The organism is Polaribacter litorisediminis (assembly GCF_019968605.1).
Taxonomy (GTDB): domain Bacteria; phylum Bacteroidota; class Bacteroidia; order Flavobacteriales; family Flavobacteriaceae; genus Polaribacter; species Polaribacter litorisediminis.
Map to the genome: position 1 here is coordinate 288,357 of NZ_CP082966.1, position 57,671 is coordinate 346,027.

64 protein-coding genes and 1 tRNA gene (1 of these 65 only partly in view) are annotated in these 57,671 nt (G+C 32.4%); 51 read left to right on the forward strand and 14 right to left on the reverse strand.

Annotation, left to right across the window (positions count from 1 at the left end):
• Positions 1–19: 19 nt before the first annotated feature.
• The 3 genes from radC (at position 20) to K8354_RS01160 (ending at position 3,002) form a co-directional block, all read left to right on the forward strand.
• Positions 20–706 (forward strand): RadC family protein, encoded by a 687-nt coding sequence (gene radC, locus K8354_RS01150; RefSeq protein WP_223444768.1) that lies wholly within the window; start codon positions 20–22, stop codon positions 704–706.
• Between the two features lie 81 nt (positions 707–787).
• Positions 788–2,092, forward strand: coding sequence for a polysaccharide deacetylase family protein (locus tag K8354_RS01155; protein ID WP_223444769.1), 1,305 nt, complete (start codon positions 788–790; stop codon positions 2,090–2,092).
• A gap of 1 nt (position 2,093) precedes the next feature.
• A complete protein-coding gene (locus tag K8354_RS01160; protein ID WP_223444770.1) occupies positions 2,094–3,002 on the forward strand; it encodes a hypothetical protein in 909 nt (302 codons plus the stop codon).
• Here K8354_RS01160 and K8354_RS01165 read toward each other — a convergent pair.
• Both K8354_RS01165 and K8354_RS01170 read right to left on the reverse strand, forming a co-directional pair.
• On the reverse strand, positions 2,999–4,588 hold the full coding sequence (locus K8354_RS01165) for an asparagine synthase C-terminal domain-containing protein (protein WP_223444771.1): 1,590 nt from the start codon (positions 4,586–4,588) through the stop codon (positions 2,999–3,001). The two genes, K8354_RS01160 and K8354_RS01165, sit on opposite strands and share 4 nt — an antisense overlap.
• Before the next feature lies 1 nt (position 4,589).
• A complete protein-coding gene (locus K8354_RS01170; RefSeq protein ID WP_223444772.1) occupies positions 4,590–5,867 on the reverse strand; it encodes a lipopolysaccharide biosynthesis protein in 1,278 nt (425 codons plus the stop codon).
• A 37-nt stretch (positions 5,868–5,904) separates the two neighbouring features.
• On the opposite strand from K8354_RS01170, the gene K8354_RS01175 reads away from it, so the two are divergent.
• The 4 genes from K8354_RS01175 to K8354_RS01190 are packed head-to-tail and all read left to right on the forward strand — an operon-like array spanning position 5,905 to position 9,350.
• The gene (locus tag K8354_RS01175) at positions 5,905–6,591 is read left to right on the forward strand and encodes a YjjG family noncanonical pyrimidine nucleotidase (RefSeq protein ID WP_223444773.1); all 687 of its coding nucleotides are present in this window, start codon (positions 5,905–5,907) and stop codon (positions 6,589–6,591) included.
• 36 nt (positions 6,592–6,627) lie between these two features.
• The gene (locus tag K8354_RS01180; RefSeq protein WP_223444774.1) at positions 6,628–7,176 is read left to right on the forward strand and encodes a hypothetical protein; all 549 of its coding nucleotides are present in this window, start codon (positions 6,628–6,630) and stop codon (positions 7,174–7,176) included.
• Between the two features lies 1 nt (position 7,177).
• The gene (locus K8354_RS01185) at positions 7,178–8,548 is read left to right on the forward strand and encodes a DUF5723 family protein (RefSeq protein WP_223444775.1); all 1,371 of its coding nucleotides are present in this window, start codon (positions 7,178–7,180) and stop codon (positions 8,546–8,548) included.
• Position 8,549: 1 nt separating this feature from the next.
• Positions 8,550–9,350 (forward strand): hypothetical protein, encoded by an 801-nt coding sequence (locus K8354_RS01190; RefSeq protein WP_223444776.1) that lies wholly within the window; start codon positions 8,550–8,552, stop codon positions 9,348–9,350.
• Here the strand turns inward: K8354_RS01190 and K8354_RS01195 are convergent.
• Positions 9,347–10,618: a replication-associated recombination protein A gene (locus K8354_RS01195; RefSeq protein WP_223444778.1), complete on the reverse strand. Its 1,272-nt coding sequence runs from the start codon at positions 10,616–10,618 to the stop codon at positions 9,347–9,349. The genes K8354_RS01190 and K8354_RS01195 overlap by 4 nt on opposite strands.
• 76 nt (positions 10,619–10,694) lie before the next feature.
• Between K8354_RS01195 and K8354_RS01200 the strand changes: the two genes are divergently transcribed.
• On the forward strand, positions 10,695–11,381 hold the full coding sequence (locus K8354_RS01200; RefSeq protein ID WP_223444779.1) for a rhomboid family intramembrane serine protease: 687 nt from the start codon (positions 10,695–10,697) through the stop codon (positions 11,379–11,381).
• 29 nt (positions 11,382–11,410) lie between these two features.
• Here the strand turns inward: K8354_RS01200 and rlmB are convergent, their stop codons facing one another.
• The 8 genes from rlmB to K8354_RS01240 form a co-directional block, all read right to left on the reverse strand.
• Positions 11,411–12,160 (reverse strand): 23S rRNA (guanosine(2251)-2'-O)-methyltransferase RlmB, encoded by a 750-nt coding sequence (gene rlmB, locus K8354_RS01205; RefSeq protein ID WP_223444780.1) that lies wholly within the window; start codon positions 12,158–12,160, stop codon positions 11,411–11,413.
• Between the two features lie 75 nt (positions 12,161–12,235).
• The gene (locus K8354_RS01210) at positions 12,236–12,967 is read right to left on the reverse strand and encodes a hypothetical protein (RefSeq protein WP_223444781.1); all 732 of its coding nucleotides are present in this window, start codon (positions 12,965–12,967) and stop codon (positions 12,236–12,238) included.
• Positions 12,968–13,026: 59 nt separating this feature from the next.
• Positions 13,027–14,523, reverse strand: a complete 1,497-nt coding sequence (locus K8354_RS01215) for a RagB/SusD family nutrient uptake outer membrane protein (protein WP_223444782.1) — start codon at positions 14,521–14,523, stop codon at positions 13,027–13,029.
• Positions 14,524–14,548: 25 nt separating this feature from the next.
• Positions 14,549–17,818: a SusC/RagA family TonB-linked outer membrane protein gene (locus tag K8354_RS01220; RefSeq protein WP_223444783.1), complete on the reverse strand. Its 3,270-nt coding sequence runs from the start codon at positions 17,816–17,818 to the stop codon at positions 14,549–14,551.
• A 234-nt stretch (positions 17,819–18,052) separates the two neighbouring features.
• A complete protein-coding gene (locus tag K8354_RS01225; RefSeq protein ID WP_223447751.1) occupies positions 18,053–18,919 on the reverse strand; it encodes a SusD/RagB family nutrient-binding outer membrane lipoprotein in 867 nt (288 codons plus the stop codon).
• Between the two features lie 294 nt (positions 18,920–19,213).
• Positions 19,214–20,644: a SusD/RagB family nutrient-binding outer membrane lipoprotein gene (locus K8354_RS01230; protein ID WP_223444784.1), complete on the reverse strand. Its 1,431-nt coding sequence runs from the start codon at positions 20,642–20,644 to the stop codon at positions 19,214–19,216.
• Positions 20,645–20,655: 11 nt separating this feature from the next.
• Positions 20,656–23,886: a SusC/RagA family TonB-linked outer membrane protein gene (locus tag K8354_RS01235; RefSeq protein WP_223444786.1), complete on the reverse strand. Its 3,231-nt coding sequence runs from the start codon at positions 23,884–23,886 to the stop codon at positions 20,656–20,658.
• Positions 23,887–24,259: 373 nt separating this feature from the next.
• A complete protein-coding gene (locus K8354_RS01240) occupies positions 24,260–25,924 on the reverse strand; it encodes a ShlB/FhaC/HecB family hemolysin secretion/activation protein (RefSeq protein ID WP_223444788.1) in 1,665 nt (554 codons plus the stop codon).
• A 175-nt stretch (positions 25,925–26,099) separates the two neighbouring features.
• On the opposite strand from K8354_RS01240, the gene rpsL reads away from it, so the two are divergent.
• From rpsL to K8354_RS01420, 36 genes are all read left to right on the forward strand, one after another.
• Positions 26,100–26,474, forward strand: coding sequence for a 30S ribosomal protein S12 (gene rpsL, locus K8354_RS01245; RefSeq protein WP_018943587.1), 375 nt, complete (start codon positions 26,100–26,102; stop codon positions 26,472–26,474).
• A gap of 96 nt (positions 26,475–26,570) precedes the next feature.
• Positions 26,571–27,050 (forward strand): 30S ribosomal protein S7, encoded by a 480-nt coding sequence (gene rpsG, locus K8354_RS01250; protein ID WP_223444790.1) that lies wholly within the window; start codon positions 26,571–26,573, stop codon positions 27,048–27,050.
• A gap of 5 nt (positions 27,051–27,055) precedes the next feature.
• Complete coding sequence (gene fusA, locus K8354_RS01255) at positions 27,056–29,173, forward strand: elongation factor G (protein ID WP_223444792.1); 2,118 nt, start codon at positions 27,056–27,058, stop codon at positions 29,171–29,173.
• Positions 29,174–29,191: 18 nt separating this feature from the next.
• Positions 29,192–29,497: a 30S ribosomal protein S10 gene (gene rpsJ, locus K8354_RS01260; protein ID WP_004568745.1), complete on the forward strand. Its 306-nt coding sequence runs from the start codon at positions 29,192–29,194 to the stop codon at positions 29,495–29,497.
• Positions 29,498–29,844: 347 nt separating this feature from the next.
• Positions 29,845–30,462 (forward strand): 50S ribosomal protein L3, encoded by a 618-nt coding sequence (rplC, locus tag K8354_RS01265; RefSeq protein ID WP_223444794.1) that lies wholly within the window; start codon positions 29,845–29,847, stop codon positions 30,460–30,462.
• Positions 30,462–31,091 carry a 50S ribosomal protein L4 gene (gene rplD / locus K8354_RS01270; RefSeq protein ID WP_223444795.1) on the forward strand — a complete coding sequence of 210 codons (630 nt, stop codon included), beginning with the start codon at positions 30,462–30,464 and terminating at the stop codon, positions 31,089–31,091. The genes rplC and rplD overlap by 1 nt, the downstream gene beginning before the upstream one ends.
• A 9-nt stretch (positions 31,092–31,100) precedes the next feature.
• On the forward strand, positions 31,101–31,391 hold the full coding sequence (rplW, locus tag K8354_RS01275) for a 50S ribosomal protein L23 (RefSeq protein WP_223444796.1): 291 nt from the start codon (positions 31,101–31,103) through the stop codon (positions 31,389–31,391).
• 11 nt (positions 31,392–31,402) lie between these two features.
• Positions 31,403–32,227, forward strand: a complete 825-nt coding sequence (gene rplB, locus K8354_RS01280) for a 50S ribosomal protein L2 (protein WP_223444797.1) — start codon at positions 31,403–31,405, stop codon at positions 32,225–32,227.
• A 6-nt stretch (positions 32,228–32,233) separates the two neighbouring features.
• A complete protein-coding gene (gene rpsS, locus K8354_RS01285) occupies positions 32,234–32,512 on the forward strand; it encodes a 30S ribosomal protein S19 (RefSeq protein WP_036783597.1) in 279 nt (92 codons plus the stop codon).
• A 6-nt stretch (positions 32,513–32,518) separates the two neighbouring features.
• Positions 32,519–32,923 (forward strand): 50S ribosomal protein L22, encoded by a 405-nt coding sequence (rplV, locus tag K8354_RS01290; protein ID WP_223444798.1) that lies wholly within the window; start codon positions 32,519–32,521, stop codon positions 32,921–32,923.
• A gap of 11 nt (positions 32,924–32,934) precedes the next feature.
• Positions 32,935–33,660: a 30S ribosomal protein S3 gene (rpsC, locus tag K8354_RS01295; protein WP_223444799.1), complete on the forward strand. Its 726-nt coding sequence runs from the start codon at positions 32,935–32,937 to the stop codon at positions 33,658–33,660.
• A gap of 22 nt (positions 33,661–33,682) precedes the next feature.
• A complete protein-coding gene (gene rplP, locus K8354_RS01300) occupies positions 33,683–34,114 on the forward strand; it encodes a 50S ribosomal protein L16 (RefSeq protein WP_223444800.1) in 432 nt (143 codons plus the stop codon).
• A gap of 11 nt (positions 34,115–34,125) precedes the next feature.
• Positions 34,126–34,317: a 50S ribosomal protein L29 gene (rpmC, locus tag K8354_RS01305; RefSeq protein ID WP_223444802.1), complete on the forward strand. Its 192-nt coding sequence runs from the start codon at positions 34,126–34,128 to the stop codon at positions 34,315–34,317.
• A 20-nt stretch (positions 34,318–34,337) separates the two neighbouring features.
• Positions 34,338–34,595: a 30S ribosomal protein S17 gene (gene rpsQ / locus K8354_RS01310; protein ID WP_018943599.1), complete on the forward strand. Its 258-nt coding sequence runs from the start codon at positions 34,338–34,340 to the stop codon at positions 34,593–34,595.
• A gap of 1 nt (position 34,596) precedes the next feature.
• On the forward strand, positions 34,597–34,965 hold the full coding sequence (gene rplN, locus K8354_RS01315) for a 50S ribosomal protein L14 (RefSeq protein WP_015482230.1): 369 nt from the start codon (positions 34,597–34,599) through the stop codon (positions 34,963–34,965).
• Between the two features lie 14 nt (positions 34,966–34,979).
• Positions 34,980–35,282 carry a 50S ribosomal protein L24 gene (gene rplX / locus K8354_RS01320; RefSeq protein ID WP_223444804.1) on the forward strand — a complete coding sequence of 101 codons (303 nt, stop codon included), beginning with the start codon at positions 34,980–34,982 and terminating at the stop codon, positions 35,280–35,282.
• A gap of 8 nt (positions 35,283–35,290) precedes the next feature.
• Positions 35,291–35,842 carry a 50S ribosomal protein L5 gene (gene rplE / locus K8354_RS01325; protein ID WP_223444807.1) on the forward strand — a complete coding sequence of 184 codons (552 nt, stop codon included), beginning with the start codon at positions 35,291–35,293 and terminating at the stop codon, positions 35,840–35,842.
• Between the two features lie 3 nt (positions 35,843–35,845).
• Positions 35,846–36,115, forward strand: coding sequence for a 30S ribosomal protein S14 (rpsN, locus tag K8354_RS01330; RefSeq protein WP_223444809.1), 270 nt, complete (start codon positions 35,846–35,848; stop codon positions 36,113–36,115).
• A gap of 161 nt (positions 36,116–36,276) precedes the next feature.
• Positions 36,277–36,675, forward strand: a complete 399-nt coding sequence (gene rpsH, locus K8354_RS01335; protein ID WP_223444810.1) for a 30S ribosomal protein S8 — start codon at positions 36,277–36,279, stop codon at positions 36,673–36,675.
• 10 nt (positions 36,676–36,685) lie between these two features.
• Entirely contained in the window at positions 36,686–37,231 is a 546-nt protein-coding gene (gene rplF / locus K8354_RS01340) for a 50S ribosomal protein L6 (protein ID WP_223444811.1), read from the forward strand.
• An 11-nt stretch (positions 37,232–37,242) separates the two neighbouring features.
• Positions 37,243–37,593 (forward strand): 50S ribosomal protein L18, encoded by a 351-nt coding sequence (gene rplR / locus K8354_RS01345; protein WP_223444812.1) that lies wholly within the window; start codon positions 37,243–37,245, stop codon positions 37,591–37,593.
• A gap of 3 nt (positions 37,594–37,596) precedes the next feature.
• Complete coding sequence (gene rpsE / locus K8354_RS01350) at positions 37,597–38,121, forward strand: 30S ribosomal protein S5 (RefSeq protein WP_223447753.1); 525 nt, start codon at positions 37,597–37,599, stop codon at positions 38,119–38,121.
• 11 nt (positions 38,122–38,132) lie between these two features.
• Complete coding sequence (rpmD, locus tag K8354_RS01355; RefSeq protein WP_223444813.1) at positions 38,133–38,315, forward strand: 50S ribosomal protein L30; 183 nt, start codon at positions 38,133–38,135, stop codon at positions 38,313–38,315.
• A gap of 13 nt (positions 38,316–38,328) precedes the next feature.
• Positions 38,329–38,778 (forward strand): 50S ribosomal protein L15, encoded by a 450-nt coding sequence (gene rplO / locus K8354_RS01360; protein ID WP_223444814.1) that lies wholly within the window; start codon positions 38,329–38,331, stop codon positions 38,776–38,778.
• Positions 38,779–38,789: 11 nt separating this feature from the next.
• Entirely contained in the window at positions 38,790–40,112 is a 1,323-nt protein-coding gene (gene secY / locus K8354_RS01365) for a preprotein translocase subunit SecY (protein ID WP_223447755.1), read from the forward strand.
• A gap of 1 nt (position 40,113) precedes the next feature.
• Positions 40,114–40,329: a translation initiation factor IF-1 gene (gene infA / locus K8354_RS01370; RefSeq protein ID WP_004568721.1), complete on the forward strand. Its 216-nt coding sequence runs from the start codon at positions 40,114–40,116 to the stop codon at positions 40,327–40,329.
• 12 nt (positions 40,330–40,341) lie between these two features.
• Positions 40,342–40,458, forward strand: coding sequence for a type B 50S ribosomal protein L36 (ykgO, locus tag K8354_RS01375; RefSeq protein ID WP_072554239.1), 117 nt, complete (start codon positions 40,342–40,344; stop codon positions 40,456–40,458).
• The gene (rpsM, locus tag K8354_RS01380; RefSeq protein WP_223444816.1) at positions 40,458–40,823 is read left to right on the forward strand and encodes a 30S ribosomal protein S13; all 366 of its coding nucleotides are present in this window, start codon (positions 40,458–40,460) and stop codon (positions 40,821–40,823) included. Before ykgO ends, rpsM begins: the two co-directional genes overlap by 1 nt.
• 76 nt (positions 40,824–40,899) lie before the next feature.
• On the forward strand, positions 40,900–41,283 hold the full coding sequence (gene rpsK, locus K8354_RS01385) for a 30S ribosomal protein S11 (protein ID WP_223444817.1): 384 nt from the start codon (positions 40,900–40,902) through the stop codon (positions 41,281–41,283).
• Positions 41,284–41,388: 105 nt separating this feature from the next.
• On the forward strand, positions 41,389–41,994 hold the full coding sequence (rpsD, locus tag K8354_RS01390; protein WP_223444818.1) for a 30S ribosomal protein S4: 606 nt from the start codon (positions 41,389–41,391) through the stop codon (positions 41,992–41,994).
• Between the two features lie 16 nt (positions 41,995–42,010).
• Positions 42,011–43,003, forward strand: a complete 993-nt coding sequence (locus K8354_RS01395; RefSeq protein WP_223444819.1) for a DNA-directed RNA polymerase subunit alpha — start codon at positions 42,011–42,013, stop codon at positions 43,001–43,003.
• Between the two features lie 60 nt (positions 43,004–43,063).
• On the forward strand, positions 43,064–43,537 hold the full coding sequence (rplQ, locus tag K8354_RS01400; RefSeq protein ID WP_223444820.1) for a 50S ribosomal protein L17: 474 nt from the start codon (positions 43,064–43,066) through the stop codon (positions 43,535–43,537).
• Positions 43,538–43,634: 97 nt separating this feature from the next.
• Positions 43,635–44,753 carry a glutamine-hydrolyzing carbamoyl-phosphate synthase small subunit gene (carA, locus tag K8354_RS01405; protein ID WP_223444821.1) on the forward strand — a complete coding sequence of 373 codons (1,119 nt, stop codon included), beginning with the start codon at positions 43,635–43,637 and terminating at the stop codon, positions 44,751–44,753.
• Positions 44,754–45,022: 269 nt separating this feature from the next.
• Positions 45,023–46,309, forward strand: coding sequence for a phosphopyruvate hydratase (gene eno, locus K8354_RS01410; protein ID WP_223444824.1), 1,287 nt, complete (start codon positions 45,023–45,025; stop codon positions 46,307–46,309).
• 230 nt (positions 46,310–46,539) lie between these two features.
• Positions 46,540–47,826, forward strand: a complete 1,287-nt coding sequence (locus tag K8354_RS01415) for a citrate synthase (protein WP_223444826.1) — start codon at positions 46,540–46,542, stop codon at positions 47,824–47,826.
• 73 nt (positions 47,827–47,899) lie between these two features.
• Entirely contained in the window at positions 47,900–48,817 is a 918-nt protein-coding gene (locus tag K8354_RS01420; protein WP_223444828.1) for a dimethylarginine dimethylaminohydrolase family protein, read from the forward strand.
• Positions 48,818–48,869: 52 nt separating this feature from the next.
• On the opposite strand, the gene K8354_RS01425 is transcribed toward K8354_RS01420, so the two are convergent.
• Entirely contained in the window at positions 48,870–49,823 is a 954-nt protein-coding gene (locus tag K8354_RS01425) for a fasciclin domain-containing protein (RefSeq protein WP_223444830.1), read from the reverse strand.
• A 304-nt stretch (positions 49,824–50,127) separates the two neighbouring features.
• Between K8354_RS01425 and ctlX the strand changes: the two genes are divergently transcribed.
• The 6 genes from ctlX to K8354_RS01455 all read left to right on the forward strand — a co-directional run bounded on the left by ctlX (position 50,128) and on the right by K8354_RS01455 (position 55,584).
• On the forward strand, positions 50,128–51,063 hold the full coding sequence (gene ctlX, locus K8354_RS01430) for a citrulline utilization hydrolase CtlX (protein WP_223444832.1): 936 nt from the start codon (positions 50,128–50,130) through the stop codon (positions 51,061–51,063).
• A 556-nt stretch (positions 51,064–51,619) separates the two neighbouring features.
• On the forward strand, positions 51,620–52,360 hold the full coding sequence (locus tag K8354_RS01435; protein WP_223444833.1) for an MlaE family ABC transporter permease: 741 nt from the start codon (positions 51,620–51,622) through the stop codon (positions 52,358–52,360).
• Positions 52,361–53,128, forward strand: coding sequence for an ABC transporter ATP-binding protein (locus K8354_RS01440; protein ID WP_223444834.1), 768 nt, complete (start codon positions 52,361–52,363; stop codon positions 53,126–53,128).
• A gap of 60 nt (positions 53,129–53,188) precedes the next feature.
• Positions 53,189–53,261: transfer RNA gene (locus tag K8354_RS01445), tRNA-Lys, on the forward strand.
• 300 nt (positions 53,262–53,561) lie between these two features.
• Positions 53,562–54,059 (forward strand): CIA30 family protein, encoded by a 498-nt coding sequence (locus tag K8354_RS01450; protein ID WP_223444835.1) that lies wholly within the window; start codon positions 53,562–53,564, stop codon positions 54,057–54,059.
• A gap of 58 nt (positions 54,060–54,117) precedes the next feature.
• The gene (locus K8354_RS01455; RefSeq protein WP_223447757.1) at positions 54,118–55,584 is read left to right on the forward strand and encodes a DUF389 domain-containing protein; all 1,467 of its coding nucleotides are present in this window, start codon (positions 54,118–54,120) and stop codon (positions 55,582–55,584) included.
• A gap of 66 nt (positions 55,585–55,650) precedes the next feature.
• On the opposite strand, the gene K8354_RS01460 is transcribed toward K8354_RS01455, so the two are convergent.
• Both K8354_RS01460 and K8354_RS01465 read right to left on the reverse strand, forming a co-directional pair.
• Complete coding sequence (locus K8354_RS01460; protein ID WP_223444836.1) at positions 55,651–56,271, reverse strand: SprT-like domain-containing protein; 621 nt, start codon at positions 56,269–56,271, stop codon at positions 55,651–55,653.
• A 79-nt stretch (positions 56,272–56,350) separates the two neighbouring features.
• Positions 56,351–57,031 (reverse strand): SDR family NAD(P)-dependent oxidoreductase, encoded by a 681-nt coding sequence (locus tag K8354_RS01465; RefSeq protein ID WP_223444837.1) that lies wholly within the window; start codon positions 57,029–57,031, stop codon positions 56,351–56,353.
• A gap of 68 nt (positions 57,032–57,099) precedes the next feature.
• On the opposite strand from K8354_RS01465, the gene K8354_RS01470 reads away from it, so the two are divergent.
• On the forward strand, positions 57,100–57,671 hold the start of the coding sequence (locus K8354_RS01470; RefSeq protein WP_223444839.1) for a metal-dependent hydrolase family protein. 703 nt of this gene lie beyond the right edge of the window; 572 of the gene's 1,275 nt are visible here — the first part of the coding sequence; the start codon lies at positions 57,100–57,102; the stop codon falls past the right edge of the window.

Consider the following 57,671-nt stretch of genomic DNA (forward strand, 5'->3'; position numbering starts at 1 on the left):
CTTTTATAAAAATTGATTTATGGAAAAATTGACTATTAAATCTTGGGCTTTAGATGATAGACCTAGAGAAAAACTCGTAGCAAAAGGAAAACAAGCATTATCTGATGCAGAATTGATAGCCATTCTTATTGGTTCTGGCAATAGAGAAGAAAGTGCCGTGGGTTTATCTAAAAGAATTTTAAAATCTGTAGAAGGCAATATTAATAGTCTGGCAAAATTATCAATAGAAAAATTAATTGAATTTAAAGGCATCGGAGAAGCAAAAGCGATTGGTATTATTACGGCATTAGAACTAGGCAAAAGAAGGCAATTAGAAATTGCGCTAGAAAAACCAAAGATAACCAGTAGTAAAAATGTGTTTCATTTGATGCAACCCATTATTGGCGATATTGAACATGAAGAATTTTGGGTGCTTTTTTTAAATAATTCTAACAAAGTCTTAGCCAAAACACAAATTAGTAAAGGAGGGTTAACAGCTACTATTGTTGATGTTAGGTTGTTGTTTAAGAGGGCTTTAGAGTTAACTTCTGTTGGGGTTATAGTTTGTCATAATCATCCTTCAGGAAAATTAGAACCAAGTAATGCGGATAAACAAATTACACAAAAAATAAAACAGGCAGGCGTAACTTTAGATATTAAATTGTTAGATCATTTAATAGTAACTCAAAAGTCTTACTTTAGCTTTGCGGATGAAGGTATCCTATAATTGTTGTTTTATAATTGTCAACATATAATGCACTTCATGCCGCTCTTTAAAATTAAATAGAAAAATTGCGATAACAGAAAAATGATCTTAGTTTATACGCCTAAAATTACACCAAGAGTTCGGTATATATTTAAACATATACTTACGAGAACTTTGTTAATTCCTGTAAGTTTTACATCGAAAATAGAGGAGTTTGTTGCGCATAATGGCCCTAAAGTGTCTTATACAAAAACAGCTTTAGGCGGTGAGTTTTTTATTAAAAGTCACGATTTATTATTTGAGCAAGGCCTAAATGATTTAGAAATTACATTAAATAAATGGGAAGAAGTTCCCTGCTTTTTTGCAACCAATCTAAAATCGGCAATTCCTTTTGATATTTTTGCAGCAAGTTTTTACTTAATTACACGGTATGAAGAATATTTACCGCATGTAAAAGATGCTCATGGTAGATATACAGCAGAACAAAGTTTGGCGTTTAGAAAAGGGTTTTTAGAAAAACCGGTTGTAGATATTTGGGCTTATAAATTTTTAAAACTAATAAAAGAGAAGTTTCCAGACTACGATTATAAAACAAGATCTTATAATTATATTTCTACCATAGATATAGATAATGCTTTTGCCTATAAATACAAAAGTTTAATTAGAACGCTTGGCGGATTTTTTAATGACCTAATTCGTTTTAAAATCATTGAAATTTGGAATCGTTTAGCAGTAACTTTAAATATTAAAAACGATCCTTTTGATACTTTTCAGAAAATTTTAAGACTTAAAAAAGAACATGATGTTAAAACGATTTTTTTCTTTTTAATAGGAGATTATACTAGTTTTGATACCAATGTTTCTGCTTCCAAAAGAAAATATCGATTGCTGATTAAAGAAATGGTAGATTATGCTCGAGTTGGGTTACACCCTTCTTATTTTTCAATGAAAAATGCACTACTTCTAAAGAAAGAAAAAGAACGTTTAGAAAGTATTACAAATATGCCTGTGCAACGATCTAGACAACATTACTTAAGGTTTAGTTTACCTGATACCTATCAAAATTTAATAGATTTAGAAATAGAGGAAGATTACTCTATGGGCTATGCAAGCAATGTTGGTTTTAGGGCAAGCACTTGTACGCCTTTTTATTTTTATGATTTAGATTTCGAAATTCAAACACCTTTAAAAATATTTCCTTTTGCCTTAATGGACACTACTTTAAATGATTATATGCAGTTAACTCCGAAACAATCTTTAGGTAGAATAAGAGATTTAAAAAATGAGGTAAAAGCTGTCAACGGAACTTTTATCACATTGTTTCATAACGAAAGTTTAAGCGATTATTTGCGCTGGAAAGGTTGGAAACGTTTGTATGAATCGATGTTAAAAATTGCGACTTCTTAAAATGATTCAATATATTAAACGGAACGATTTAGAGGAAAAAAAATATAATTCTTGTATCGATAAAGCCGTACAAAGCAGAATATTTGCTTTTTCTTGGTATTTAGATATCGTTGCAGATCATTGGGACGTTTTAGTTTTAGGGGATTATAAAGCCGTTATGCCAATTCCTTGGCGTAAAAAATTTGGAATAAAATACGTGTATCCTCCTTTTTGGTTGCTAGAATTAGGGGTTTTTTCTTCGGATGAAACTGTTGATATAAATGCTTTTTTCAACGTGCTTTTTGATAATTTTAAAGCTGTTGAAACAAGATTAAATACGGATTATAGTGCACAAGAGTCAATTCATTTTTTGGTCGCTAAACAAATGCAAAGTCTATCAATGAAAGAAGGCTACGAAACAGTTTTTAAAGGATTTAGAAAAGATAGAAGAAAAGACCTACGAAAAGCTGAAAATGCATTTTTAATTGAGAAATGGAATGATAATGCTGAAAAATTAATTTCATTATTTAAAGAGAATGTTGGTTTAAGAACTCCCAATATTGTGAATAAGGATTATGATATTTTAAGAAATTTGATGCAAATTTGTGTTGAAAAAGGAGTAGGAGAGGTGCTTTCAGTGTACAACAAAGAAAATAAATTGGTGGCTTCTGGTTTTTTTTTAAAACATAAAAGTGTAGTTACTATTTTAGTTTCATCTACCGATTTTAATCACAGAAAAAATGGTGAAAATACATTCTTAATTGATCGTGCTATTTTTAAGTTTCAGAAAAATTATCATGTATTTAATTTTGGTGGCTCCTCTATGAAATCTATCGCTAATTATTTTTTAAGTTTTGGCGCTCAAACTCAAAACTATCAACAGATTACATACAATAATTTACCTTTTTTAGTAAAATTGTTAAAGCGTTAAAGTTTGTTTTTAGAGAAATACACATACCATTGTGCAATAATTTCATTATAATCCTTAGATTTTCTTTGAAAGGGAAGCTTTTTTAAACGCAATTCATCAAGCATTTGCTGGGTAATTGCTTTGTAATTATTCCAATCACTTTTTTCTAAAATTCTTTGTTTTATAAAAGTTGGTAAAAAAGATTTTATAGAATCTTTTATTTTTTGTGATTGAATTCCTTTTTCAGTGGCTTGAATTTCTTTTCCAAAAGAAACTTGGTAAGGTTTAAAATATTCATCAATCAAAACTTCATCAAATAGTGTTTTCATGATTTTATATTTTACAGGAACTGCTTTAAAAAAGGTTAACAACGCTGTATCCCAAAAAGGAAATCGATGCTCATATCCAAAAAAAGTATAAAAATTAGCTGAATTAAAGATATATTTTGCAATTTTTTCAGTTAAATCGTAGTTTTCAAAAACAGAAGATGCTATTTTATTTGAGTAATTAGCATCAAGTTTTTTTAAGTTGATCAGCACTTCCTTAGCAATTCTTTTCTTTTGGACAGTCGATAACGTATGATGTGAAAATTTTGTGGCAACAATCAAATTTACAATTTCATCCGTCTTTAAGTTTTCTGGAATCACTTTTAAAAATTGACTACCTCCTAATAAATCGCCTGCGAAGCCCGGGATAAAAATGGCATCTTTAGAAATTAAGTTCGCTTCAGATAAATATTTAACGGCAAAATATTCTTGCAAATAGGGCATCGAAGATAATTTTCCGGCAAAATGCGCATACTTTTTAAATTCATCTGTTTTTAGATATCCCTCAATTAATAAAGGTGTATATTCAATAAAAAACCATTTAAAACCTAGTGCTTGGGCAGTTTTCTTTGAGTTTTCAATTTCAAAGCTGTTTTTATGACCATAGGTATAACAAACAACATTCTTATAGTTATGCTTTTTAAGCATAACAGCAATTAATCTTGAATCATAACCACCACTTAAAGGCACGACAGCAGTTCTATTCTCTAAGGAATTTATAAGTCGTTTAAATGAGTTTTCAAAAGCAATAACTACCTTATTTTTTAATAGGGAATAAGAGTCTGAACTTTCTTTTTGAATGGCATAAGAAAAGAAAAATTCATTTTCTATAACAGTGTTATTTTTTACAATTAAATAGCTCCCAGCTTGCACTTGAAACACATTTTTTAACAATGTTTTTTTACCATGTGTATGATGTGAAGATTTAAATTCAATTTCTGAAAGAGAATCAAAATCATTGATTTTGAATTTATTTTTTAAATCAATAATAGCATCACTTACATGTAATTTTTTATTTTGAAAAGTATAAAAAATAGGGAAAGATCTCGTAATATCTGATGCAATATAAAACTTATCTTCTAGAGAAATAATAATGGTAAAAACACCATTAATGCTACTTAAAAGCTTTTTAAAATCTTTACTTTTTTTGATGGTTGATAGGTGGTTTAAAGCATTTTCTTTTTCATAAAAATGATCATCAATATAAAAATATCCTTTAAAAAAAAGAGCATCACTTTTAAACCAATGAAAACCTTTGTTATGTTGTAAAGAAATATTCATTTTAGCGATATGCAATTTTATTTTCTTTAGATGTTTTAAAAAGATAGATAAAAATAAGGATATTAAATAACATGCCAACTCCAGAAAAAAGCAGTAATGAAATTACGATATTTTTATAAAAATAGTACCCAATAAATAGTGCAAGAAATCTAAAAATTAATAAAAACGCATCATAGACAACCATGGTTTTTTGTTTATTTAAAATCATAATTAAAGAGCTAATCGGGTTGCTTAAAAAAGCAAAAAACAACCAAGGAATTAAAATTCTTGCATAAAAACCAACATTTGTCCAATTTTCACCAAATAGCATGTCTAAATAAAAAGAAATTACAACTAATGGAATAAAAATAAGGATACCAATTCCTAGTAAATGTTTTGCAGTTTGTACCACTAAAGTATGTAAGTTGCCATCATCGTTATAAATTTTACTAGCCTTATTAAAAAATACTTGTCCTACAGAATTCTGAATAATGCCAACAGGAGCTCTTGTAAATTTTATAGCAAGACCGTAAATTCCGGAATTGGCCAAGCCAAAATATTTAGTAATTAAAAGGATGGGTAATTCATTAGAAAGGTTATTTGTTACATTAATAAGGGTATTAAAAACAGGAATATCTTTATATTTTTTGGCTAAAATGAGCATTTTTTTAAGAGAGATTTCTGATGCCAAAGCAGCTATAGATTGAAAAGAAGTTTTTATTAAAAAGATTACCTGCGCTAAGTTTCCTAAAAGCATACCAGGAATTAACCCTAAAGAATTGAAAGAACTAAAGCCAATGGCAATTTGAGACGAGCTCATGATAGACGATTTAACAAATAAGCCTTTGCTAATATTTTTAAACTTGTTTTTTCTATTATTCCAATACTCTAAAATTGAAACTCCTCCGAATAGAAAGACGCTTATAGGTAATAAATATATAAAATTAGAGAGCTCTTTGATATGAAAGAAATTATAGATAACTTCTTTAAAATAGAAGATAATTACCAACAACAGAAAACAATAAAAGCACAAAACGAAAACCGAAAAAATGAGTAAGTTAATGGCATCAGCATCTTTTTTTGGTAAAACAATTGCAAATTCATATTGCAAAGTTGCTATTGGTTTAAGTACTAAAGTAGCTGAAGAAAACAGCATATAAATGCCAAAAAATTCTGGAGAAAATAATCGTGTAAGTATTAAAATAGAAGCATAAATAACTACTTGGCTTAAAGCAGAACCTGTAATTAATGTGAATACATTTTTAACAAACTCTTTTTTTAAAAAAGAAAATAGTTGCATATTACTCGCTTAAAATAAACAATCAAATATACCTTAAATGACAGAGATAAAACATGTATTTTTTGACTTAGATCATACTTTGTGGGATTTTGAAAAAAATTCTGATTTAACCTTTAATAAAATATTTTTAAAACATGAAATTAAAACTGATTTAGGAGACTTTTTAAAAGTTTACAAACCTTTAAATATCCAGTTTTGGAAGTTATACCGGGAAGAAAAAATAACTAAAACCGAGTTGAGATATCAAAGGTTAAAAACTGCTTTTGATGCTGTAAATTATAGTATTGAAGATGATCTAATAGATGTTTTGGCGATTGATTATATTGAATGTTTACCAGATTATAATCATTTATTTGAAGGTGCTTTTGAAATATTAGAGTATTTAAAAGATAAATATGAGTTGCATATTATTACCAATGGTTTTGAAGAAATTCAAACAAAGAAGATGCAATCTTCAAAAATTTTAGACTATTTTTGCACCATTGTTACTTCTGAATCAGTAGGCGTTAAAAAGCCCAATCCAAAAGTTTTCAATTTTGCTCTTGAAAAAGCCAATGCAGAAAATACGAGCTCCATAATGATTGGAGATAGTATTGAAGCAGATATTGAAGGTGCTTTAAGCGTTGGAATGAAAGCACTTCATGCAAATTTTGAAAAAGAAAAAGTAAAAAATGTTAATTTTAATTCAATAACATCTCTTTCAGAAATAAAGCACTATCTATAAAAAGATAAAGCGTTATTTTGTAACTATTTAGTACTTATGAAACCCCTAAAAATTATAAGCTTTTTAATAGGCTTTTCTCTACTTGCCGCATGCTCAGATAATTTAAATTTTAATCAACTAGAAGATTACGTTTATACATCTAAATTTACTGTCTCCTTAATTCATTTTAAAGTCGCTCGCAGCGATTTTCCAAACAGTACAGGCACTACCTCAATCTCTAGCATTTCTGACCAAATAGAATTTAAAAATTATCAAACCGATGGATTAAAAGATATTTTAACTCAACTCGATTTGACAGCAGCTCTAAAAAATGACTCTAAGTATAGTTTAACATTAGAGATTACTTTTCTAAATATAGCGAATGAGGTAGTTTTAGAAACCGAAATTTTAAAAATTCAGGCCAACAAAACGTTTGATTATTTTTTAACTATTGATGTTGAACAAAATCCAGAAATTTTAGAAACAAGATACATTAATTATACGGTTGCACTCGAGGATGATGAAAATGAACTGAATTCAAATGATCTAGATGAAGCCATTGAATTAAAATCTTCGTTGGATATTTATTTAGAATCAAAATTATAGCATGAAACAAGTTTATTTCCTACTCGCTATATTTTGGTTTCTATCTTTTAACGCTCAAAATAAACAAGTGTTGTATAATTTTGCAGAGTTGCCGCAAACCCTACTACTCAATCCAGGCTCCGAAACAAATTATAACATTCATTTTGGGGTACCACTATTATCAGGGTTTTCTTTAGAAATTGGATCTTCAGGATTTGTGTTGTCAGATATTTTTGCTGATGATGGCATTGATATAAATGATAAAATAAGCAATGTTTTAAAGGAATTAACAACCCAAGATTTTGGAAAACTGAATCTGCAAATAGAGCTCTTAAGTGCAGGTTTTAGAGTAGATTATAGAACTTATTTAAGTTTTGGATTGTATACAGAATTAGATGCGTTTGGTTATTATCCTAAAGATGTTTTTACGTTATTAAATGAAGGTAATTCAGCGTATCTGAATAGGAATTTTAATTTTTCACAGATTTCATACAAAATGGATATTATGGAAGTGCTTCATTTTGGCGTTTCTCATAAATTTACGAATAAGTTAACACTCGGAGCTAGGTTCAAGCTTTATTCTTCTAACATGCATGCGAGTTCCAATAATAATACAGGAAGTTTCGTCACTGTAGCGGGTGTTCATAATAATTATAAACATATTTTTAGCGATGTTGATCTTAAATCTAATACTTCTGGAATTGATAGAGATTCTGATTCCGTAGAAAGTTTTGCAAATAATCTCCAAAGTAAGTTTTTTCAGGGTAATTTAGGGGTCGGTTTTGATGTCGGGCTCACATATCATATAAATGATAATCTGCAGTTTTCTGGCAGTATCTTAGACATTGGTTTTATCAATCATACTAAAAATATAATAAATGTTACCGCAAAAGGAAATTTTACGACTGAAGGTATCGATTTTCAGTTTAATGGAAATGGTGGTATCAATTATATTGATAATTTGGAAGCGCAATTTAAAAGAGAATTGGTAACTGCGGTAAACGATAACTCTTATCAATCTTATACACCTATAAAAATGAATGCTGCTTTAAAATACAGTTTTGGTGACAAAACGACGAGACGAATTAATACATTTTTTGACAAAGATTTTTATACCGAGGCAATGGGTATTCAATTATATACCGTATTTAGACCCTTAAGGCCGCAATTAGCGCTTACAGCGTTTTATGAAAAAGCATTTTCTAATAAAGTAAACGCAAAAATAACGTATACACTTGATAAGATAAATCAAGCTAATATGGGTGCAGGTATTTCCATAAGATATAGACGTATCAATTTCCATGGTATGATAGATAATCTTTTAGCATATAGAAATCTGTCTTCAGCAAATAACATATCTTTACAAGTAGGTATTAATGCAATTCTAAACTAAAATGATAAAAAAAATAGTCTTTTTTCTAGTTCTTTTAAGCTGTGTTTCTGCGTTTGGTCAAAAAATTAATGTAGAGAAATATCAATATATTATAGTGCCAAATCAGTTTGATTTTTTAAAGAGCACTGACGAATATCAAACAAGTTCGTTGATGAAATTTTTATTTGAGAAAAAAGGATTTAAAGTTTTTTTAAGTAACAATAAATTCCCCATTCCTCTAGAAGAAAATAAGTGTTTGGCTTTATTTGCGTCTGTAAAAGACAATTCTTCTATGTTTCGTATAAAAAGTTCAATTGAAATAAAAGATTGTTTCGGTAAAATATTGTATACCTCTGAGGCGGGTATAAGTAAATCCAAAGAGTATAAAAAAGGATATCAAGAGGCTATCAGAAATGCTTTTGATGCGATGACTGATTTTGAATTTAGTTATAATTCTTCTAAAGTCGTAAATAAAAATAACGATGGTGAGAGTACCTACGAAATTAAGACAGATACATTAGCAGTCCCTTTAAGTACGATTCCAAAAACTATCTCTATTCCTGTTATAAAAAAACAAGAAGTTAATAAAGAGAGTATAAAGTCTACTTTTGGTGCTATTTTGTATGCGCAATCTATCGAAAACGGATTTCAACTCATCAATAAAAAACCAGAAGTTGTTTTTGTTATTTTAAGGACCAGCAAAAAAGATTTTTTTATTATCAGAGATAAAAATGGAATTTTTTATAAAAACGAAGATCACTTCTTGGCAGAATATTACGAAGGTTCTACGTTGATTAAGAAAGAATTTCAAGTAAAATTCTAATAATCATATTTATTTTTCCATCTTTTTTTTAAAATTTCTTTAAATTGATTTTCTCTAGCATTATTTCCTGGGTCATATAGTTTTGTTCCAGCTATTTCATCTGGTAAAAATTCTTGAGTTGTAAAACTGTTTTGGTAATCATGAGAATATTTATAATTTTTACCGTAATCCAAATCTTTCATTAATTTAGTAGGCGCATTTCTTAAATGCAATGGAATGGATAAATCTCCTGTTTGGCGCACAAGATTTTGTGCATCTTTTATGGCGATATAAGAAGCATTACTTTTAGGAGAATTTGCTAAATAAACTGCACATTGACTTAAAATAATTCTAGATTCTGGATTTCCAATAACAGAAACAGCTTGAAACGTGTTGTTTGCCAATATTAAGGCAGTGGGATTTGCGTTTCCAATATCTTCAGAAGCAGCAATGAGCAACCTTCTAGCAATAAATTTAACATCTTCGCCACCTTCAATCATTCTCGCTAACCAATAAACTGCACCATTGGGATCACTACCTCTAATAGATTTTATAAAAGCAGAAATAATATCGTAATGTTGTTCACCTGTTTTATCATATCGAACCGTATTTTTTTGAATTTTTTCAAGAACTAATTCGTTTGTAATGGTAATTTCATCTTCAGAAGAAACTAATAATTCAAAAATATTTAAGAGTTTTCTAGCATCACCACTAGAAACTTGCAATAAAGCGTCTGTTTCTTTTAAGGTGATTTTTTTGGTGGATAAAAATGCATCTTTTTGCATTGCTCTGTGCAAAAGAGCAATCAAATCGTTTTTATCAAAAGAATTTAAAATATACACTTGACAACGAGAGAGTAGGGCGGGTATTACTTCAAAACTGGGGTTTTCTGTGGTGGCACCAATTAAAGTAACCCAACCTTTTTCTACAGCACCTAATAGAGAATCTTGTTGTGATTTGCTAAATCTGTGAATCTCATCAATAAATAAAATAGGATTTTTTGCAGTGAATAAACCACCACTTTTTTTGGCTTTCTCTATAACCTCTCTAACATCTTTTACCCCAGAACTTATGGCGCTTAATGTATAAAATGGTCTTTTAGATGCTGTGGCAATTATGTTAGCCAACGTGGTTTTGCCAATACCCGGAGGACCCCATAAAATGAGAGAAGGTATAATTCCTTGTTGTATTAGTTTTGTTAATACACCATTTTTACCCACCAAATGTTGTTGACTTATATAATCTTCAAGGGTTTTAGGTCTAATTCTTTCTGCCAAAGGTTCATTCATTCCGTAAAAATAGCAAAGATTTCTGACAGAATTTGTAAAATTTTATTTCGGTGTTATTTTTGTTAATTTTGGTTTTATGGATGAACATCAAACTCCAAAAATAAATACTTCTTTGTTTTTGGTTCCTATACTTTATGTTGTTGGTATTTGGTTGCTATATTGGATAGAAATTCAATTCAACTTTAATTTTAATAAATTTGGGGTTTTCCCTAGAAGTTTAGAAGGAATTAGGGGTGTATTTTTTATGCATTTTATTCATAGCAATGCAAGTCACCTTTTTAGCAATTCTATTCCGTTATTTGTCCTTTTAACAAGTCTTTTTTATTTTTATAAGGAGGTTGCCTACAAAGTATTGTTATTAGGTGGTTTTCTTGCAGGTTTATGTACTTGGACGATTGCCAGAGAATCGTATCATATTGGGGCAAGCGGAATTGTCTACTTACTTTTTAGTTTTGTTTTTTTTAGTGGTATTGTTAGAAAACATTTTAGATTAGTTGCTTTGTCTTTAATGGTAATTTTTTTATACGGAAGTATGATTTGGTATGTTTTACCAATCAAAGATGGCATGTCTTGGGAAGGACATTTATCTGGGTTTTTGGTAGGTCTATTCTTTGCAGTTATGTATAGAAATATAGGAATGGTAAAAGAAGAGCATCAGTTTACAGCGTCAGAATTTGATTTACTGTTTGATGAACATGGTAATTTTTCACCACCAAAATTAGATGAATTAGCAGAAGATAAACCAACTAATGAAGTAGAATAAATTTTTTACCAATCCCTAATTACTATTCGCTATCCACTAACCACGAATCGCTGTCTTACATTTTCATATAAAAACACACCACAGGCTACAGACACATTTAAAGAGGCTATTTCACCCAATAATGGTAATTTTGCCTTATAATCTACCATTTTTAAGATCGATGGATTTATACCTCGGTGTTCCGAACCCATAATAATGGCTATAGGTTGGTTAAAGTTGATGTCATAAATAGAGTTTTCTGTCTTTTCTGTAGCAGCAAGAATTTTTACATCAGATGCTTGTAATAAAAAAATAGCATCTTTTAAATGATCTACTTTGCAAATAGGTATCTTAAAGGCGGCACCCGCAGAAGTTTTAATGGTTTCTGCATTTACAGGAGCACTACCATTGTTTTGTACTATAATACCATGAACGCCTGTACATTCTGCAGTTCTTATAATGGCACCAAAGTTGCGAACATCAGAAAGTTGATCTAATAAGATAAAAAGTGGAACTTCACCGCTTTCTATGGTCCTGTTAATCAAGGTTTCTAAATCATGAAATTCTATAGGAGATATCTGAGCAACAGCACCTTGGTGATTATTGTTTTTAGATAATCTATCTAATTTTTCAACAGGAACGCCACTTGTTGCAATTTTTTTCTCCTTGATTAATTTGTCTAATTCATAAAAAAGAGTACCTCTTAAACCTTTTTGAAGGTAAATTTTATTGATCGTAGAGCCACTCTCTATCGCTTCAATAATAGCTCTGATACCGAAAATGTTTGTTGTTTCTGTCAATGTTTTTTCTTTTTGTAAAAAAAAAATCGCAATCAAATGATTACGATTTTTATCTAATTATTTTTAATGCTTTTGTTAAATACTAAATTCAAAGCTTGTTCCTGCACCGTAACTACCGTTATTGCTAAATACTTGAACCCCATCTAATGTAAAGCTTACAGCACCACCGCCATCTTGATAGCCATCAAAGATCTCAAATACATAGTTACCGGTTGGTAAACATGTAGCATCTCTTTGTGTTCCGCTTAACCCTGCATAACCACCAAAGCCAGCTACATCATTATTGGCGATAACAATTACTCCTGCATCGGTATCAACAACTCTCCAGTATACTTCTTCTGGCCATGAATCTAAGGATACAGCAATTTTGAACTTACTAGATCCTGCATTACAACCTTTAGCTACGTTAAACGTAATGTCTTCACCCACGGCTAATTCTGCTGAATCAGTCATCGTAATCGTTAACGTTTTGTCTGTAATAATGTCTAAATTTACATCTTTAAAAACAACGTTTAAAGTTCCTTCATTAGAATTAGCAGGAATGACTACAGAGGTTGGTGCTTCGTAAGACGAAGCATCTAAAGTTCCTGATAACGTTAAAGCTATTGTTCTATCTGAACCCGTAATATTCGCTGCATAAACTTTAACTGCTTGTGGAAAATCTGTATTTGGGGATACCGTAATATCTTGTCCTAAATATGCTTCAAAAGAAGCGTATGCTGTTCCAGGAGCTTCAACATCCTCTTCACAACTACTAAATGCAGCAATGGCTATAAAAAGTAATGAGTATAATTTTAAATTTTTCATTTTTATATTTTATTAAGTTTGCATAGGAGGTTTAAAATCTCCTATGCAAACAGTTTTTATTAGTTGTTTTGAGTAGAAATAAAAGGATTAAATTGAATTTCACCTTCTGGAATCTCAAAAGTCATACGCTCATCATTGTAAGGAATTGGCTCCCCAACAAAAGTTAAGTGATTAGAACCTCTAACTGTAGTTGCTTTATTACGCTTCATCGCTAAATAACTTTTACCTTCTCCCCATAATTCCATTCTAGTTTGTAGGTAAATTTCATTCTTTAACTGTTGTCCAGATAAACCATCAATATAAGATGCGTCTGGTACTCTTTGACTCACTAAAGCTTTTAATTCAGTTCTTGCCTGCGCATCATTATTACTAAATGCTGCATATTCAGCTGCTAAAAGGTGCATTTCTGCAACTCTCATGTATACATAATCTGCTTTTACAATTCTCGATGAACCGTATCTAGTTCTATCGCTATCGTAAAATTTATTTAAAGGCAATAAGTGTGTCGCTGATCCAGGATTCACATTAAACTGTTCTTTTCTAAAGTCATTCGCAGGTATTGCATCAAAAAGACCTTGATCAATAGATTTAGAATCACCAAATGCTGGATAAGAGTAACTAAAGTAATCCATTTGACCCCACCATGAAACCAAACCTAATCCAATTTCATCATTTAAATCAACACCCCACATCCATCCTGGTGTGCTTACCTCGTTAAAACCACCTGTAATTTCAGTACTACTCATTACTGTATAACCACCAGCAATAGCAGCTTTTGCCATGTCGTAAGCTTTAGCGTAATCTGTACCTCTAGCCCCTAAAACATAAGCATAGATTCCTTGAGCAACCGATTGATTAATCTCTGTTTTGTTAGCTCTAGAGAAACCTTCTAAAAGTGCAATAGCATCTGTTAAATCAGATTCCATTAAGTCATAGATTTCAGCGGCAGTAACCTTAGGACCATTAACCTCTAAAGAATTTCTGTACAATGGAAGAATTGGTTCTGAGGCGTCATACGATTTTTGATAAAATTGAGTTAAATAGAAGTATGAATGAGCACGTAAAGCTTTTGCTTGTCCCATTACGGCTTTATTAGCTGCAGATTCTGGTGTAAACTCATCACCTCCTAAACCGTCGATAACTTCATTACAACCCCTAACAATTCTGTAGTAATATCTCCATACTTGTCTGTTAGCACCATTTGTAAAATCTAGGGGTGCTTGGTATTCTGTAATGTCAGCTCTATACCAACCGTACACACTTTGGCTTAAGGCCATATCACTCGATAACATATCACTAAAAACGTCATATGATTTATGTCCAAAATCAGTATGGCTACCACCTGAGCCTCCACTATTGAAAGTAAAAGTAAGTGAATACACTCCGCCCATTAAGGCGCCCCCAACAGCAGGGTCCACTTCAGAAGCTTGAAGCAGTTGCGCAGATGTAAGTGTCTCCGAGCCTCTAAGAGCTGGTTTTTCTAGGAACTCATCTCCACAGCTTACCATTGTAATTGCCAACGCAGAGAATAATCCGAATTTAATTAAGTTTTTCATTTTTTTATGTTTTTAATTTATTTTATTAAAATTTCACTCGCACACCTAATGTCATTGTAGTCATTGGTGCGTATAATCTTCGACCTGAATTTCCAGCTTCATTAGTTCCTGGAAAAAATCCATTACGAGCAGTAGATTGAAACAAATTATCTGCTGCAAGCCATATGTTTAGAGTTTGCAAAGATATTTTATCTGTGTATTTTTTTGGTAGCGTATAACCAATATTGATGTTATTTAATGCTAAGAAATCTGTAGAGGTAATAAATCTTGTTGAACCATTAGTACCATTTACAATAGCATTATCTGATAATATAGGAACATCTGTAATGTCTCCAGGATTTTGCCATCTATTTGCGATATCTTTATGGAAGTTATTACCAGCGGCACCAAAACGATCTGACATTAATTCTCCATATTGGGCATCATAAGCATACCCCCCCAAACTATATGTGAATTGAGTGGCAAAATTAAAGTTACCTGCCTTTCCTGATAAACGGAATGCTCCTCTTACATCAGCAATTGCTGATTTCTCATTATAAACTTCTGAAGCATTAGCATACGTTTTGGTAACAGTTTTTTGAATATTTGCTCCTGGAACTTTTGTTTGGTATTCTACAATAGAACCCGTGTTATTTGCAATAGTGGCATCAGAAGGAACCCATGGTGTACTTCCAGATGTTGGTTCACCAGCATCTAATATACCGTTGTTGTTTTCATCATCAAAATATTGATACCACATTGGCGCTCCATCAGATGGATCTACACCGGCCCATTCACGCAAATAGAAGTCAAAGATAGATCTACCTGCAGACCATCCATATCTTCCATTAGGGGTTAACACCTGCGGTAATCCAGTTGCTGGATCTAATGGCATTGTCTTAATTTCATTATTGACAATTTCTCCGTTTACAGATAAGTCTAATGTAAATCCTGGTTTGTTAATGATATGCCCTGTAATATCAAATTCTAAACCAGCATTGATCAATTCTCCATCATTCACAGTAATAGAAGAGATACCTTGAGAAGGTCCTACAAAACGGTTAAAAATTAGGTTATCAGTAAGTTTACTGTAGTAGTCTAAATTTACGTCCAAATATTTTCCAAAACTCATTTCTGCACCAAACTGAAATTGTTTCGTAGTTTCCCAAGTAAGATCTGGGTTACCATTTAATCCTGGAGCTAAGGAAATACTACCTCCTAAATTACCACCATTATAAAGGTTAAAACCAGAGAATAATTCTACTCCTGCTTGATCTCCAGTAACACCATAAGAAGTTTTAAATTTTAAAAAACTTAAAATTTTGTTATCCTGTAAAAAATCTTCCTTTGAAGCTATCCAAGATGCACCCACTGAACCGAACGTTCCCCATTTCTCATTAACAAATCTAGAAGATCCATCTGTTCTAACAGAAGCAGATAAGTAATATTTTTGGTCATAGTTATAACTCAATTGACTAAAATAAGATTCAATAGTAAAACCCTCAGAATATCCTGAAGCCAACCCTAGAGCAGACTGAAAGTTATCTAGATCATATAAGAATGGACTTATTTGTAATCCTTTTGATACAGAAGATACTTGATCTACTTGTTCATTGCTCTCATGCGCAACTAAAGCATCAAAAGAGTGGTTACCCCAAGATTTATTATACTTTACAATTTGTAAAATGTTTTGCGTTAATCTAGAAAAATCATTAACCGTTAAATCACCACCGGTAGCTACACCACCTCCGTAAAATTTGTTGGTATAATCTCTATTTCTTTGCGTCCAATATTGCGCTCCATAACGGAATTCTGCAGTTAAATTATCCATAAGTTTAAAAGTAGCAGAAAAGTTACCATTTACTTCATGACGGTTTGTTCCGTTAAAATCGTAATTTGCAGAACCCATCGGGTTTAAGCCGTTTGCATTTGGTCTATCTCTAAATCCAGATAAAGAGCCGTAGTCATATTGGTTTCCACCATAATTAAGGTCGGGTACCAAATCACCATTATCATCTCTTAAAAATACAGGGAATATGGGAGCCATTTTATCAGCAAACTCAAAAACATTTTCAGAACCTGCTATTTGTCCGTTTTCAATTTGTTCAGAATACGCATATCCAATATTAGAATTTACGGTTAACCAGGGTTTAATGTTACTACTTAAATTTAGACGCGTAGTGTATCTTTTATATCCTGTATTGATAGAAACACCATTATCATCTAAATAACCAAAAGAGGCAAAGTACTTCGTGTCATCATTACCACCACCCATTCTGATACTGGTTTCAGTTCTTACTGCTGCATCTAGAGCAACATCTGCATATCTTAGCGGTGTATATTTTCTTCCAACACCTGCACGAACTAAGCCAGTTGCAGGGTCTATTAATTCTGCAGCAGTAGCTACATTCCACATATTATAGCCCGGCGCTATATAGTTTCCTGTAAATAATCTGTCGTTTGCAAAGCCGGCAGGATCAGGATTTCCTTCTATCATACCTCTATTTTTAATTCCTTCCCACACGTAACCAATATATTCTTCTGGAGAAGTGACAACATCATATCTATCCAAAACTTGGTCATTGATCCCTGTTTTAAAATCAATTTCTATATAAGAACTACCATTTTTACCCTGCTTGGTGTTAATTAAAACTACACCATTTGCCCCTCTAGAACCATAAATTGCGGTAGCGGTAGCATCTTTTAAAACTGTGGTACTAGCAATATCTGCTGGGTTAATAGAGTTTAGATTTCCATTAAAAGGAACACCATCTACTACATACAGTGGGTTTCTGTTTCCGTTTACAGAGCCATAACCTCTAATTCTAATAGTACCTACAGAACCTGGCTGACCAGAACCGTTAATTACAGTAACTCCAGCAACTTCCCCAGCTAATGCTTGAGAAACATTTGAAAAGTTCTTAACTTCTAGCTGTTCTTGTTTTACAACGGCTGCTGTACCAACAAAAGCTTCTTTTGTAGAAGTACCATAACCTACAACTACAATTTCATCTAAAACATTAGCATCTTCTTCTAACTTAACACTAATAATACTTGAAGAACCGACCTTTTTTTCAACAACTTTATAGCCTAAATATCTAAATACTAAAACATCGCCCGTTTTAGCCATAATAGAATATTTACCATCAAAATCTGTTTCAGTACCGGTTGTACCTCCTTTAATTATGATACTAACTCCTGGTAAACTACCTGAACTATCAGAAACAGTACCAGTAATAGTCTTCTCTTGCGCAAAGGATATTTGCACGACAAACGCCAGTAACAGCGTTAAAATTCCATTAAACTTTGTTTTCATTGTATAATTATTTGAATTAATTTCCTCCAAAAGTCTTAAATAAAACTTAATAAAACAATTTTTTAACACTAATTTGTTCAAAGAAAATAGAATTGAGAGCAGAATTGCATGGTTTAGGGCTTGTTTAAGCTTTAAACTTTTGCTTTAAACATTAAAAATATATCTGTTTTTTGATATATAAAAAAAAAACCAGTCATTTCTGACTGGTTTTTTTAGTTAATTGTAATTCTTATGTTATTTGAACAACCAAAGAACAGTATCTAATTCATCTATCCCTTGCGCAGAAACTGCTGCATTGTAATTTGCCTCATTTAAGGAACCTGCAGTTGCAGAGTATCCATGTCTTTGAGGAATGCCTGTTGCATTTGATAATAGATCAACTGCAATGATTAAAGGAATTCTAGAGTCGGTTCCTTCTGCTTTGAATCTTCTCCATTCAGCCCAGCTGTTATACCCCTGCAAGTAAAGAGAAACCCATTTTTCATAAGCAATATCAGCAACACCTGAATAAGGATTAGCAGCTAAATATGCAGTCGCAGCAGCGCTATCTACACCCCATTGAGCCATAGAAGCTAATACTCCTTGACCATAAAGCGTTGCAGCATCTTCAGTAGTCCATTCTTTTGAAGCAGCTTCAGCTCTTGCGAAAAGAATTTCTGCATACGTGTAGATCATTAAAGGTGCATCACCTGTATTAATGATATTATTCGTAATAAAGGAATAGTCATCGGTTGCAGAGTTAGACAATCCATAAGGAGCACCAACATAAGTTCCTGAGGTCGTTGCAGGTTCTGCGAATGCCATTAATCTTGGATCTTCTGGAGCAACATTGGTTCCTGACCCTATTAAAACATTTACAAAAACATCACTCATTAAATAATCTCTTCTAGATTCAAAACGATCTTGCCAAGGGTTATCATTCGTGTCTTCAGTTAAGTACGTATATTGGATGTTATTTGCATTTGATGAAATTGCACCAGACATTGCTGCATTAAATACAGTTCTACCTGTTGCAGGATCGGCATTAGACAAACGTAATCCCATTACTGTTTTAATAGTGTTTCCAAAGGTTCTCCATTGTGTCATATCTCCTCCAAAAATACAATCATTGACTTATGAACCAATGTGAATAAAACAGTGCTTTTTTACTAAACCTTAAGAATCTATTGAAAATCTAACTAAAATTGTTAATAACTAACAAACTTCCGCTGAATAGTTACAAATTGTTTAAAAAAAGGAGAAAGTAGCTTAGAATACAATGTTTTAGAGTTTGTTTAATCTTTATTATTTTGTTTTAAACATTAAAAACTTACGCATTTTTCAAAGATAAAGAAAGAGGCTGTCTTTTTAGACAGCCTCTTTCTATGAAATAAATATAGTCACTATATTTTTATATTAATTAACATCCCACCAAACTTTGGTAGTCATATTTGCAGGAGTTGAAGTAACAGCATTTAAACTTGCAGAATTAGTCTGAGTCTCTGCTAAGACATAAGGCATTTTAACGGGTATAGACTGGATTACCGCATCAGCAGGTACTGCTAAAACAGGATAATCTAATCTTCTCCATTCATTCCATGCTTCAAAACCATTCATATAAAAAGCAATCCATTTTTGTACACCTACAGACTCTTTCCAATTAGCGGCATTATAGGGGTTACTAGTAACGTAGGCCTCTATAGCTGTTGCATTATTAATTCCCCAATAGTTCATAGATGCAGAAACTCCATTTGAATATGCGTCTGCGGCATTTCCTGTTAAACTACCTCTTTGATAAGCTTCAGCTAATAAAAATTGAACTTCAGAATATGACATAATAACATGTGGAGCTGTAGCTGCTCTTACGTTATCATTTGGTCTTGAAGTGCTAGGTTTTAAAGCAGTTGCTGCGTTATCAACTAAGCCGTAAGGCATACCAACAAAATCGCCTGTCGCAGTTTCTTTAGCAAATTCTGCTAATCTTGGATCTCCTAAACCTTCTAATGTTTGTACTAAATATTCTGAAACAGCAAAATCATCTCTATTACTAACTAATGGACTTGCATTTCTAAACATAGGGTTAGCTCTTGCTGGATTAGAATCAAAAACAAATAAACCACTATCTGAATTATCATCCATAAGGTTAGCACTAGCAATATTAATGTATGTATTAGCAGTTGCAGGGTCTACATCAACAATTCTCATTGCATATCTAAGCATCAATGAATTAGTGAATTTAATCCAGCTTGCAACATTACCATTATATACTAACTCTCCTGAGTTAAATGATGGAGCAGAGGTGTTAAAGGATTTAGAAGCATTATCTAATGTTTCTAAAATTCCTTTATAAATAACTTCTTGAGAATCATAAGCTGGTGATGTATCTTCTCCTAGCGCTTCTGTATAAGGAACACTACCAAAACCATCTGTCATAAAAGCATAAACTTGTGCAGACATAACGTCTATAATTGCTTTTTGATTGTTTTTAATTGCATCAGAAACATTTTGAGCGTCTACTAATGTTTTTGCCGCGTCTAATTCTTTTAATACATTAGCGTACATAGCGCTCCAAGTTCCACCGAAAGAAGTAATATCTTGGTTGTATCTACTATCATCAGTATATTCATTTTCAGCCCAATATTGAACCATTAGTAATCCCCAACCGGAATTAATACCAGTGCCATGTAGGGCATTATAGAAAGTATATTGCGCTGTAGATAAAAGCGTTTCTGGTGCTACTTGTACAGCACTGTTTGGGTCTATGTTTAATTCTGATAAACCATCATCACACTTATAAAATAGAGCAATTGATAAGATTAAAAGAGTATATAATTTTATGTTTTTCATTGTGTTAAATTTTAAAATTTTGCAGATAAATTAAATCCGAATGAACTTGTTGGTGGTATTTGAGCATTCTCTAAACCTTGTTGATTGCCAGAGCTAGTTACAACTTGAGGATCAATAAAAGGAACTTCAGAATATAATATACCTAAGTTTCTCCCAAAAGCACTTAAACTTAAACTGTTGAAAGGTGTTTTAGCTAAAATCTTAGCTGGTATATTATAACTCAATCTAACATCTCTAAATTTAATGAAGCTAGCATCATAAACGTTAGGAGCAGCAACTCTAAAAGTATTTGAATAATAGGTTTGTACGTCTGCTATTCTTACGTCATTTGGTTGTCCGTTTTCTTTTACACCTGGTAATAATAATCCGTCAGCTCTAACATCAGCTACACCATTATAAGAAACTGTTTCAGGGTGCATTCCAGAATATTTAGACCATTGTAATGAAGTTGAATGAATAATTCCTCCTACCTGGAAATCAAATAAAGCAGATAAAGTAAAGTTTTTGTAGTTAAAAGCAGTACTAAAACCACCAGTCCAATCAGCGATAGCTGACCCTAAATAAACCCTATCACTAGTAAATTGATATGTACCATCACTGTTAACAAGTCTGTCACCATTTTCATTGTAGACAAAATCTTGACCAAATAAAGCCATGTATGGTAAACCTTCTTGAATTCTTAAATCAGCTGCCCATGTAGCACCTTGTCCTATACTTTCTACCAAAGTTTCTCCATTTTCATCTCTAAGTAATTCTACAACTTCGTTGTTTTGACTTGTTAAATTTAAACTTAAGTCCCAAGAGAAGTTTTCATTTTTTATTGGTGTACCACTTATTTGTAATTCTAAACCTGAGTTTTTCATTTCACCCGCGTTAAGCAATCTAGATGTATAACCAGAAGCTGCAGATACAGGTACATTAAATATTTGATCTTCTGTAGTTCTGCTATAATATGCAGCATCTACTGTTAATCTATTTCTTAACAATTTAACCAAGAAACCAAATTCAATTTCCGTTGTTAACTCATTCACCAAATCTGGATTTTGTTGCGAATTCGGAACATTGTATAGAGTATTACCAGCAAAGTTTGGGTTAATTGGATTGTAAACATCAGCAATTCTGTATGGCGCTGAATCATTACCAGCTTGTGCTATACTAGCTCTAACTTTAGCAAAATTAATAACTTCACTTTCTTTAATAGATTCTATTTCTGATAAAGCAAAACTTACAGAAGCAGATGGATAGAAGTAACTATTATTTTTTTCAGGTAATGTAGATGACCAGTCATTTCTTGCTGATAAATCTAAGAATAACATGTCTTTAAACCCAAAAGAAGCACTTCCAAAAATACTATTAATACCTCTCAAGCTTTCAAAAGTATTTGCTGTAGGATCTAATGCTGAATTGGCTATATTGAAAAAACGATCAACTACAATCCCTCCTGTAGTAGAAATAGTAGTTCTTTTTTGAAAATTTCTCATTCTGTTTACACCAACAAAACCATTAAAAGTTAGGTCATCGTTTATATCAGTATTGTAATTAAGACGTGCCTCAATGTTTGTTTCTTGAAATCTTCTTTCTGTTTCAGAATATGAAGGTGCACCTACGCCTCTTAAAGGAATTCCCTCTCTACTGCTAAATTGAAAAAAATCTGTACCAAATTGAGTTGTAAAAGATAATTTATCTGTAATAGCGTATGAAATATTAGCATTACCAAAAACTCTGTTTCTAACATCTTCTTGTAAATAGTTTTCTCTTACCCAAGAAGGGTTATCAAAGAAATTAGGTCTACTATCAAATGATAATAAATTATCATTGTTATCTTCTATAATTCCTCTAGGATTCCATGTATATTGATTTCCCTCTGTGGTGTTTTGTTGAGTTCTAAGTCTCTCAACATCTAAATTCGATTGCCACCATTGTGTAAAACCCTGCATTGGGTTTGCATTGTCGTAACCAGTGGCGTTTCTGTTTTCAGCCTCTGTTTTAACATAGGTAAATGCTACACTTGCCTTTAACTTATCAGTTAAATTATAATTAGAGTTTAAATTAATAGTATTTCTTTTAAGTGCACCTTCTGGGGTAACACCAGTTTGATCTAAATTTGTATAACCAGCTCTAAAGCTTCCTTTCTCATCTGCTCCTGAAAGAGCAACGGTGTTTATTAAAGTAACCCCTGTATTAAAAAAGCTCTCGTAAGAGTTTTCTGGAGCTACCCATGGTCTTGTTTCTTTATAGCTACTAGAACCTGGATCCCAAGAATCCCAATGTCTTACCAAAACATTTGGATCGAATCTAGGGCCCCATGAACCATCTTTCGCATAATTTGGAGCTAAATAGCTTACACCATCTTGGTTAAACTCATTAAATCCACTGGCAGTGTTGTAGGTAGATCCTCCACCATATGTTGTTTGTATAGGAATTAGGTTTCTTACTTGATCAAAAGTAACACTTGAGTCAAAAGACACTCCTAAACCTTTTTGATTTTTACCAGATTTAGTGGTAATTAAAATTACACCATTTGCACCCCTAGATCCATAGATAGAGGTAGCAGCAGCACCTTTTAAAACAGACATAGTTTGTATGTTAGATGGATCAATTTCTGCAGCAGCATTACCATAATCATAAGCTCCTCCACCAAAACCATTAGCTTGTCCTTGGGAAGTGTAACTAGCATTACTAATTGGAACCCCATCAACTATAAATAAAGGTTGATTGTTTCCTAAAAATGAATTAGAACCACGAATAGTTATTCTTGAAGAACCCCCTAATGAAGAAGGACTTCCTTGAATTTGAACACCCGCAATTCTACCTTGTAGAGAGTTTACAATGTTTGGTTCTTTTGCTTCATCAATACTTGCTCCAGAGACTTTCTGCACTGCATAACCAATAGCTTTCTCTTTTTTGGAAATACCTAATCCAGTTACAATAATTTCATCTAATACATTAGCTCCTTCTTTAATTGAAACATTAATTATATTAGATGTTCCTACAGTTTTTTCAACAGTTTCGTATCCTAAGTATCTAAAAATTAATATGTCTCCTACTTTGGCTTTAATAGAATATTTTCCATCAAAATCAGTTTCCGTACCTTGGGTTGTACCTTTTATCGATACGCTAACCCCTGGTAATACTCCAGACGATTCTGATACAGTACCAGAAACTGTCTTTTCCTGTGCAAAGGTAATTTGCACAACGAACGCTAGTAGTAGCGTTAGAATTCCTTTTAACTTTGTTTTCATTATTTGTTTTAGTTTTGAATTAATTGCCCCAAAGATTAAAAAATATTAGCTAACACACAATAAAAATTGTTAATTATTGTTAATTTTTTAGAATTAAACTGTTAATAAAGCCTAATTATTTGAAGATAGTTCATTTAATTTATATTCATAACTGAGAATAAATGTAAGTTGAAGAATTTGTTAAACTATTGTTACTAATGGTTTTGTAATAGGTATGGTTGAGGTTGTTTGTGCAAGATTTCATAAATGAATTGTGATTACCTTGCAAGAAGAATATACTGGTTTAATTGTAGTTTTTAATTTAAAATTAAATGTTAAAACAAAATACATATAGTATAGTTTTATGTGAAATAGTCTTATTCGTATCGAAATCCTAAAAAAAACTAACCCAACTTACAATTAATTTACTGTTGTTAAGGTTAAAACTTTGCGAGGCATTTTTACCAACAACGGTGCTTAATTTTATTAAAGAATTGTTCGTGGCAAAAAGATAGCCTAGCCCGATTCCTAAAATGTTTTCTATGTTTGTTTTGTTTTCGATTAAACCTATATCGGTTATAGAGTATAGATACGATTTTTGAGAAGTTAAAAACCGGTATTCAATATTAAAAAATGAGTAATGATTCGTAAAAATGCTTTGCTCGTCGAAACCTCTTATAGAATTTGCTCCTCCAATTCTGAAGAGTTCATTGTTTAAATAGGAATCTGAATTTAAATAACTTGTTTCGTTCTTAATAAATAAACTATTTCTAAAATTTAAATCATAGAGATAAGAAATTGTTGCTTCAATTTTAAATTGTTTAGAAGCGTTTTCATTAATTTTTCTTTCTCCAAAAGTCGGATTGACCTCCAAATTAAAAATGTTATTAAAAAAGAAATCATTTTTAGGGATGCTATATTTAAATTGAAAACCAAAAAAATAATTGCGAAACGTTTCTACGTTATTATTAATATGTCCTTCAAGTTTTTCTGATGATTCTGCATTGTAGGTGAAGGCAAGTTTAATTTTTGAATTGATGTTATAAAATAGTTTGGAATCAAATTTTGTATTTAAAAATGAAGAATCTTGCTTATATAAGGTAAATGAAAGTTCTGGACTAATTTCTGAATTAAATATAAACGGAATTTCAGTTCCTAGTTTAAACTCTTGTCTTTCGTCTCCGATACTGTTCCAAAATAATTCAAGGCGTTCTCCGGTATTTAAAATGTTATTCAGTTTTAAGTCGATAATTCCGTTAAATAAGACGTCTCCATTTTCTTTGGATGCAAAACTAACAAGACCGTCAATACTATTATTCTTTTTCTTTTTTAAATATAAATACAATGTAGTGGAATCTTTTGTAAACAAGATTTCAGGTGGTTTTATTTCTTGAACAAAAGATATGTTCTTAGATAGACTGGATATTTCTTTAATTTTCTGTTGATTAAAAATACTGTTCGATTTAATATGAAAGTATTTTTTTAAATAAGATTTCGGGAACTCTGGATACCCTTTTATAATTGTATTGTTGATGAACCTTTTTTTTGATGAATTGATTTCTAAATCGGCAAATAATGTATCGTTTATAATCTTTATATTTTTTAACTGAACTTTAGAAAAAGATTTACCCTGCGTATCTAGCTTTTTTGAGAGATTTGATAGTGTTGCTTGAAGCTGGTTTATCGAAATTGTAAAATGGTTATTTTCAATATGCATATCTTCAAATAAATAGCTTGCATCAATATCTATTTTTAGGACTGCTTTATTTGTTTTCGCATCCAAAGAAAAGTAAGCAACAAATCTATTTTGTACTTTTAGTAAGGTGTCAAAAGTGTTAGAAAAGTATCCTATGGTTTTTAAATGATTAGAAATTTTATCAATTTCATCCTGTATACTAATGGTATCTTGATGCTTCTTTTTGTATTTGATTTCATTCAAGATAAGGGCTTCAATTTTATCTTTAGAAGAAATCGTTAAAGATAAATCTTGTGCAAAAGATCCTTTTAAGGAAATTAAGATAAGGATAATGAATATATAGGTAGTTTTGTTTTGCTTCAAAATAGATAAAAGTAATAGGTTCAAAAGTAAATTAAAATGACAAAAAATGATGATTAATTTCTTGTTAAGAAAAAATAACTTACTGGTATTGGAATAATTAGAATTTAATTGTACATTTGCGCACTCTTAAAAAAGAGAAAAGTTTAATATAAACGAAAAACAGCAATTATTTAGTATGCCTACTATTCAACAATTAGTTCGTAAAGGAAGAACCAAAATAACTAAGAAGAGTAAATCGGCTGCTTTGTCGTCTTGTCCTCAAAGACGTGGAGTTTGTACACGTGTTTATACTACAACACCAAAGAAACCTAATTCAGCAATGCGTAAAGTTGCCAGAGTTAGATTGACAAATGGTAATGAGATAAATGCATACATTCCAGGAGAAGGACATAACTTACAAGAGCACTCGATAGTATTAGTTAGAGGTGGAAGAGTTAAAGACTTGCCAGGTGTAAAGTATCACGTAGTTCGTGGCGCTTTAGATACCGCGGGAGTTGAAGGAAGAACGCAACGTAGATCAAAATACGGAGCTAAACGTCCAAAGAAGTAAATCAAGTTTAAAGGTTGTGAAGTGTTGTATTAATTTTTAGAAAATAAATCTAAATATACACGTTGTAGCTAAAACTAAAAAAACTCAAAAGAAGACATGAGAAAAAGAGCAGCAAAAAAAAGAGTCTTATTACCAGATCCAAAGTTTAACGATCAGTTAGTAACACGTTTTGTTAATAACTTAATGTGGAGTGGTAAGAAGTCTGTAGCGTTCAAAGTGTTTTATGATGCGTTAGACATCATAGAAGAAAGAAAAGGAGAAGGCGAAGAGAAATCGGCTTTAGAAATTTGGAAAGACGGTTTGTCTAATGTGATGCCTCACGTAGAAGTAAGATCTCGTAGAGTAGGTGGTGCAACATTTCAAATTCCAATGCAAATTAGACCAGATCGTAAAGTATCTATGGCTATTAAGTGGTTAATTTTGTACACTCGTAAGAGAAACGAAAAAACAATGGCGCAGCGTTTAGCTGCCGAAATTTTAGCTGCTGCTAAGGAAGAGGGTGCTGCTGTTAAAAAACGTACAGATACTCACAAAATGGCAGAAGCGAACAAAGCGTTCTCACACTTTAGATTTTAATAGAAATGGCTAGAGATTTAAAATATACAAGAAATATTGGTATTGCAGCACATATTGATGCTGGTAAAACCACAACAACAGAACGTGTATTGTTCTATACAGGCGTTTCTCATAAAATTGGAGAGGTACATGATGGAGCAGCGACAATGGACTGGATGGAGCAAGAGCAGGAAAGAGGTATTACAATTACTTCTGCTGCAACCACTTGTTCTTGGCAGTTTCCTAAAGAAAATGCACAGATTCTTCCAGAAACAAAGGATTATCACTTTAATATAATTGATACTCCAGGACACGTAGACTTTACTGTTGAGGTAAATAGGTCTTTACGTGTGTTAGATGGATTAGTTTTCTTATTTTCTGCAGTTGATGGTGTTGAGCCACAATCAGAAACTAACTGGAGGCTTGCGGATAACTACAAAGTACCAAGAATTGGCTTTGTGAATAAAATGGATCGTCAAGGGTCAGATTTTATGATGGTTTGTCAGCAAGTAAAAGATATGTTGAAGTCAAACGCGGTGCCAATCGTTTTAAACATTGGTGACGAAGAAAACTTTAAAGGTATTGTTGATTTAGTAAAAAATCGTGCTATTATATGGCATGATGAAACGCAAGGTGCAACTTTTGATGTAATCGAAATTCCTGAAGAATTAAAGGCTGAGGCTCGAAAATATCGTGCGCTTCTAATTGAAGAAGTTGCAAGTTATGACGAGAATCTTTTAGAAAAATTCATGGAAGATGAAGATTCTATAACAGAAGACGAAGTGCATGCTGCATTGAGAGCTGCTGTTATGGATATGGCTATAATTCCTATGATTTGTGGTTCTGCGTTTAAAAACAAAGGAGTACAGTTTTTATTAGATGCTGTATGTCGTTATTTACCTTCGCCAATGGATAAAGAAGGTATTATAGGGGTTAATCCAGATACGGAAAAAGAAGAATTACGTAAGCCAAATGTAAATGAACCATTTGCAGCGTTAGCATTTAAAATTGCTACAGATCCTTTTGTGGGGCGTTTAGCATTTTTTAGAGCATATTCTGGTCGTTTAGATGCAGGTTCTTATGTGCTAAATAATCGTTCTGGTAAGAAAGAACGTATTTCTAGAATCTACCAAATGCATGCCAACAAACAAAATGCTATCGATTATATCGAGGCTGGAGATATTGGTGCAGCAGTAGGTTTTAAATCTATTAAGACAGGAGATACTTTAACAGCTGAGAAATTTCCGTTAGTTTTAGAGTCTATGGATTTTCCAGACCCAGTTATTGGTATTGCTGTTGAACCTAAAACAAAAGCAGATGTTGATAAATTAGGAATCGGACTTGGTAAATTAGCTGAAGAAGACCCTACTTTTACAGTACGTTCAGACGAAGCTTCAGGTCAAACAATTATTTCTGGAATGGGTGAATTACATTTAGATGTAATTGTAGATCGTTTAAGACGTGAGTTTAAAGTTGAAGTAAATCAAGGACAACCACAAGTAGAATATAAAGAAGCTATTACGGCATCCGCGGATCATAGAGAAATCTACAAGAAGCAATCAGGGGGTCGTGGTAAGTTTGCTGATATTGTTTTTACAATTGAACCAGCCGATGAAGGTGTTCAAGGATTACAATTTGAATCTGTGATAAAAGGTGGTAACGTTCCTAGAGAATTTGTGCCGTCTGTAGAAAAAGGATTTAAAGAGGCAATGAAAAACGGACCTTTAGCGGGGTATGAAATGGATTCAATGAAAGTTACCTTAAGGGATGGTTCTTTTCACGCAGTGGATTCTGATGCCTTATCTTTTGAATTAGCAGCAAAAATGGGTTATAAAGCTTCTGCTAAATCTGCAAAAGCAAAAATTATGGAGCCTTTGATGAAATTGGAAGTTTTAACTCCAGAAGAAAACATGGGTGATATTGTTGGTGATTTAAATAGAAGAAGAGGTCAAGTAAACGACATGTCGGATAGAGCAGGAGCTAAAGTAGTGAAAGCTATCGTTCCTTTATCTGAAATGTTTGGTTATGTAACGGCATTAAGAACAATGTCTTCTGGTAGAGCAACTTCTACGATGGAATTTTCTCACTATGCAGAAACTCCATCCAATATTTCAGAAGAAGTAATCGCTAAAGCAAAAGGGTAACCTACTAAATAATACAAGATGAGTCAAAAAATTAGAATAAAATTAAAGTCTTACGATTACAATTTAGTAGATAAATCTGCTGAAAAGATTGTAAAGACGGTAAAGAGTACAGGTGCTGTCGTAAACGGACCAATACCATTACCAACACACAAAAAGATTTTTACCGTATTACGATCACCGCACGTAAACAAAAAATCTAGAGAGCAATTTCAATTAGCTTCTTATAAAAGATTATTAGACATTTATAGTTCTTCTTCAAAAACTATTGATGCTTTAATGAAATTAGAGTTGCCAAGTGGGGTTGAAGTTGAGATTAAGGTATAAGTAAGCTAAATATTTTAGTGAATTGTGGCTTAAAGACTGTTTCAAAGTCTCTAATACATAAAGTATTTAAACTAACTTTCGGTTTAATTTTGTTAAACCGAAAGTTTTTAATACTTTTGCAACCCGAATGAGAGTACGGGTGCGCTATTTTTGGATTCATTTCAAAAATAGTAACATGTCCAGAGCGTTTCGCGAAGGAAAAACGGAAAAAACAAAATCAGCGTTGAATTTGTTTTACGCTGTTTTTTTTGACCAAAACTCAAAGGATTTACAGAAACATTGGTTTCAAAAAATAAATATTAATAGACGCGCTGAACAAAAGGTTTATCGTCTAAAAAATTAACAAAATGTCTGGGTTAATAGGAAGAAAGATTGGAATGACCAGCTTATTTGATGAAAACGGGAAGAATATTCCTTGTACAGTAATCGAAGCAGGTCCTTGCGTTGTTACCCAAGTCAGAACCGAAGAGGTTGACGGCTACAATGCGTTGCAGCTTGGTTTCGATGACAAAAAGGCGAAGAGTTCTAACAAAGCGTTAGACGGTCACTTTAAAAAAGCTGGCTCCACTGCTAAAAAGAAAGTCGTTGAATTTCAAGGATTTGATCAAGAGTATAAATTAGGAGATTCTATCACAGTAGATTTTTTTACTGAAGGAGAATTTGTTGATGTATCTGGAGTGTCAAAAGGTAAAGGATTTCAAGGTGTTGTAAAACGTCATGGTTTTGCGGGGGTAGGACAAGCTACTCACGGTCAGCATAATCGTTTAAGAGCTCCGGGTTCTATTGGTGCTGCATCGTATCCAGCTAGAGTATTCAAAGGAATGCGCATGGCAGGAAGAATGGGTGGAGATAAAGTGAAAGTACAAAACTTAAAAGTGTTAAAAGTAGTTGCTGAAAAGAACTTACTTGTTGTTAAAGGAGCTATTCCTGGTCACAAAAATGCTTTTGTAACTATTCAGAAATAATGAAAGTAGCAGTTTTAGATATTACAGGAAAAGATACAGGTAGGGAAGTGGAACTTTCTAAAGATGTATTCGGAATAGAGCCTAATGATCATGCTATTTATTTAGATGTAAAGCAGTATTTGGCAAATCAACGTCAAGGAACTCATAAATCTAAAGAGAGAGCAGAAATTAGTGGATCTACAAGAAAAATTAAAAAACAAAAAGGAACTGGTACTGCAAGAGCAGGTTCTATCAAGTCTGGTGTTTTTAGAGGTGGAGGACGTATGTTCGGACCAAGACCTAGAAGTTATTCTTTTAAATTGAATAAAAGTTTAAAGCGTTTAGCGCGTTTATCTGCTTTAAGTATTCAAGCAAACGATAATAATTTAGTAATAATTGAAGATTTTAATTTTGATACTCCAAAGACTAAGAACTTTGTAGAGGTATTAAAAGCTTTACAATTAGATGCTAAAAAATCTTTATTCGTTTTAGATAATGAAAATACAAATGTGTATTTATCATCACGTAACTTTAAAAACTCTAAAGTTTTGAAAGCTTCAGAATTAAATACTTATGGCGTTTTAAATGCCAATAAGATTGTAATTACTGAAAGCTCTTTAGAGGGTATTAATACAAACTTAATCAAATAGGGATTCGAAATGAGTATTTTAATAAAACCTATTATTACCGAAAAAGCTACAAACGATAGTGAATTATTTAATCGTTATACGTTTGTTGTAGATAAAAAAGCTAATAAGCTAGAAATCAAAAGTGCTGTTGAATCAGCGTACGGAGTTTCTATTTCAAGTGTGAAAACTTTAAATTATCCAATTCAAAGAAATACCAAGTTTACTAAAAAAGGTTTAGTAACGGGTATTAAGAGCGGATATAAAAAAGCAATCGTTCAGTTAGCAGAAGGGGAAAGTATTGATTTTTATAACAATCTTTAAGAAAAGACAACATGTCAGTTAGAAAATTAAAACCAATAACACCAGGTCAGCGTTTTAGAGTTGTAAATGGATTCGACACCATTACAACTGATAAGCCGGAGAAAAGTTTACTTGCTCCGAAAAAAAGATCTGGAGGTCGAAACAGTCAAGGTAGAATGACAACTCGTAACATAGGAGGTGGTCATAAGCAAAGATATCGTATTATCGATTTTAAAAGAGATAAAAACGGTATTCCTGCAACAGTAAAAACAATAGAATACGATCCAAATCGTACTGCATTTATTGCACTATTAAGTTATGTTGATGGAGAAAAACGTTATGTAATTGCACAAAACGGTTTAAAAGTAGGGCAGTCAGTTATTTCAGGATCAGGGATTGCTCCAGAAATCGGAAATACAATGCCTTTAAGTGAAATTCCTTTAGGAACTACAATTTCATGTATTGAGTTACGTCCAGGTCAGGGTGCTGTTATGGCACGCTCGGCGGGTTCTTTTGCGCAATTAATGGCAAGAGATGGTAAATATGCAACGGTAAAAATGCCCTCAGGAGAAACAAGATTAATCTTGTTAACTTGTTTGGCTACAATCGGTGTTGTTTCTAATTCAGATCATCAACTTTTAGTATCTGGTAAAGCAGGTAGAAGAAGATGGTTAGGAAGAAGACCAAGAGTGAACGCTGTTAGAATGAATCCTGTAGATCACCCAATGGGTGGAGGTGAAGGACGTGCTTCAGGTGGTCATCCAAGATCTAGAAATGGTATTCCTGCTAAAGGATTTAAGACTAGATCTAAAACCAAGGCAAGTAATAAGTATATTTTAGAACGTAGAAAGAAATAATAAGTTATGGCAAGATCACTAAAAAAAGGACCTTACGTTCACTATAAATTAGAGAAAAAAGTTTTAGCTAATGTAGATGCTGGAAGCAAAACTGTGATTAAAACTTGGTCTAGGGCAAGTATGATTACTCCAGATTTTGTGGGACAAACAATTGCTGTTCACAACGGACGTCAGTTTGTACCGGTATACGTTACTGAAAACATGGTAGGGCATAAGTTAGGCGAATTTTCACCAACTCGTTCTTTTAGAGGACACGCTGGTGCAAAAAATAAAGGTAAAAAATAGTAGGCAATGGGAGTTCGTAAAAAAAATATGGCAGATCAGTTAAAGGCAGATAGAAAGCACCGTGCTTTCGCAAAGCTTACTAACTGTCCTACGTCACCAAGAAAAATGCGTTTGGTAGCAGATCAGGTTAGAGGAGTAGAAGTTGAAAAAGCTTTACAAATCTTAAAGTTCAGTCCTAAAGAAGCATCAATCAATTTAGAGAAGTTGTTATTGTCTGCAATCGCAAACTGGCAAGCTAAAAATGAGGATGCATCGATTGAAGATGCTGGATTATTTGTGAAATCTATCTGCGTTGATAGTGCAGGAATGTTAAAAAGATTAAGACCAGCTCCGCAAGGACGTGCGCATAGAATTCGTAAGCGTTCTAATCACGTTACTTTAGAGTTAGGTAGTAAAAATTTAAGTAATTAATCTAAGTAGAAATGGGACAAAAAACAAATCCAATTGGAAATCGTTTAGGAATCATCAGAGGTTGGGAGTCTAACTGGTATGGTGGTAATGACTACGGAGACAAAATTGCCGAAGATTATAAGATAAGAGAGTATATTCATGCTAGATTAACAAAAGCAAGTGTATCAAGAGTAATTATAGAGCGTACTTTAAAACTTGTAACCGTTACTATCACTACTGCTAGACCTGGTATTATTATCGGAAAAGGTGGTCAAGAGGTAGATAAGTTAAAAGAGGAGCTTAAGAAAATTACAGGGAAAGAAGTTCAGATTAATATTTTCGAAATTAAGCGTCCAGAATTGGATTCAAAATTAGTGGCAACAAGTGTTGCTCGTCAAATAGAAAATAGAATTTCTTATAAGAGAGCTATTAAAATGGCGATCCAAGCTACGATGAGAATGAACGCTGAAGGAATTAAAATTCAAATTTCAGGTCGTTTAAACGGAGCAGAGATGGCGCGTTCAGAGCACTTTAAAGAAGGAAGAATTCCATTATCTACTTTTAGAGCAGATATTGATTATTCACTTGTAGAAGCTCATACTACCTACGGAAGATTAGGTATAAAAGTATGGATTATGAAAGGTGAGGTTTATGGAAAGAGAGAATTATCTCCGTTAGTTGGTTTGTCTAAAAAACAATCTGGTAATAAAGGTGGTGGTGATAGATCTAAACGTCAGCAACCTCGTAGAAGAAAATAATTTTTAAACCAGAAAATTAAAAATGTTACAGCCAAAAAGAGTAAAATACCGTAAGGTACAGAAGTCGAAGGGAAATATGACAGGGATCTCTGGTAGGGGAAATCAGCTTTCTAACGGAATGTTTGGTATCAAATCCATAGATCAAAACTTGTTGACTTCTCGTCAAATAGAAGCAGCTCGTATCGCGGCAACTCGTCATATGAAAAGGGAAGGTCAATTATGGATAAAAGTATTTCCAGACAAGCCTATCACTAAGAAACCATTAGAAGTAAGGATGGGTAAAGGTAAAGGAGCACCAGATCATTTCGTTGCAGTAATCAAACCAGGTAGAATTTTGTTTGAAGTTGGTGGAGTACCAATGAATGTGGCGAAAGAAGCTTTACGTTTAGCAGCACAAAAACTTCCGGTAAGAACGAAGTTTGTGATCGCAAGAGATTTTGATATTAACGTATAATTCTAAAGAGAATGAAACAATCAGAAGTAAAAGAATTATCTATGGCAGATCTTAAAGAGAAGCATGGAGCGTTGCAAAAGAATTATACTGATCTTAAAATGGCTCACGCAATTACTCCTCTGGAGAACCCGTTGCAATTGAGAGGTTTAAGAAGAACTGTAGCAAGAATTGCAACAGAATTAACAAAAAGAGAATTACAATAATTCTATAGTCAGTTTTAAAGATGGAAAAAAGAAATCTTAGAAAAGAGAGAATTGGTGTTGTATCTAGCAATAAAATGGAGAAATCTATTGTAGTTGCAGAAACTAAAAGAGTAAAGCACCCAATGTACGGAAAGTTCGTATTAAAGACTAAGAAGTACGTTGCACACGACGAAAAGAATGATTGCAACGAAGGAGATACTGTTAGGATCATGGAAACAAGACCTATGAGTAAATCAAAACGTTGGAGATTAGTAGAAATCCTAGAAAGAGCTAAATAATATGTTACAGACAGAATCAAGATTAAAAGTCGCAGATAATACTGGAGCAAAAGAAGTTTTAGTAATTAGAGTTTTGGGAGGAACAAAAAAACGTTACGCAAGTATTGGAGACAAGATTGTGGTATCTGTTAAATCTGCTACTCCTAACGGAACTGTAAAAAAAGGTCAAGTATCTAGAGCAGTTGTTGTAAGGACAAAGAAAGAAGTTAGACGTAAAGACGGATCGTATATCAGGTTTGATGATAACGCTTGTGTACTTTTGAATCCTACTGAGGAAATGAGAGGAACTCGTGTATTTGGTCCTGTGGCTCGTGAGCTTCGTGAGAAACAATTCATGAAAATTGTATCATTGGCACCTGAAGTGCTTTAAATCATTATATAAAGATGAAGAAGTTCAAAATTAAATCAGGAGATACTGTAAAAGTAATCGCAGGAGATCATAAAGGGTCTGAAGGAAAAGTCTTACAAATTATTAAGGATAAGGATAGAGTATTGGTAGAAGGTGTGAATTTAGTTTCGAAACACACAAAACCTAGCGCTCAGAGTCCTCAAGGTGGTATTGTAAAAAAAGAAGCTTCCTTGCATGTTTCTAACTTAATGTTAGTAGAAGATGGTGTGGCTGTAAGAGTAGGTTATAAAGTTGATGGAGATACTAAAACTAGAATCTCTAAGAAAACTAAAAAATAATAATAATCATGAGTTACGTACCAAGGTTAAAATCGGAATATAAAGAGAGAGTTATAAAGGCTCTTACTGAAGAATTCAGTTATAAGAATGTAATGCAGGTGCCTAAATTAGAAAAAATAGTTATTTCTAAAGGTGTGGGTGCTGCTATTGCAGATAAGAAATTAATAGATTACGCGTTAGAAGAATTGACTAAAATTACAGGTCAAAAAGCAGTTTCTACCATGTCTAAAAAAGATATTGCAGCATTTAAGTTGCGTAAGGGGATGCCTATTGGTGTTAAAGTTACTTTACGTGGAGATAAAATGTATGAATTTTTAGATAGATTAGTAACAGCTTCGTTACCGCGTGTAAGAGACTTTAACGGAATTAAGGCTAATGGGTTTGATGGTAGAGGTAATTACAATTTAGGAATTACTGAACAAATCATTTATCCAGAAATTAATATTGACCAAGTGAAAAAAATTAACGGTATGGATATTACGTTTGTAACATCTGCAGATACTGATAAGGAAGCGAAGTCATTGTTAGGAGAATTAGGTTTACCATTCAAAAAAAATTAATAAATGGCTAAAGAATCAATGAAAGCGCGTGAGCGCAAAAGAGAGCGAATTGTTGCAAAATATGCGGAAAAAAGAAAAGCTTTAAAAGAAGCTGGAGATTATGATGCATTGCAGAAATTACCAAAAAACGCTTCACCTATTAGATTACACAATAGATGTAAGTTAACTGGGCGTCCAAAAGGATATATGCGTCAGTTTGGTTTATCTCGTGTTACTTTTCGAGAAATGGCAAACCAAGGATTAATTCCTGGTGTTAAAAAGGCAAGTTGGTAGTTATCAATAATAAACCTTATAAATAAAAATAGAATGTGTATCTTTGCACGCTCTATTTTTTTTGAGTAGTAGAATTTTAACTGATTATAGGTTCGATTATCACAGAGAGATCTGTAGGTAAATAGAGGTAGTTGAAAACCGTAGTCGCAATTTAAATAAATATGTATACAGATCCAATCGCGGATTTTCTTACTAGAGTAAGAAATGCAATCGCTGCAGGACACAGAGTAGTAGAAATTCCAGCTTCAAATTTGAAGAAGGAAATGACTAAAATTTTGTTTGATCAAGGGTATATTTTAAGTTATCAGTTTAATGATGATAAAGTTCAAGGAACCATCAAGATAGCTTTAAAGTATGACAAAGAAACAAAAGAGTCAGTAATTAGAAAAATTCAGCGCATCAGTACGCCAGGATTACGTAAGTATGTTGGCTCTACAGAAATGCCAAGGGTATTAAATGGTCTTGGAATTGCTATCGTTTCTACATCAAAAGGTGTGATGACGAACAAAAAAGCACGTCAAGAAAATGTTGGAGGAGAAGTTTTATGTTACGTTTATTAAATCTTAAGAAATGAGTAGAATAGGAAAAAATCCCGTTAGCATTTCACAAGGTGTAGATGTAAGCGTAAAAGATAATGTTGTAACCGTAAAAGGGAAGTTAGGTGAATTAACGCAAACTATTTCTAACGGAATTACAGTAGAGATTCAAGATGGCATTATCACTTTAGATAGGGCATCAGAAAGTAAAGACCATAAAGCACAACATGGTTTAATGAGAGCTTTGATTTTTAATATGATCGAAGGTGTAAGTAAAGGTTGGACTAAAGATTTAGAATTGGTTGGTGTAGGTTATAGAGCATCAAATCAAGGACAAAAGTTAGATTTAGCTTTAGGTTTCTCTCATAATATCGTTTTAGAAGTTGCTCCGGAAGTAAAAGTTGAAACAATATCTGAGAAAGGGAAAAACCCGATCATTAAATTATCTTCATTTGACAAACAATTAGTTGGTCAAGTTGCTGCAAAGATTCGTTCTTTCAGAGCTCCAGAGCCTTACAAAGGAAAAGGAGTTAAGTTTGTTGGTGAAATATTAAGAAGAAAAGCAGGTAAATCTGCATAATATATAGTATTATGGCATTATCAAAGCTACAAAGAAGAACTAGAATTAAACGTAGAATCAGAAAGATTATTTCAGGTACGGCTACAAAACCTAGATTATCGGTTTATAGAAGTAACAAGGAAATATACGTGCAATTGGTAGATGATGTAAATGGAGTTACTTTAGCTTCAGTTTCATCAAGAGATAAAGATATAAAAGCAACTACAAAAGTAGAGGCCGCTGCATCAGTTGGTAAATCAATTGCTGAAAAAGCTGCTAAAGCAGGAATAGAAACAATTGCTTTCGATAGAAATGGTTATTTATACCATGGTAGAGTTAAAGTATTAGCAGAAGCTGCAAGAGAAGCTGGTTTAAAATTTTAAGAAATTATGCAAGGTTATAAAAACGTAGAAAGAGTTAAGCCAAGTGGGTTAGAGCTTGTAGATAAATTAGTGGGTGTACAACGTGTTACCAAAGTAACAAAAGGTGGTAGAGCATTTGGATTCTCTGCAATTGTTGTTGTTGGAGATGGTAATGGAGTAGTCGGACACGGATTGGGTAAATCTAAAGATGTTTCTTCGGCAATAGCGAAAGCGGTTGAAGATGCAAAGAAAAATTTAGTAAGAATTCCTATTTTAGATGGAACATTACCTCATGAGCAAAAAGGAAAGTTTGGTGGTGCTAAAATTTTCATTAAACCTGCATCTCCTGGTACAGGGGTTATAGCTGGTGGTGCTGTTCGTGTTGTTTTAGAATCTGTGGGTATACATGATGTATTATCGAAATCACAGGGTTCATCTAATCCTCACAATGCAGTAAAGGCTACATTTAATGCATTATTGCAATTGCGCAGCGCCGCATCTATTGCAAAGCAGAGAGGAGTTTCTTTAGAAAAAGTATTTAACGGTTAAATCTAAGAACGATGGCAAGAATTAAAGTTACACAAATTAAAAGTCAAATCGGGCGTCTTCAGAATCAAAAGAGAACTTTAGAGGCATTAGGTTTACGTAGAATGCACCAATCGGTAGAACATGAGGCAACTCCTTCTATAATTGGTATGGTAAATACAGTTAAACACTTAGTTTCTTTCGAAGAAATTAAATAAGATATTTAAAAAAATGAGTTTACATAATTTAACACCGGCAAAAGGTTCCGTTAAAAAGGAAAAAAGAATTGCACGTGGTGAAGGTTCTGGAAAAGGTGGTACCGCTACGCGAGGACACAATGGACAGAAATCTCGTTCTGGTTATTCTAAAAAGATAGGTTTTGAAGGAGGACAAATGCCACTTCAAAGACGTGTTCCTAAATTCGGTTTCACGAACATTAATCGTAAAGAGTATCAAGGCATCAACTTGGATAAATTACAGTCTTTAGTTGAGAGCGGAAAAATAACGGATACAGTTAATTTAGACATTTTAATTTCTATTGGTTTAGTAGGTAAAAATGACCTAGTAAAAATATTAGGAAATGGAGCGTTAAAAGCTAAATTAAATATAACTGTACATAAATTTACTGCAACTGCAAAAGCGGCTATTGAAGCTGTTGGAGGAGAAGCGGTTACTTTATAAGAACCTAAATGATGAATTTAATTAATAAGTTAAAAGACATTTTTAGTATTGAGGAATTGAAAAATAAAATTCTTCTTACTGTCGGTTTAATTGCTGTATATCGTTTTATGGCGTCTGTTCCTTTACCTGGAATAGATCCACTAGAATTAGCAGCTTTAAAAGAAAGTACTGGAACAGGTATTTTAGCTTTATTAAATGCATTTACAGGAGGAGCATTTTCTAGAGCGTCAGTTATGGCACTTGGAATAATGCCGTATATTTCTGCATCTATTGTAGTTCAATTAATGGGCATTGCGGTTCCATATTTACAAAAACTACAAAAGGATGGAGAAAGTGGACGAAAAAAAATTACACAAATTACAAGATGGTTAACCATTGGTATTACATTGGTGCAAGCGCCAACGTATATTACTGCTATTAAAACTCAGTTCGGTTTAGGACCCGAGGCTTTTTTAGTAAGTGGTCCAACTTTTTGGATATCATCTATCATCATTTTAACAGCAGGTACTATTTTTGCCATGTGGTTAGGAGAGCGTATTACAGACAAAGGTGTTGGTAATGGTATTTCATTATTGATTACGGTAGGTATTATTGCTAATTTTCCATCAGCATTTTTGCAAGAATTTGTTGCGAAAACAACAAATGCGGGTGCTGGAGGATTAATGATGGTATTGCTGGAAATTATAGTTTGGTTTGTGGTAATTTTATTAACTGTGCTATTAGTTACGGCGGTTCGAAAGATAGCTGTGCAGTATGCCAGAAGAACAGTTGCAGGTAACATACAAAATGTTGCTGGATCGAGGGATTATATTCCTTTGAAATTGAATGCGGCTGGGGTTATGCCAATTATATTTGCTCAGGCAATTATGTTTTTACCAGTTGCTTTGGCTCAAAAATTTCCTGTAATCGCAAGTTTACAAGATATTAATGGTCTTGGTTACAATGTTATTTTTGCATTGTTAATTATTATTTTCAGTTTCTTTTACACGGCTATTACGATTCCAACGAATAAAATGGCAGATGATTTAAAGAGAAGCGGTGGTTTTATACCAGGAATTAGACCAGGTAAGGATACTGCAGATAGATTAGATTCTGTGCTTTCTAGAATTACGTTCCCAGGATCAGTATTTTTGGCAGCATTATCGATCCTTCCAGCAATTGTAGTTCAGTTTGGAGTGCAACAAAGTTGGGCTATGTTTTATGGTGGTACTTCATTAATAATAATGGTTGGTGTTGCAATTGATACGTTGCAACAGATTAATTCGTATTTGTTAAATCGTCATTATGATGGTTTAATGAAAGCGGGAAATAGCAACAGAAAATCGAATAAATAATATGGCTAAGCAATCAGCAATTCAACAAGACGGAACTATTACAGAAGCATTGTCTAATGCAATGTTTCGTGTGGAATTAGAAAACGGACATATTGTAACGGCACACATTTCGGGTAAAATGCGTATGCATTATATTAAATTATTACCGGGAGATAAGGTAAAGTTAGAAATGAGTCCCTATGATTTATCAAAAGCAAGAATTACTTACAGATACTAAAATACAAAGCAGATGAAAGTTAGAGCATCAATAAAAAAAAGAAGTGCCGACTGCAAAATAGTGCGCAGAAAGGGTAGATTATATGTAATTAATAAACAAAATCCTAGATTTAAACAAAGACAAGGGTAATGGCAAGAATAGCAGGTATTGATATTCCAAAGAATAAAAGAGGTGTTATCGCTTTAACTTACATCTTTGGTATAGGAAACAGCAGAGCTAAAAAAGTTTTAGCAGACGCAAAAGTTGACGAAAGTATTAAAGTTCAAGACTGGACTGATGATCAAATCGCAGCAATTAGGGAGCAAGTGGGTTCTTTCACTATTGAAGGTGAATTACGTTCTGAGGTGCAAATAAACATCAAACGATTGATGGATATTGGTTGCCAAAGAGGAATTCGTCATAGATTAGGTCTTCCTTTAAGAGGACAAAGAACAAAGAACAATTCTCGTACTAGAAAAGGGAAGAGAAAAACTGTTGCGAACAAGAAAAAATAAGTTAGATAGGGTAATAAAGATCTAATAATAGGTAAACTATAAAGTTAGAAAACTAAATTACTAAAACTGAAAAATTATGGCGAAAGCAAGTGCAAAAAAACGTAAAGTAATTATTGATGCAATAGGAGAAGCGCATGTAACTGCATCTTTTAATAACATTATTATTTCTTTAACAAATAAAAAGGGTGATGTTATTTCTTGGTCATCTGCGGGTAAAATGGGTTTTAGAGGTTCTAAAAAGAACACTCCATATGCAGCTCAATTGGCAGCAGAAGATTGTGCAAATGTTGCAAAAGAAGCAGGTTTACGTAAGGTAAAAGTTTACGTAAAAGGACCAGGTAATGGTAGAGAATCTGCTATTCGATCTATTCATAATTCAGGTATTGAAGTTACAGAAATTATTGATGTAACACCAATTCCTCATAATGGATGTCGTCCACCGAAAAGAAGAAGAGTTTAATCTGAATTTCATTCAGTTCCTTAATTAATTATTTTAACTTGATGGGATAAAGATTATCGAAGGAGTAAGCCTTAATTCATAATCCCTATCTATAATAACAAAGAAATGGCAAGATATACAGGACCAAAAACTAAAATTGCTCGTAAATTTGGCGAGGCAATCTTCGGAGAAGATAAAAATTTCGAAAAAAGAAATTTCCCTCCAGGACAGCATGGAAATGCAAGAAGAAGAGGAAAAAAATCAGAATATGCTACTCAATTAATGGAGAAGCAAAAAGCAAAGTATACGTATGGTATATTGGAGCGTCAATTTAGTAATTTGTTTAAAAAGGCATCAGCTTCTCAAGGAATTACTGGTGAAATCTTATTACAATTATGTGAAGCTCGTTTAGACAACGTTGTTTATAGAATGGGTATTTCTAACTCACGCAGCGGAGCGCGTCAATTAGTATCTCACAGACATATTACTGTAAATGGAGAAATTATGAATATCCCATCTTATAGTTTACAAGAAGGAGATGTAGTGGCAGTTAGAGAAAAATCTAAATCATTAATAGCTATTGAAAATGCATTGGCTTCTAACAGTAATGTATACGAATGGTTAACTTGGAATGCTGATAAGAAAGAAGGTACTTTTGTTAAAGTTCCGGAAAGATTACAAATCCCAGAGAATATTAAAGAACAATTAATCGTAGAATTATATTCTAAATAATACTTAAATACCTACTATGGCAATATTAAATTTTCAAAAGCCCGATAAAGTAATAATGATTGAATCTACAGATTTTACTGGTAGATTTGAATTCAGACCTTTAGAACCAGGTTTTGGTTTAACTGTTGGTAATGCCTTAAGAAGAGTACTTTTGTCTTCTTTAGAAGGTTTTGCAATAACCTCTTTAAGAATAGACGGTGTAGAACATGAATTTTCTACTATTAGTGGTATTGTAGAGGATGTTACAGAAATAATTTTAAACTTAAAGCAAGTTCGTTTTAAGAAGCAAATAGAGGAAACAGACAGGGAAACTGTCTCTGTTTCAATTTCTGGTCAAGAGCAGTTTACTGCGGGAGATTTACAGAAATTTATTTCAGGTTTTCAAGTTTTGAATCCTGATTTAGTTATTTGTAACATGGAACAATCTGTAAAATTAAACGCAGAAATTACTATAGAAAAAGGAAGAGGATTTGTTCCTGCTGAAGAGAATAAAAAATCATCAGCACCGATAGGAACGATCTTTACAGATTCTATATACACTCCGATTAAAAATGTAAAATATGCAATCGAGAATTTTCGTGTAGAGCAAAAAACGGATTATGAAAAATTAGTTTTCGATATCGATACGGATGGTTCAATTAATCCAAAGGATGCATTAACAGAAGCTGCAAAAATTTTAATCCATCACTTTATGTTATTCTCTGATGAGCGTATCACTTTAGAGGCAGATGAAATTGCACAGACAGAAACATATGATGAAGAGTCATTGCATATGCGTCAATTATTAAAAACTAGATTAATCGATATGGATTTATCTGTAAGAGCTTTAAACTGTTTAAAGGCTGCAGAAGTGGATACATTAGGAGATTTAGTTTCTTTTAATAAAAGCGATTTAATGAAGTTTAGAAACTTTGGAAAAAAATCTTTAACAGAATTAGAGGAGTTGGTTATTGTTAAAGGATTAAGTTTTGGAATGGACTTAACAAAATACAAATTAGATAGAGATTAACCTTTCATATTTTGCTCCTCAAAATGGGTAGATGCAAGATGAAAGCATAAAACAAGCGTCATGAGACACGGAAAGAAATTTAATCATTTAGGAAGAAAGACAGCGCACAGAAAAGCGATGTTAGCAAATATGTCATGTTCTCTAATAGAACATAAACGTATTAACACAACAGTTGCAAAAGCAAAAGCGTTAAGAGTTTTTGTGGAGCCGTTAATTACAAAGTCTAAATCGGATACTACGCACAATAGACGTGTTGTTTTTTCTTATTTACGTGATAAGTTTGCAGTTACAGAATTGTTCAGAGAAATATCTGTAAAAGTTGCAGATAGACCAGGAGGGTATGTTCGTATTATCAAATTAGGAAATCGTCAAGGAGATAATGCACCTATGGCAATGGTTGAACTTGTAGATTATAACGAAATTTATAATCCAAAAGGAACTAAAGCCAAGAAAACTACAAGAAGAGGAAGAAGTAAAAAGTCAGAAACTCCTCAAGTAGAAGAATCAACAACAGAAGAAAAATCTGAAGAGTAAAAAATGAAGATTTATTAAATGATATAGAAGGGATAAGCGTTTACGTTTATCCCTTTTTTTATATTTTTACAGCATCAACAAGAAAATTAAATTACCAATGAAATATCAAACACGAAAAAAGGCTTTAGTCTTATTAGCGGATGGAACAATCTTTTATGGGAAATCAGTTGGAATAGAAGGAACATCAACAGGTGAAATTTGTTTTAATACAGGTATGACTGGGTATCAAGAAATATTTACAGATCCATCTTATTTTGGTCAATTAATGGTTGCAACAAATGCACACATTGGTAATTATGGTGTTAATGATCTTGAAGTTGAGTCAGAAGGAATTAAAATTTCGGGGTTAATTTGTAGAAATTTTAGTTTTACGCATTCACGTGTAGATTCTGATGGGAATTTGAAAGATTGGTTTATGGAGCATAATATTGTTGCTATTTCTGATGTGGATACAAGAGCATTAGTTTCTTATATTAGAGACCACGGAGCTATGAATGCAATTATATCTACAGAGATCGATGATATTGATTCTCTAAAGAAGCAGTTAGTTAAAGTTCCAAGTATGGAAGGTTTAGAATTGGCTTCTAAAGTATCTACCAAAGAACCTTATTTTGTAGGTGATGAAAATGCTGAATTCAAAATTTCAGCATTAGATATCGGTATTAAGAAGAATATTATTAGGAATTTGGTAAAACGAGGGGCGTATGTAAAAGTGTATCCGTATAACGCTTCTTTCGAAGATTTATCTTCTTTTAATCCTGATGGATATTTTATTTCCAATGGACCTGGAGATCCAGAGCCTTTAATTGAAGCCCAAGAAGTAGCAAAAGAAATTATCAAAAGAGATTTACCTTTATTTGGTATCTGTTTAGGACATCAAGTAATTGCTTTAGCAAATGGTATTTCTACTTATAAAATGCATAATGGTCACAGAGGTATCAATCATCCTGTAAAGAATCTCTTAACGGGTAAAGGTGAGATTACTTCCCAGAATCATGGTTTCGCCATCAATCGAGAAGAAACTGAAGCAAACGAACATGTAGAGATTACTCATATTCATTTAAATGACCATACTGTAGCAGGAATACGTTTAAAAAATAAAAATACTTTTTCCGTGCAATATCATCCAGAAGCAAGTCCGGGCCCTCATGATTCTGAATATCTTTTTGATCAATTTATGGCGAATATAGTGGCTTCAAAGAAAGTATTATCATAACAATTGTATCTTTTAAAAAAAATATTTATATTTTTTTACGAAAAGTATAAAAAATATAAAGAATTAGTACTACCTTTGTAACGTGATTGAAAAATCACATTCTTTTTCATAGCAATTTTCCCACTCAATTTATTGAGTGGGTTTTTTTATTTTATATAGCAAACGTTTTCGTAATTAATTAAGTACATATTCTTAGAATCTATCTACATTTTGTAAATTAGCAAAAGTTATATAGATTTAAAATTAATAATTAAATAAACAATTATACAATGAGTATTATAATAAACGTTCATGCCCGTCAAATATTTGATTCAAGAGGAAACCCAACAGTCGAAGTAGATATAACCACAGAAAGTGGGGTTTTAGGTAGAGCCGCAGTTCCTTCTGGAGCCTCTACAGGAGAACACGAGGCAGTAGAGTTGAGAGATGGTGGTAAGGATTATATGGGTAAGGGAGTTTTAAAAGCTGTGGATAATGTAAATAGTATCATTGCGGAAGAGCTTTTAGGAGTTTCTGTATTTGAACAGAATGCCATTGATCAATTAATGATAGATTTAGATGGAACACCAAATAAATCTAAATTAGGAGCAAATGCAATTTTAGGTGTTTCTTTAGCAGTAGCAAAGGCAGCTGCAAATGAGTTAGGAATGCCTTTATATAGATATGTTGGAGGGGTTTCAGCAAACACTTTGCCTTTACCAATGATGAATATAATCAATGGAGGTTCACATTCTGATGCACCTATTGCATTTCAAGAATTTATGATAATGCCCGTTAAAGCTGAAACTTTTACTCAAGCAATGCAAATGGGTTCTGAAATTTTTCATAATCTAAAGAAAGTTTTACACGATAGAAATTTATCTACAGCAGTTGGTGATGAAGGTGGTTTTGCGCCAACTCTAGAGGGTACTGAAGATGCTATTGAAACCATTGCCCTAGCAGTTACAAATGCAGGATATGTTTTTGGAGAAGAAATTAAAATTGCGTTAGATTGTGCGGCTGCAGAATTTTATGTAGATGGCCAATATGATTACCAAAAGTTTGAAGGAGACAAAGGTGTGATTCGTTCTAGTAAAGAACAAGCAGATTATTTGGCAGAACTAGCTGGTAAATATCCTATTATTTCTATCGAAGATGGAATGGATGAAAATGACTGGGATGGTTGGAAATACCTAACTGAGAAAATTGGTGATAAAGTTCAATTAGTAGGTGATGATTTATTTGTTACGAACGTTGAGCGTTTATCAAGAGGAATTGAAAACGGAATTGCAAACTCAATTTTAATTAAAGTAAACCAGATTGGTACCTTAACAGAAACTATTGCGGCAGTAAATATGGCTAAAAATTCGGGTTATACATCTGTAATGTCTCATAGATCTGGAGAAACAGAAGACAACACCATTGCTGATTTGGCAGTAGCATTAAATTGTGGTCAAATTAAAACTGGATCTGCTTCACGTTCAGATAGAATGGCAAAATACAATCAATTATTAAGAATAGAAGAACAGTTGGCAGAAACGGCTTATTTTCCAAAAGAAAATGCGTTCAATCTATAATTGATTACATATTTCCTTTGTAATTTCATTTTTACACAAAGAGAAGTTTTTACTACTTAAATATATTCAAAAAGCCTTACAATTTTGTAGGGCTTTCTTAATTTATTAAGGAATTGTTAAATCAATCCTAATTATTTTTCAATATTAAAAATCTATGCTACACATCTTTTAATATCCTTGAAAAATTGGTATCTTCGTGGCTATACAATAAACTCTAAAAACCAGTATAGATGTCGGATATAGCGAAATTGCAAATAGGTGAAAATTCTTTTGAATTTCCTTTAATAAAAGGAACAGAAAATGAAGTTGCCATAGATGTTAAAAGTTTAAGAAATGCAACCAATGGAATAATTACGATAGATCCAGGATTTAAAAATACAGGTTCTTGTGAAAGTGCAATTACGTTTTTAGATGGAGAAAAAGGGATTTTGCGTTATAGAGGATATCCTATAGAACAATTAGCAGAAAAAGCTGATTTTTTAGAAGTTTCTTATGCTTTAATTTTTGGTGATTTACCAAATAAAGAGCAATTAGATAAATTTCATTCAGACATAAAAGCGCATTCATTAGTAGATGATGATGTTAGAAAAATTTTAGAGGCATTTCCTAAGACTGCACATCCCATGGGCGTTCTTTCTTCATTAACAAGTGCATTAACTGCTTTTAATCCTATTTCGGTAAACATAGAGTCTAGAGAAGATATGTACAATGCTATCGTTAGAATCTTGGCAAAATTTCCTGTTCTAGTGGGGTGGACGATGCGCAAGAAAAAGGGATTGCATTTAAATTATGGAAAAAAATCTTTGGGCTATGTAGAGAATATAATGTACATGATGTTTAAAGAGCCTAATGAAGATTTTCAGGTAAATCCTGTGATTAAGAATGCATTAGATAAATTACTAATTTTACATGCGGATCATGAGCAAAATTGTTCTACCTCTACCGTTAGAATAGTTGGTTCTTCTCATGCCGGTTTGTTTGCTTCACTTTCTGCAGGTATATCAGCGCTTTGGGGGCCTTTGCATGGTGGTGCTAATCAGGCAGTTTTAGAAATGTTGGAAGCGATAAAAGCTGATGGAGGCGATACTAAAAAATACATGGCAAAAGCTAAAGATAAAAATGATCCTTTTCGATTAATGGGCTTTGGGCATAGAGTTTATAAAAATTTCGACCCAAGGGCTAAAATTATTAAAGTGGCTGCAGATGAAGTTTTAAATGATTTGGGTGTAGAAGATCCTATTTTAAACATCGCAAGAGGATTAGAACAAGAGGCTTTAAATGATCCTTATTTTGTAGAAAGAAAACTATATCCAAACGTAGATTTCTATTCAGGAATTATATATAGAGCTATGGGAATTCCTGTAGATATGTTTACTGTAATGTTTGCCTTGGGGCGTTTACCAGGTTGGATTGCTCAATGGAAAGAAATGAGGTTAAATAAAGAACCAATTGGTAGACCACGCCAAATTTATATAGGAGAAAATATAAGACCTTTTGTAGATATTGATAAAAGATAAAAAAAATTACATTATTTTTACTAAAACTAAAAAGCTTCATAATTTATGAGGCTTTTTTTATAATTTTAATGATATGTTAAAACTTAATGTTAAAAACGAAACAGCTAAATTAAGAGCTGTGGTTCTGGGAATTGCAAATAGTAATGGAGCTATTCCGAAACCAGAAGACTGCTATGATCCAAAAAGTTTACATCATGTTTTGTCCGGAACGTATCCAAAGGAAGAAAATATGATTTTAGAAATGGAAGGGGTTGCTAAAGTTTTTGAGAAATATAATGTTAAAGTTTTTAGACCAGAAATCATCGAAAATTATAATCAAATATTCTCTAGAGATATTGCTTTTGTAATCGATGATAAATTGATTAAAGCAAATATTTTACCCGATAGAGAAAAAGAATATAAAGCCATACATGAGGTTTTAGAGCAAATTAATCCTGAAAATATAATTCATTTACCAGCAGAATGCCATGTGGAAGGTGGGGATGTTATGCCATGGAATGATTACATATTTATTGGAACTTACACAGGTAAGGATTATGCAGATTATATTACGGCTCGTACAAATATAGAAGCTGTAAATGCGATACAAGCCTTATTTCCTCATAAAACAGTAAAATCTTTTGAATTAAGAAAATCGAATACAAATGCTAAAGACAATGCATTACATTTAGATTGTTGTTTTCAACCCATAGGTAAAGACAAAGCAATTTTACATAAAAATGGATTTCTTATTGAGGAAGAGTACGAATGGCTTTTAAATTATTTTGGAAAAGAAAATGTATTTGAAATTACAAAAGAAGAAATGTATAACATGAACAGTAATGTGTTTTCAATTTCTGAAAATGTAATAATTTCTGAAAAAAATTTTACAAGACTTAATACTTGGCTAAGAGAAAATGAATTTACAGTTGAAGAAGTGCCATACTCAGAGATAGCAAAGCAAGAAGGTCTTTTAAGATGTTCTACTTTACCTTTAATTAGAGATAAGTAAACCCATAAAAAAAGCTGCATAAAGCAGCTTTTTTTATGGGTTATATTTTTATTTATGGTAATAGAACAGCATCAATTGCATGTATTACACCATTAGTTCCTTGCACATCATTTGTTGCAGCCCCAACCAATATATTTACAGTTTGATTACTTGTAGTTTTTATTTGAGCACCATTAGATAAATCTACTGTAATACTGCCACCAATAACAGGTACAGCACCATTAGTTAGTTGATCTGCTTGCACATTTAATCCGTTTACAACATGGTATTTTAAAACAGCATCTAAAGTAGCAACGGGTACATCTGCCAAGGTATTCCAATCAGAATTAGAATCTAATAAATTTTGAAAAGCATCATTTGTTGGTGCAAAAACAGTAAAAGGTCCCGTTCCAGATAAAACTGATACAAAATCAGTTGTATGTCTACTATCTGTTAGAGCAGCAACCAAACTTGTAAAACCAGCATTGTTTAAAGCCAACGTCACAACATTGGGTGGTAACATTACTTTATTGATCACATGAACAACGCCATTAGTGGCATCAACATCAACAGCGGTTGGTGATGCATCTCCATTAAAAGCAACACCCCCAGATACTTTTACTTGTAACGATAATGCCTCTCCATTTGGTCCTGTGGATAAAGTGTTCACATAGGTGTCAGATAAATCTGTAGACATCACTTTAGAGTCTAAAGTATGAAAAAGTAAAACAGCTTCTAAAGTTTCTACAGGAATATCATTTACGGTATTCCAAGCAGGATTAGAATCTAATAATTCCTGAAAAGCAACATTTGTTGGTGCAAAAACAGTAAAATTTCCTTCACTAGCTAAAGTAGAAACTAAATTTGCTCGTGTTGCTGCAGCAACCAAACTTGTTAAATTGTTTGCCATAGCAACATCAACAATAGTATTTGTTGGAACAGTTTGCATAACATCCTCATCATCACTACAAGATTGAAAAAGGACTGCGAAAATTAGAACTGGTAATAATTTTTTTAAGACTTTCATTTTTTATTTTTTTAGTTTATTTAATAATGTTTAGCAAAATTACATTTTTATTAAACTAAATTTTGTTAACTAAAACCTAAAATATATTAAACAAAGTTAATTTTGGTTAAAAGTATTTTGATGGTTTTGCGTATCAAATTTCTGATACTCGTAATTTCAATTGATAAATGCTATTTGAAATGGTCTTGGTTAAAAAAGTGTCTAGGATCAAAATGCATTTATTTTAAGAAAGAGTCATTTATATTTAATTGTATTTCCGAATATGATTATAAAAAGTTATAATTTTGTGGTATATATAAAATTTATGCAACAAACTACGAATACAATTTTAATGATTCGTCCTATTAACTTCAGGATGAATGAGCAAACTGCTGTAAATAATTATTATCAGGAAAATTTAGCACTTAAAAGTTCTGAAATAAATAAAAAAGCACAAGAAGAATTTGATGATTATGTAAAAATACTAAGAAGTATTGGTATTCATGTAGTGGTAATTTCTGATACAGAAGAATTTGATACACCAGATTCTATTTTTCCTAATAATTGGATTTCTTTTCATCAAGATGGTACAGTTGCCATTTACCCTATGTTTGCAGAAAATAGACGTTTAGAAAGAAGAGATGATATTTTACAAGTTTTGGAGAGTCAAGGATTTTTAATTAAAAATGTTATAGATTATACCTCTGCAGAAGCAGAAAATATTTTTTTGGAAGCTACTGGAAGCATGATTTTAGATAGAGTTCATAAAAAAGCTTATTGTGCTTTATCGCCAAGGGCAGATGAAGATTTGTTTATAGAGTTCTGCGAAGATTTTGAATATACTCCCGTTATCTTTACCGCGTATCAAACTGTAGAAAATAGGAGAGAAGCTATTTATCATGCAAATGTGATGATGTGTGTTGCGGAAACCTTTGCGATTGTTTGTTTATCTTCCATAGATGATAAAAAAGAACGTAAGAACTTGTTAAAGCATTTAAAAGAAGACGGTAAAAAAGTAATTGATATATCAGAAGATCAGGTAAATAGCTTTTCTGGAAATGCATTGCAAGTGCGCAATGATAAGAATGAATTATTTTTAATTATGAGTCAAGCTGCTTTTAATAGCTTAACAGAAAGTCAAAAAGCACAAATTAATAATCACTGTAAAATTGTTTCTAGTTCTTTAAATACCATCGAAACTTGTGGAGGTGGAAGTGCCAGATGTATGATGGCAGAAGTTTTTTTACCAAAAACAACTTAATAATTTTTAATAAGCATCAAAAGTAAATATCAGCAACATACCTAGATCGCAAGTGTGCCGTAAACTTTTAGATTTAAACGTTTTGTAGTTCTTATTTTTCAATACTCCAACAAAACAAGGCTTACATGGGTTGTCTAATATTAGATACAGGTCTTGAATATAAATCGTATGGCGCTCTATCAAACTTTTTTACAACATCAAGCATTTCTAATACAACCTTTATTGGTGTTCATATTTTTGAATTGAATTGAGCATTCCTAGCTATAAAAAATTTATGGAGTTGTATATCTTCACAAACATCGTCATAAATTTTAAGGAACTTGTAATCCTTAGTATGGTTATTTGTATTCAAAATAATCTGGTTGAGATTGAATCTTATTGTACTTGAAAATAATATGTAAAACGATTTTTAGTAATTGTTTTTTCAAATGATTAATCTTGTTTTTGTACTTTGTTTTTAAACCTTGATTCGCATAAATAATTAATTTTTATTTTGATGGAGCATATTTTATCTTGTCTTAATGATATTTATTAATTTAGCTAAAAATTAAATCTATTGAATTACATAGAACACATAGGTAAATATTTTATAATGCTGAAGCAGGTTTTTAAAAAACCTCAGAAAGGTAAGGTATTTTATGAAGCTTTATTAAGAGAAATAGAAGAGCTTGGGTTAAAATCCTTAGGGATTATTATGTTTATTTCATTTTTTATTGGTGGTGTAATTGCTTTGCAAACTGCTCTAAATTTAGATGGTGCTTTTATACCACAATCTTTAATTGGTTTCGCAGCAAAAAGGTCTATTATTTTAGAGTTCGCACCAACATTTTGTTCCATTATTTTAGCGGGTAAAGTAGGTTCTTATATAACCTCTAGTATTGGCACGATGAAGGTAACAGAACAAATTGATGCTTTAGATGTAATGGGTATAAACTCCTTAAATTATTTAGTGTTACCAAAAGTAATTGCAACCGTTTTCTTCTATCCTTTTTTAATTATTTTAGGAATGTTTATGGGCATTTTTGGAGGCTGGCTAGCAGGTGTGTTTTCTGGTTTATTTAGTGGTGTAGATTATATAGAAGGTTTAAGAACAGATTTTAAGCCCTTTTACATAGTGTATGCAATCATTAAAACACTCGTTTTTGCTTTTCTAATTTCAACAGTGCCTTCTTATCATGGATATTACGTAAAAGGAGGTTCTATTGCGGTGGGTAAGGCAAGTACGCAATCTGTTGTCTGGACAACCATATTGATAGTAATTGCCAATTATCTACTAACACAAATGTTACTAACGTAAATGATAGAAGTAAAAGATTTACATAAAGGTTTTGGAGATGTTCAAATTTTAAAAGGGATTTCAACATCATTCCATCCAGGTAAAACAAGTTTAATCATTGGTCAAAGTGGTGCTGGAAAAACGGTTTTCCTAAAATCTCTAATAGGATTACATACACCAGAAAAAGGAACCATTTCTTTTGATGGTAGGATAAATACAAAATTTACCGTTAAGGAAAAACAACAGTGGAGACAAGAGATTGGCATGGTTTTTCAGGGTAGTGCGCTTTTTGATTCGCAAACTGTAGAAGAAAATGTTATGTTTCCTTTAAAAATGTTCACAAAGCAATCTCAAGGTGAAATGTTAGAGAGGGTAAACTTTGTTCTAGACCGTGTAAATTTACAAAATTCAAATAATAAATTTCCAGGTGAATTGTCTGGAGGAATGCAAAAAAGAGTTGCCATTGCACGAGCAATTGTCATGAATCCTAAATATTTATTTTGTGATGAACCAAATTCAGGTTTAGACCCAGAAACAGCCATTGTAATTGATAATTTAATTCAAGAAATTACAGACGAATATCAAATTACAACCGTCATAAATACACATGATATGAATTCTGTCATGGAAATAGGAGAAAAAATTCTCTTTTTAAAAAACGGAAGAAAAGCCTGGGAAGGAAATAGTGAAGAGATGTTTAGAACTGACAATGAGGCTGTTGTAGGCTTTGTGTATTCTTCTAATTTATTTAAAAAAGTGAGAGAGGCATATTTAAATGAAACAAAATAAAAAAAGGTTTGTTTTTCTTAAAATAACTTCTATATTTGCACCCGCTTAAAGGAAAAGATTGACCTGGTAGCTCAGTTGGTAGAGCATCTCCCTTTTAAGGAGAGGGTCCTGGGTTCGAGCCCCAGCCCGGTCACATCGAAACAAAAAACTCTGCATATTTTGCAGAGTTTTTTGTTTTTATCAAGGCTTCAATTAAAAATATTTTATTTTTGTTTTATAATAGTTGATGTTTTAAATTGATGTAAAAGAAAATGATAATTTCTTTATAGAAAAGTAAAAATTAAAATGTACCATTAGTTACGGTTTCTTTTTTAGTTAAAATAGAAATGGAAAGGGTATAGGTGATCAAAGTAATTCCAAATGATGAAGGTCCTGTTATATTTTAAAATAAATGAACAAAATATTTCTTTATTTCAACTTAATTTTATTTTTAATGAATACGCTTAATCACATAATTTTTGATTTCACAAAAGATTCAGACATCTCAGCTTGGCGGATTGTGGATGATGTTGTGATGGGAGGCCGATCTCAAGGTAGTTTTAGGCTTAATGAAAACGGAAATGGTCTTTTTTCAGGTAATATTTCTTTAGAAAATAACGGAGGCTTTTCTTCTTTAAGATATCGATTCAAAGAAATACAGGTTTTAAACTATATAAAAGTAGTTTTAAAAGTAAAAGGAGATGGAAATGAGTATCAATTTAGAATAAAAGATAACTATCAAAATTTATATTCTTACACTAAAACTTTTACAACCTCTAAAGAATGGCAACTCATAGAAATAAATTTATCAGAAATGTATCCCTCTTTTAGAGGAAGAAAATTAGTGATGGATAATTTTTCATCAAAAATGATACAGGAAATCGCTATTCTTATTGGGAATAAAAAAGAACAATCTTTTATGTTAGAGATTGCCAAAATTTATCTGAAATAAAACTACTAAAAACTGGAGTACTTTTTTGTATCTTTCGAAGGTTTTTAATAAAAAAATGATGCAAGAAGATATCCAAAAAAATATAAATTCTCAAGAAAAATCGAAACAGAATGTTCAGAAAGATGCGCTGGGGTTATTCGAAAGTGTTAAACAATTTATAGGCGATCTTTTCGATTTTAGACATGATACGGATCATGAAGCGACCATAGAAGCCATAAAAGCAGATATTCCGTTTAAAGGAGCCACTGCGTGGATTTTAATTTTTGCGGTCTTTGTAGCTTCTATCGGTTTAAATGCAGACTCGACAGCTGTAGTAATTGGCGCCATGTTAATATCGCCTTTAATGGGACCAATTTTAGGTTTAGGGATGTCTTTTGCTCTAAACGATATTGAAACCTTTAAAAAGTCATTAATAAATCTTGGTACTATGATTGTGCTGAGTTTGTTTGCATCTTTCCTGTTTTTTTACTTTTTTCCATTAAGTCAAGATAATTCTGAATTATTAGGGCGCGTAAGTCCAGATATTCGCGATGTACTGATTGCTTTTTTTGGAGGTTTAGCGCTCATGGTAGCTAGAACTAAAAAAGGTACTATTGCTTCCGTAATTTTTGGTGTAGCAATTGCAACAGCTTTAATGCCACCATTATGCACGGCAGGTTATGGCTTGGCAAAAGGGAATTGGCCTTATTTTATCGGAGCAATGTATTTGTTTACGATCAATACTATTTTTATTGCATTGGCTACGTTTTTAGTTTTAAAGTTACTTGGTTTTCCAATGCATAAATATGCAAACGCTGCAAAAAGAAAACGATACTCTACAATTGCAACAGTAATAGGTGTAGCAGTCATGATTCCTGCTATTTTTACGTTTATAAACGTTTTTAAAGAAAATAAAATTAAAAATCAGATCAAAGCTTTTATAAAAACAGAAATAAAGATGAATAAATCTTTAACATTAATTGATCATGAACCAGATATTGAAAGTAAAACATTACAACTTAATTTCTTTAATGAAATTACCGATGCTACTTACAATGATTTGAGTAACGAGATAGCTCATAATAGCAATTATAATAGTTTAAAAGATTTTAAATTAGAAATAAAAGGCAGTGATACTAAAAGTTTTGAGATTATAACTACGGCTTACAAAGAGAAGCGAGAAGAACTACAAGAGAGCAAAAATATTATTGCAGGTTTGCAAAAACAAATTAAAGAATTGCAAGAAACAATTTCTAGTTTAAATAATAGAATAGAGCAAGATGCTTTAAATAAGCATCAAAATGTAATTGCTTTTAGCACAATAGCTAAAGATGCTAAAATTAGATATATTGATATCGAAGCAATAGGTTTTGCAAGTGTTTTATCGTCTAAAGATTTTATAAAAATTGATACAATTCCTGTGGTAACCATAGAATGGAACGTTCAATTATCAGATAGTATTATTGCGCCTAAAGAGCGTGAATTAAGAACGTGGTTGCAGAATGAAATGCAGTTAGACACACTATTTATAAAGAGAGAAAAATAGTATTCATAAAAGATAGTTTTATGCATGAATACTAATTTTTTGCTTTAAAACTAAAGAATATGAATGTTATTCGTATAATTTTACTTCAACATTTTGATTGAATAAATAGACTCTTTTGTTATTCATATTTAAACATTCTATTCTAGTTCTGCGTTTGTTTCCTCTTTTGTAAACAATACTTTTAAAGATAAATAAACAACCAAAAGGGAGGGTAAAAATAAATTTTTTTCCTTCTTCCGCAATATTTCCTCGTAAAGCTAAAGAAAGTTTTACATCAGAATCTGTGCTAGCTTTTGGGTTTTTTAAATAATTTGCTAAATGAGAAATCATTTCTTTTGGGTAAATTTCAAGTTCTAAAAAGGGCAACATTAAATGCTGAAAAACAGTTTTCCATTCAATTCCGTGAGGTTGTACTTTTCCGAATTTTTGATGTGTTACATGATGTGCAATTTCATGCACCAACGTCAATAAAAATTGATGTTTGTTGAGGTTATTATTTACCGTTATTTGAAACCTACCATTGGGTAATTTTCTGAAATCGCCATGTTTAGTTTGCCGTTGATTTACAATCAATAAATCAAAAGAATGTGTATCAATTAAATATTTTACAAACGGAATTGCTTTAGCAGGGATAAAAGATGCCCATTCTTGTCCTCGCGAAGGGAGGGGATTCTCTCTAGTACTCAAACTTTTGCTTTTATTTAAAATTTCTTTAATATTGGTCTAGTATTCTTTATTGTTCAACTTATTAAGAGGAGAAACAGGGTTATGGAGTCGTTGATGAAACTTGTAAAATCTTACCGTTATAAAACTTATTTCCTGATAGTGAAAAATCGTACATATAATTTGCCATTTCTAGCGCAGAAAGTGGCGCTTTGTAATCAGGAAAAGCCTCTGCTAGCATTTCTGTTTGCACCGCTCCAATAGCCAAAACATTAAATGCAATTTGTTGTTCTTTATATTCTTCAGCTAACAATTCAGATAAAGTAATGACTGCGCCTTTGGCGGATGAATAAGCAGCTAAACCTGGAAATTTTACGCTTCCTTGAATGCCACCCATAGAACTCACCGTCACTACATGACTTCCTTTTGGTAAATACGGAATCAATAATTTTGTCAACTCTGCTACTGCAAAAACATTTACTTTATAAACCTCTAAAAAATCATTCGAAGTTAAATCTGTAAAAGTTTTGTTGATGAGTTTTCCTGCATTATGAATTAAAATATCAACTTGTTTCCAGTTTTCTTTTACAAAATCAGATGCTTTTTTAATCTCTGAATTATCTGAAAGATCAACAGCTAGTATCGAAATATTAGGGTGATTTAAAGCACTTAATGGCGCTGTGTTTCTTGAAATCGCTAAAACTTTATGACCATTATTGGCAAATATTTTAGCAAGCTCAAAACCAATTCCTCGGCTGGTTCCTGTAATAACAACATTTTTCATTTAAATTTAAATTTTTGAAGTAGCAATCTACTCAAATTTTCATACATTTAAGAACTAAAATCAAACAAATGAAAAAAACAGTTTTACTTTTTTTAGCCATTATTCTTATTCAACATATAACAGCCCAAACAACGTATATTTTATGCGGAAAATTAATAGATACAAAATCAGGAAAAATCAACACTGAAAAAACTATTTTAGTGAAAAAGAACAAAATTATAGATGTCAAAGATGGTTATATCAAGCCGAAATCAGGATCTTTAATTGATTTGAGAGATAAAGTGGTAATGGCAGGTTTAATTGATATGCATGTTCACATTGAACAAGAATTTGATCGAAATACAAGATTGAACGATTATATTTTAAATGAAGCAGATGTAGCTTTTAATTCCGTAGGTTTTGCAAAAACAACGTTATTAAATGGTTTTACAACTGTTCGAGATTTAGGGGGTACTGGGGTAAATATCGCTATTCGAAATGCTATTGATAAAGGAAAAATACCGGGACCACGCGTTTTTACAGCGGGTAAATCTTTGGCAACAACTGGTGGTCATGCAGACCCAACAAATGGTAGTAGTAGAAAATTAATTGGAGATCCTGGGCCAAAAGAAGGTGTTGTAAATTCAATAGAAGATGCAAA

Excerpts from the sequence above, each read along its gene's own strand:
- secY (WP_223447755.1), top strand. The coding sequence starts at position 38,790 with ATGAATTTAATTAATAAGTTAAAAGACATTTTTAGTATTGAGGAATTG.
- rplV (WP_223444798.1), top strand. The coding sequence starts at position 32,519 with ATGGGAGTTCGTAAAAAAAATATGGCAGATCAGTTAAAGGCAGATAGA.
- rplX (WP_223444804.1), top strand. The coding sequence starts at position 34,980 with ATGAAGAAGTTCAAAATTAAATCAGGAGATACTGTAAAAGTAATCGCA.
- K8354_RS01170 (WP_223444772.1), bottom strand. The coding sequence starts at position 5,867 with ATGCAACTATTTTCTTTTTTAAAAAAAGAGTTTGTTAAAAATGTATTC.
- carA (WP_223444821.1), top strand. The coding sequence starts at position 43,635 with ATGAAATATCAAACACGAAAAAAGGCTTTAGTCTTATTAGCGGATGGA.
- rpsG (WP_223444790.1), top strand. The coding sequence starts at position 26,571 with ATGAGAAAAAGAGCAGCAAAAAAAAGAGTCTTATTACCAGATCCAAAG.
- rplP (WP_223444800.1), top strand. The coding sequence starts at position 33,683 with ATGTTACAGCCAAAAAGAGTAAAATACCGTAAGGTACAGAAGTCGAAG.
- K8354_RS01220 (WP_223444783.1), bottom strand. The coding sequence starts at position 17,818 with ATGAAAACAAAGTTTAATGGAATTTTAACGCTGTTACTGGCGTTTGTC.
- K8354_RS01155 (WP_223444769.1), top strand. The coding sequence starts at position 788 with ATGATCTTAGTTTATACGCCTAAAATTACACCAAGAGTTCGGTATATA.
- rpmD (WP_223444813.1), top strand. The coding sequence starts at position 38,133 with ATGGCAAGAATTAAAGTTACACAAATTAAAAGTCAAATCGGGCGTCTT.
- rplN (WP_015482230.1), top strand. The coding sequence starts at position 34,597 with ATGTTACAGACAGAATCAAGATTAAAAGTCGCAGATAATACTGGAGCA.
- rpsQ (WP_018943599.1), top strand. The coding sequence starts at position 34,338 with ATGGAAAAAAGAAATCTTAGAAAAGAGAGAATTGGTGTTGTATCTAGC.
- K8354_RS01465 (WP_223444837.1), bottom strand. The coding sequence starts at position 57,031 with ATGAAAAATGTTGTTATTACAGGAACCAGCCGAGGAATTGGTTTTGAG.
- K8354_RS01440 (WP_223444834.1), top strand. The coding sequence starts at position 52,361 with ATGATAGAAGTAAAAGATTTACATAAAGGTTTTGGAGATGTTCAAATT.
- eno (WP_223444824.1), top strand. The coding sequence starts at position 45,023 with ATGAGTATTATAATAAACGTTCATGCCCGTCAAATATTTGATTCAAGA.
- K8354_RS01210 (WP_223444781.1), bottom strand. The coding sequence starts at position 12,967 with ATGAAAAATTTAAAATTATACTCATTACTTTTTATAGCCATTGCTGCA.
- rplB (WP_223444797.1), top strand. The coding sequence starts at position 31,403 with ATGTCAGTTAGAAAATTAAAACCAATAACACCAGGTCAGCGTTTTAGA.
- ykgO (WP_072554239.1), top strand. The coding sequence starts at position 40,342 with ATGAAAGTTAGAGCATCAATAAAAAAAAGAAGTGCCGACTGCAAAATA.
- rpsJ (WP_004568745.1), top strand. The coding sequence starts at position 29,192 with ATGAGTCAAAAAATTAGAATAAAATTAAAGTCTTACGATTACAATTTA.
- rplO (WP_223444814.1), top strand. The coding sequence starts at position 38,329 with ATGAGTTTACATAATTTAACACCGGCAAAAGGTTCCGTTAAAAAGGAA.
- K8354_RS01425 (WP_223444830.1), bottom strand. The coding sequence starts at position 49,823 with ATGAAAGTCTTAAAAAAATTATTACCAGTTCTAATTTTCGCAGTCCTT.
- K8354_RS01200 (WP_223444779.1), top strand. The coding sequence starts at position 10,695 with ATGGATGAACATCAAACTCCAAAAATAAATACTTCTTTGTTTTTGGTT.
- rplC (WP_223444794.1), top strand. The coding sequence starts at position 29,845 with ATGTCTGGGTTAATAGGAAGAAAGATTGGAATGACCAGCTTATTTGAT.
- K8354_RS01160 (WP_223444770.1), top strand. The coding sequence starts at position 2,094 with ATGATTCAATATATTAAACGGAACGATTTAGAGGAAAAAAAATATAAT.
- rplE (WP_223444807.1), top strand. The coding sequence starts at position 35,291 with ATGAGTTACGTACCAAGGTTAAAATCGGAATATAAAGAGAGAGTTATA.
- rplR (WP_223444812.1), top strand. The coding sequence starts at position 37,243 with ATGGCATTATCAAAGCTACAAAGAAGAACTAGAATTAAACGTAGAATC.
- K8354_RS01175 (WP_223444773.1), top strand. The coding sequence starts at position 5,905 with ATGACAGAGATAAAACATGTATTTTTTGACTTAGATCATACTTTGTGG.
- K8354_RS01230 (WP_223444784.1), bottom strand. The coding sequence starts at position 20,644 with ATGAAAAACATAAAATTATATACTCTTTTAATCTTATCAATTGCTCTA.
- K8354_RS01420 (WP_223444828.1), top strand. The coding sequence starts at position 47,900 with ATGTTAAAACTTAATGTTAAAAACGAAACAGCTAAATTAAGAGCTGTG.
- K8354_RS01195 (WP_223444778.1), bottom strand. The coding sequence starts at position 10,618 with ATGAATGAACCTTTGGCAGAAAGAATTAGACCTAAAACCCTTGAAGAT.
- rpsC (WP_223444799.1), top strand. The coding sequence starts at position 32,935 with ATGGGACAAAAAACAAATCCAATTGGAAATCGTTTAGGAATCATCAGA.
- rpsS (WP_036783597.1), top strand. The coding sequence starts at position 32,234 with ATGGCAAGATCACTAAAAAAAGGACCTTACGTTCACTATAAATTAGAG.
- K8354_RS01450 (WP_223444835.1), top strand. The coding sequence starts at position 53,562 with ATGAATACGCTTAATCACATAATTTTTGATTTCACAAAAGATTCAGAC.
- K8354_RS01235 (WP_223444786.1), bottom strand. The coding sequence starts at position 23,886 with ATGAAAACAAAGTTAAAAGGAATTCTAACGCTACTACTAGCGTTCGTT.
- K8354_RS01185 (WP_223444775.1), top strand. The coding sequence starts at position 7,178 with ATGAAACAAGTTTATTTCCTACTCGCTATATTTTGGTTTCTATCTTTT.
- K8354_RS01455 (WP_223447757.1), top strand. The coding sequence starts at position 54,118 with ATGCAAGAAGATATCCAAAAAAATATAAATTCTCAAGAAAAATCGAAA.
- fusA (WP_223444792.1), top strand. The coding sequence starts at position 27,056 with ATGGCTAGAGATTTAAAATATACAAGAAATATTGGTATTGCAGCACAT.
- rpsN (WP_223444809.1), top strand. The coding sequence starts at position 35,846 with ATGGCTAAAGAATCAATGAAAGCGCGTGAGCGCAAAAGAGAGCGAATT.
- rpsD (WP_223444818.1), top strand. The coding sequence starts at position 41,389 with ATGGCAAGATATACAGGACCAAAAACTAAAATTGCTCGTAAATTTGGC.
- rplF (WP_223444811.1), top strand. The coding sequence starts at position 36,686 with ATGAGTAGAATAGGAAAAAATCCCGTTAGCATTTCACAAGGTGTAGAT.
- rplW (WP_223444796.1), top strand. The coding sequence starts at position 31,101 with ATGAGTATTTTAATAAAACCTATTATTACCGAAAAAGCTACAAACGAT.
- K8354_RS01190 (WP_223444776.1), top strand. The coding sequence starts at position 8,550 with ATGATAAAAAAAATAGTCTTTTTTCTAGTTCTTTTAAGCTGTGTTTCT.
- rplQ (WP_223444820.1), top strand. The coding sequence starts at position 43,064 with ATGAGACACGGAAAGAAATTTAATCATTTAGGAAGAAAGACAGCGCAC.
- rpsK (WP_223444817.1), top strand. The coding sequence starts at position 40,900 with ATGGCGAAAGCAAGTGCAAAAAAACGTAAAGTAATTATTGATGCAATA.
- ctlX (WP_223444832.1), top strand. The coding sequence starts at position 50,128 with ATGCAACAAACTACGAATACAATTTTAATGATTCGTCCTATTAACTTC.
- rpsL (WP_018943587.1), top strand. The coding sequence starts at position 26,100 with ATGCCTACTATTCAACAATTAGTTCGTAAAGGAAGAACCAAAATAACT.
- K8354_RS01180 (WP_223444774.1), top strand. The coding sequence starts at position 6,628 with ATGAAACCCCTAAAAATTATAAGCTTTTTAATAGGCTTTTCTCTACTT.
- radC (WP_223444768.1), top strand. The coding sequence starts at position 20 with ATGGAAAAATTGACTATTAAATCTTGGGCTTTAGATGATAGACCTAGA.
- rpmC (WP_223444802.1), top strand. The coding sequence starts at position 34,126 with ATGAAACAATCAGAAGTAAAAGAATTATCTATGGCAGATCTTAAAGAG.
- infA (WP_004568721.1), top strand. The coding sequence starts at position 40,114 with ATGGCTAAGCAATCAGCAATTCAACAAGACGGAACTATTACAGAAGCA.
- K8354_RS01165 (WP_223444771.1), bottom strand. The coding sequence starts at position 4,588 with ATGAATATTTCTTTACAACATAACAAAGGTTTTCATTGGTTTAAAAGT.
- rplD (WP_223444795.1), top strand. The coding sequence starts at position 30,462 with ATGAAAGTAGCAGTTTTAGATATTACAGGAAAAGATACAGGTAGGGAA.
- rpsH (WP_223444810.1), top strand. The coding sequence starts at position 36,277 with ATGTATACAGATCCAATCGCGGATTTTCTTACTAGAGTAAGAAATGCA.
- K8354_RS01395 (WP_223444819.1), top strand. The coding sequence starts at position 42,011 with ATGGCAATATTAAATTTTCAAAAGCCCGATAAAGTAATAATGATTGAA.
- K8354_RS01215 (WP_223444782.1), bottom strand. The coding sequence starts at position 14,523 with ATGAAAAACTTAATTAAATTCGGATTATTCTCTGCGTTGGCAATTACA.
- K8354_RS01415 (WP_223444826.1), top strand. The coding sequence starts at position 46,540 with ATGTCGGATATAGCGAAATTGCAAATAGGTGAAAATTCTTTTGAATTT.
- rpsM (WP_223444816.1), top strand. The coding sequence starts at position 40,458 with ATGGCAAGAATAGCAGGTATTGATATTCCAAAGAATAAAAGAGGTGTT.